The organism is Undibacterium sp. TJN25 (assembly GCF_049339885.1).
Classification (GTDB): domain Bacteria; phylum Pseudomonadota; class Gammaproteobacteria; order Burkholderiales; family Burkholderiaceae_D; genus Undibacterium.
Genome location: NZ_JBMPPM010000004.1, coordinates 633,326 through 690,417 on the forward strand (window position 1 = coordinate 633,326; position 57,092 = coordinate 690,417).

Below are 57,092 nucleotides of genomic sequence, written 5' to 3' on the forward strand. Positions count from 1 at the left end.
GCAGCGGTTGCAATCCGCTCAGCTTTTCAAGCCTTCGACATAGAGGCGCACTGCATCAATCCTGGCATTGCGGACAGCCAGCGCTATCTGCTGCGGCTGGCCTGCGTAAGCCTGTGCAATATCTCCCGCCCGTATCTGCTGCACCGCCGCCAGAGCCCCTGCCAGATAATCGTATTGCGGGAAGCGGGCATCCGGCAAGCCGGAGCGGCCAAAACAGTCGCACTCCGAAGCGCGCAGCAACTCCAGGAAGCGCTGCGGCTTGCGGAAGGCATCGCTGCGCTCCATCAGCGCAATGATGGTATTCGGCCGCAGTTCCAGCGCGCGGCTGATGTTGCCGTGGTCCCGGGCGGCCATGACAGCCAGGTCGCGGCATTCCGTGGGCACTTTCAAACGCTGGCAGACAGCTTCGACCAGCTCTACGCCTTTCTGTTCATGCCCATGGTGGCGTGGCCATTCGCTGGCCGGCGTCGCGCCTTTACCCAGATCGTGCATCAATGCGGCAAAGCGCACCGCCAGCGAATACGAGCGACTGGCAGCATAGTCCACCACCAGCATCACATGCACGCCGGTATCGATTTCCGGATGATGTTTCGGTGGCTGCGGCACGCCCCACAGCACATCCAGTTCCGGCATGATGCGGGCCAGCGCGCCGCAATCCCGCAACACCTCGAACATGCGCGAGGGCCTGGCTTCCATCAGGCCGCGCGACAGTTCCTGCCACACTCTTTCGGGCACCAGCGCATCGACTTCGCCGGCTTCGACCATCTGCTTCATCAGCGCATTGGTTTCCGCCGCCACGGTAAAATCATGAGGCGCCTGCGAAAAACGGGCGGCAAAGCGCGCCAGCCGCAGGATACGTACCGGGTCTTCGGCAAATGCTTCCGACACGTGGCGGAAAATGCGGGCGCTGATATCCTGCCGGCCGTTGAAGGGATCGTGGATGACGCCCTGCTCATCCTGGGCCATTGCATTGATGGTCAGGTCGCGCCGGACCAGGTCTTCTTCCAGCGTGACGCCGGGATCGGTATGGAATACGAAACCCTTGTAGCCAGGCGCCGTTTTCCTCTCTGTGCGCGCCAACGCATACTCTTCATGTGTCTTCGGGTGCAGGAATACCGGGAAATCCTTGCCTACCGGCGTATAGCCTAGCGCCAGCATCTGCTCCGGACTGGCGCCGACGACAACGTGGTCGCGGTCCTGCACCGGCAAACCCAGCATGCCATCGCGCACCGCGCCGCCGACGATATAGGTTTTCATCATGCCCAGCCTAGTCTGGCGTGTGGTGGCCAGGCGCCACCTCGGTCTCGGCCAGCGCTTCACGTATCCACTGCGCCACTGCGGGATGCGCAGTGATGCGCTCCACATACGCCTGCAACGCAGGCGCCAGCGACACGCCATACGTATTGAAGCGCATGACGACCGGCGCAAAGTAGGCATCGGCAATCGAGAAGTCGCCGAATAAATATTCATGGGCGCCGTAGCGCGACAGGCACTCTTCCCATATTTCCGAAATACGGCCGATGTCAGCCTGTGAACCGGCGGTGCGGCCCTTGCCAGGCAAGCTGGCCCTGATATCCATCGACATATCGGCACGCAAACCCTGAAAGCCGGAATGCATCTCGGCGCAGATGCAGCGGGCAGTCGCCCGTGCAGCGGTATCCTGCGGCCACAGATTATGCGCGGGGAACTGTTCCGCCAGGTATTCGCAGATCGCCAGCGAATCCCAGATGACATTACCATCCGCCAGCAGCACCGGCACCCTGCCTGCCAGCGAGTATTCCGAGATCAGCCTCGCGGTATCGGGATGATCCAGCAGGATGCGGACTTCCTCGAACGGAATACCGAAGGCTTTCATCGCCACCCACGCGCGCATGGACCAGGACGAATAATTTTTGTTGCCGATGACCAGCAACATGCCCGGCCTTTTATTCGACTCCAGCATTGCAGACAATGCAGGATCCAGTTCTGTTGTATTAACCATCGGTGCTATTCACTTTTTGTGGTGTCGGGCAAATCCCGCGGCAGGTCGCTATCATCGCCGCCCATGCCCTTGGGCACGACGGTGCCAAGACGTGCTTTCAGCGACTGTGGTTTCTTTTCAAACAAGGCTGCGTAATAGGTCGCATTGGACAGCACATTCTTGACATACGAACGGGTCTCGTTGAACGGGATGGTTTCCGCAAATATCGCGCCTTCGACCGGGCGCGTCAGGCTGGCACGCCACGCACGCGGCCGGCCGGGGCCGGCGTTGTAGGCAGCAGAAGCCATTGCCTGCGAGCCGCCCAGATCGGTCAGCACCATGTTCAGGTAGTTGGTGCCCAGCGCTATATTGGTTTCAATGTCGTTGACCTGGTTGGGGACAAAATCGCCCAGCCCCATTTTTTTCGCAACATAGCGCGCCGTGGACGGCATGATCTGCATCAGCCCGGACGCGCCTACATGCGAACGCGCCGTCATCACGAAACGCGATTCCTGCCGTATCAGGCCATACACCCAGGCCATGTCCAGGCCCAGCAGCTTGGTTGACTTGTACATGACGTCATTGAACGGCGTCGGGTAGCGCTGCGTAAAATCCATTTCGGTCTTGGTGCGGTCCGAGGTATTGACCATGCGGTCCAGCAAATTGTTTTGCCGCGCCAGCTCGGCTGCCGCCAGATGCTGCCGTTCGCTCATCTTGCGCAGTTCCCAGTTCCACTCGCGCGTGCCTTCCAGACGCAGGTTCATCTGGTAAAACTTCAATGCCCGCTGCAAGCCGGGATTTTGCGCAACGGCATCCATTTCGGCAGGCGCGAGCGGCTTCACGGTCACCGGCACCCCGACCTTCTGGCCCATTTCTTCCAGCGCCAGCTGTCCATAGAAATGCACCTGGTCCGCAATACTCTGGAACAGCACCTGCGCTTCCTCATTCTTGCCCTCGCTTTTCAGCACCCTGCCCTGCCAGTAGATCCAGGTAGGCTCATTGCGCAAGGATGCGGGCATGGCCGCGATCGCCGCTTTCAGCATCTTCCAGTCGCCGGCGCGTAATGCCATCCTCGCGCGCCACTGGTACGCATCCAGCGACAGTGGCGCACCGTCTGCCTGGCGCCAGTATTGCAATGCTTCCGGCTGCAGTTTCAACGACGATTGCAAGCCTATCTGGCCCCAGGCCAGTGCGCGCTCTGCTTCTGAAAACTTGCCCGCATGTCTGGCCAAGGTGGCTGCCGCCTGCTGTGGATCATTTTTGGCGTTACGGCCCAGCGCAATGATATAGAGCTCATGCGCGCTCTTGCCGTTTTCGGGCGGCTTGCTCAGTATCAGACCCGGTTTCTCAAAAGCCTGCGCCACCCGGGTATCCTTGACCTGCAGGTTCTTTGCCAGCCTTTGCGCCAGCGGCAAGGCGCCGTTTTCAGATGCCAGCCGGATCTGGTTCCAGATGTCTTCCGGGCTGAACTGGCCGTTTTCCGACAGGTAGGTCACCAGCGAATAGCAGCCGTCGCCGTAATCGCGGGCAGAAGTCAGCAGCGTGCGCGCATCGGCCGCAACTTTCTGGTTCTTCACCGCCCTGGACAGCAAGGCATAGCACTTCAGCTGCGTATCGTCGGCCACGACGAACTGCGGATACTGGATATCGAAGTTGGCCCAATCGCCGCGGTAACCCAGCACCAGCAGCCAGTCATTGCGCAGCCTGTCGGCCACGGCGCTGCCTTCATACTTGCTGATAAAAGCCTTGACCTCGGTCGCCGAGGCCGAGCGGATATGCGTCCGCAGCACGTAATAATCCACATACGAAGGAATATCATAATTGACCAGATAGGACGCGTGCTCTTCCGCCTTGGCGGCATCATCATGAAAAGAGGCATCGCGCAGGGCCATGAAACGGTCGTCGTCGTTGACAAAACTCCGCGGGGCCGCGGCCGGTCCTGCCTTGGCCGCCAGTGCATCTCCCGCTGCCGCCAGGTGGCACAAACCTGCTACCATCACGATGACAGCGCCTGCAATTTTTTTCAGCAAAAACATGTTCTACAGCTCTCAATATGAATGAACTACAGTATGACACACGCAAACAGCATAACACGGCCTGCATCCGCCAAAAAACCGGAAGAAGCGGGTTTGCATAAGCGTGAACAGGTAGTTGACAAGGCGGCATTGCGCAAGCAATTGCTGCAACGGAGGCGTGACCTGGAGCCGACTGCAAGGGTTGCCTGGGATGGGGAAATTGGTGCGCATCTGCAGCACTGGTGCGCGCAGCACAAGCCGCGCAGCTTAGGCGTGTACTGGCCGATACAGGCGGAGCCCGATCTGCTGGCGCTGTACCCCGCGCTGGCCGCCTCCGGCATACAACTGGCACTGGCCGTTGCGCATACGCGCGATGCACCGCTGGCATTTGCAAAATGGACACCGGGCGATGCGATGGAAAAAGACGTGCACGGCATCCCCGTTCCCGCGTCGCGGGGTGAAGATGCCGTCATCCGGCCGGAAGTATTGCTGATTCCCTGCGTCGGCTACACTCGGCAAAAATTCAGGCTGGGATATGGCGGCGGCTATTACGACAGGACGCTGGCGGCAGCACCGGACTCATCCGAGGCAGGCGCGATAAAAACGTTGGGGATTGCCTACCAATGCGGGCAGGCTGAGTTTGACGCCGAGCCGCATGACATAGCGCTGGATGTCCTGATCACCGAGGCCGGCTGCCTGGAATAAAAAAGGCGGCACGCCTGCCGCCCGTCACTGCTCCTGCAAAAAGGTCTACACCAGTCTTTGCCAGATGGCGGTTGTTGCGACCGCCTGGTTCAGTGAATAGAAGTGCAATCCAGGGGCGCCGCCTGCCAGCAGGCGTTCGCACAGCTGCGTGACGACGTCGAGGCCGAAAGCCTTGATCGACGCGGTATCGTCACCGTAGCTGGCCAGCTTCAGCCGTATCCAGCGCGGCACTTCGGCGCCGCACATTTCGGAAAAACGGACCAGTTGCGTATGGTTGGTGATCGGCATGACGCCGGCCACGATAGGGCTGGCGATGCCGGCTTTCTGCGCCAGCTCCACAAACTGGAAATAGGCGTCGGCATTATAAAAATATTGCGTGATCGCCGCATTGGCGCCTGCCTTCATCTTGCGGATGAAGTTTTGCAGATCGTCCTGCGGCGACCGCGCTTGCGGATGCACCTCAGGATACGCCGCCACTTCGATGTGGAACCAGTCGCCAGTCTCGGCGCGGATAAATTCGACCAGTTCGCTGGCATAGCGGAACTCTCCGGCAGCGCCGTAGCCGCTGGGCAGGTCGCCGCGCAATGCCACCAAGCGTCGAATATCGTGCGCCTTGTACTGCTGCAGGATATCGCGGATAGAATCCCGGGTGCCGCCCACGCAGGACAGATGCGGCGCGGCATCGTAGCCTTCCCTGCGGATATCGACAACGGTATCCAGCGTGCCCTGCTGCGTGGTGCCGCCGGCCCCGAAGGTGACCGAGAAATATTTGGGTTTCAGTTCGGCCAGTTTGGCGCGCGTCACGCGCAGCTTCTCGGTGCCTTCCGCCGTCTTCGGCGGGAAAAATTCTATGCTGAAATTATGTGCGGACATCGTTTTTGAGAAGTAAGGTGGACAGAGCCCATGAAATCACGCTGTACAGCAGCGCGCCGCCGACTGCGGACCAGAATCCGGCCACGTGGAAACCGTCGATGACATTGGCCACCGCCCAGAACATGAGGCCGTTGATAACAAAGATAAATAGCCCCATCGTCAGCAGCGTTGCCGGCAAGGTCAGGATCAGCAGAATCGGCCGAATCACCGTGTTGACGAAGCCCAGCACCACGGCAACCAGCAGCGCGGTGGTGAAACTGTCTATCGATACGGAATGCATCAGGTAAGGCAGCGCCAGTAAGGCCAGCGCATTGATGAGCCAGGTTGCAAGCAAACGCATGAAGTCTCCATAAATAAATGGGTGAGGCCATAAAATAATACCTCACCCACAGTCTTCGGCGGCCGCAAGGGCCGCCCGTTTTTACTTACTGCTTCCTACTACTGCTTAATAACGGTAGTGATCCGCTTTGTACGGACCGTTTTTGCTGACGCCGATATAAGCGGCTTGTTCATCCGTCAATTCGCTCAGTTGCGCATTGAGTTTCTTCAGTTGCAAGCGTGCTACTTTCTCATCCAGGTGTTTTGGCAATGTATAAACACCAACCGGATATTGATCGATGTTCAGGAACAGCTCGATCTGCGCGATTGTCTGGTTCGCAAACGATGAGCTCATCACATATGACGGATGGCCGGTGCCACAACCCAGGTTGACCAGGCGGCCTTCTGCCAGCAGGATGATGCGCTTGCCGTCTGGGAATATCACATGGTCCACTTGTGGCTTGATGTTATCCCAGGTGTATTTTTTCAGCGAAGCAACGTCGATTTCATTGTCGAAATGGCCGATATTGCAGACGATGGCCTGGTCTTTCATCTTCAGCATGTGCTCGTGGCTGATGACGTGGTAGTTGCCTGTCGTGGTGACGAAAATGTCGCCATGTTCAGCTGCGTAGTCCATCGTCACAACGCGATAGCCTTCCATCGCAGCCTGCAATGCGCAGATAGGATCGATTTCGGTGACCCATACTTGCGCCGACAGCGCACGCATCGCCTGCGCAGAGCCTTTGCCCACGTCGCCATAGCCAGCGATGACGGCAACCTTGCCTGCAATCATCACGTCGGTAGCGCGCTTGATGCCATCCACCAGCGACTCGCGGCAGCCGTACAGATTGTCGAACTTGGACTTGGTCACGGAATCGTTGACGTTGATCGCCGGGAACGCCAGCTTGCCTTCCTTGTGCATCTGGTACAGGCGGTGCACGCCGGTTGTTGTTTCTTCTGTTACGCCCTTGATCGCGGCCAGGCGCTTGGAATACCAGTCCGGCTCAGTCGCCAGATGTTTCTTGATTGCGTTGAACAGGCAGATTTCTTCTTCGGAACCGGGGTTGGCCAATACCGAAATATCTTTTTCCGCGCGCGTGCCCAGGTGCAGCAGCAGCGTTGCATCGCCGCCGTCATCCAGGATCATGTTGGAGAAGCCGCCGTCTTTCCATTCGAAAATACGATGCGTGAATTCCCAGTATTCATCCAGGTTTTCGCCTTTGAAAGCGAACACCGGCGTACCACCAGCAGCAATTGCCGCAGCAGCATGGTCTTGCGTAGAATAAATGTTGCAGGACGCCCAGCGTACCTGCGCACCCAGTGCGTTCAGGGTTTCGATCAGGACGGCGGTCTGGATCGTCATGTGCAGCGAACCGGTAATGCGCGCGCCTTTCAGCGGCTGGCTGGCGGCGTATTCGTCACGAATCGCCATTAGGCCGGGCATTTCTGTTTCGGCAATCTTGATTTCTTTTTGACCCCAGCCAGCCAGGCTGATGTCAGCTACCAGGAAGTCTTGATCGGATTTTTGCAGGGATGATATAGAGGCGTTCATCACGCCCTCCTTTCTTGTGAAAAAAGTAACGTGAGCGCGGTTGCATGTTCCAAGCCTGGCGAAACGGGTGAGCACCCTGTATTTCGTCGCAACGCTCCTTGGAATTGACGCAGTATAACGCAAATCATCTGGCTGTAGACAAATGGGCGCAACCGTCAGCGACAAAGTGCCGTCACCCTTGCCAATCAGAAATGGCTGCATCCATGAAAAAAGCCGGACGCGATCCGCATCCGGCTTTGTGTCGCTCAATTCTGAGCAAATTAGTGTCCGTCGAAATCGCAGACTGTATACAGTTGCAACCCCGAAGCCTTCAGCAGCCTGGAACCACCCAGTTCCGGCAGATCAACGATGCAAGCGCCCTCGATGACTTCAGCGCCAAGGCGTTCCAGAAGTTTCTTACCTGCCATCATGGTGCCGCCGGTGGCGATCAGGTCGTCGATCAGCACCACACGGTCGCCCGGTTTGCAGGCATCGGCATGCAGCTCCACCGTGGCGCTGCCGTATTCCAGCTCATATTGTTCCGACAAGGTATTGAAGGGCAGCTTGCCCTTTTTGCGAATGGGCACGAAGCCGAGGTTCAGCTCATAGGCCAGCACCGAACCGATGATGAAGCCGCGCGCATCCAGCCCTGCCACCATGTCCAGCTTGGCATCCATATAACGATGCACGAACAGGTCGATCAGCAGGCGGAAGGTTTTTGGATCCTGCAGCAGCGGCGTAATATCGCGGAACATGACGCCTTGCTGCGGCCAGTTTTCCACAGTGCGGATATGGTCCTTGATATATTGGGATGCGTTTAACATCGTATGATGTCCTTCCTAAGGTGCTCTTCAGATTTTTACATGCAAAAGCCCGCTGTATTATCAAAAAATACAGCAAGCTTTTTTGCGGCAGGCGCTATTTTAACAGGCGATGCTCTGCCCGCACGACAGCTTCTGCAATGCCCCGTACCACAACCACATCGCCCTCCTGCAGCACAATCTCCTGCGCAAGCTCCAGCCGCAGCTTGCCGCGCCGGACTGCCGTGACGTCCACTTCCAATTCGGCCAGGTTCAGGCCCAGCAGCGTTTTCCCTATGGACTTGGCGCGATCGTGCAGCACGATGGTATGCAGGCGCACCTGCATGCTCTCCGGGCTGTCGGCGGCGTCGCTGGCGCCATGAAAATACCCGCGCAGGGATTCATAGCGTTCGTCGCGCGCGGCCTGCACCCTGTGCACGACGCGGCGTAGCGGCACGCCCAGCAGCACCAGCGCATGCGAGGCCAGCATCAGGCTGCCTTCCAGCAGTTCCGGCACCACCTCGGTGGCGCCGGCTTCGCGCAGCTTGTCGAGGTCGGCGTCGTCGGTGCTGCGTACGATGACGGGCAGCGTGGGGTTCAGTTCGCTGACGAAGTGCAGCACCTTCAGCGCGGACGCTGTATTGGTATAAGTAACCACCAGCGCGGCGGCGCGGTTGATGCCGGCGGCAACCAGGCTTTCACGGCGGGCCGCATCGCCGTACGACACATTGGCGCCGGCAGTCTGCGCTTCGCGTATGCGGTCCGGGTCTAGGTCCAGCGCGTGATAGTCTATTTTTTCTTCGGTCAGCAACTTGGCCAGACTCTGTCCGCTGCGCCCGAAGCCGGCAATGATGACGTGTTTTTTGGCCGACATCGTACGCGTCGCTATCTGCGTCAGCGCCAGCGACTGCATCATCCACTCATTGGCAGACAGCTTCATGACGATGGCATCGGACTTGGCCAGGATGAACGGCGAGGCCAGCATCGACAACACCATCGATGCCAGGATCAGCTGTATCAGCAGCGGGTCCACCAGTTGCAGGCCGCCGGCCTGGTTCAGCAGCACAAAGCCGAATTCACCGGCCTGCGCCAGTCCCAGCCCGGTACGCAGCGCCACGCTGGTGGATGTGCCGAACAGCTTGGCCAGCGCGGTGATCAGGCCGAATTTCAACAATACCGGCCCCATCAGCAGCAACAGGATCAGCCAGCCGTTGGCCGCCACCAGCCGCACATTGAGCAGCATGCCTATGGTCACGAAGAACAGGCCCAGCAATACATCGCGGAAGGGCTTGATGTCCTCTTCCACCTGGTGCCGGTACTCAGTTTCGGAAATCAGCATGCCGGCAACGAAGGCGCCCAGCGCCATCGACAGACCGGCGTAATCGGTAATCCATGCTGCGCCGAGCGTGACCAGCAGCAGGTTCAGCATGAACAGCTCCTGCGAACGGCGCTTGACCACGATGCTGAACCAGCCCCGCATCAGTTTTTGCCCTACGAACAGCAGTACGAACAGCACGAAAGCCGCCTTGGCGCTGGCGCGTGCCAGCGTCTCGACCAGGTCGCCGGAATGGGAGGCCAGCGCCGGCACCAGGATCAGCAGCGGCACGACTGCGAGATCCTGGAACAGCAGCACGCTGATGATCTGGCGACCATGCGGACTTTCCAGCTCCAGCCTTTCAGTCAGCATCTTGGACACGATGGCAGTGGACGACATCGCCAACGCGCCGCCCAATGCAAACGACGCTTCCCAGCTGATATTGAATCTGGATGGCAGGAACAGGGCCATCAGCCAGCCGAACAGCATCGTGGCGACAATGGTAACCAGCACCTGCGCCATGCCCAGCCCGAACACGGCCTTGCGCATCGACATCAGCTTGGGCAGCGAAAATTCCAGGCCTATGGAGAACATCAAAAAAACAACACCGAATTCAGCCAGCTCATGGGTAGTGGCATCATTCTGCGCCAGCCCCAGCCCATAGGGACCGATCAGGATGCCGACCACGAGGTAGCCCAGCATAGGCGGCAGCTGCATCATGCGAAAAGCCACCACGCCCAGCACGGCGGCCCCTAAAAGCAAAAGTGTAGTATCCAAGGCGGTCATGTTGCTTATTATTACTTAAATGGGCGATGCGTATTCAATAATGCGGCAACTATTGTTTAGATGAGAGCAAAAGTAACTGTATGACATCTTCAGTTTCCGCCTAGGCAATATTCAATCTAATGTATCTGGCAAAGTTTTTGCTTAATGAATTTCGTTTATACTTTCGGCATGAGCTCACTTCACTCCCCATTTAATGCACTACCGACCCCATCCAGCCTGGTCACATTTGATGCCGAACGCGCCCTGGCGCTCGCCTGCGAGACTTTGCAGATTGAAGCGGACGCCATCCAGCTCCTGAAACAGCGGCTGGCCAGCGAGGGCCACACCGATTTCACTGAAGCGATTTCGCTGCTGATGAACTGCCGCGGCCGCGTGGTCGTATCGGGCATGGGCAAATCCGGCCATATCGCACGCAAGATGGCCGCCACCTTTGCATCGACCGGCACCCCTGCCCTGTTTGTCCACCCTGGTGAAGCGGCGCACGGCGACCTGGGCATGGTGACGCCGCAGGACGTCTTCATTGCGATTTCCTATTCCGGCGAATCGTCAGAGCTGGCCGCCATTGTGCCCATCATCAAACGGCTGGGCACCAGGCTGATTGCGATGACCGGCAACCCGTCCTCCAGCCTGGCGGAGTGGGCTGATGTCCATCTTGATGTCAGGGTAGAGAAAGAAGCCTGCCCGCTGAATCTGGCGCCGACCGCCAGCACGACAGCGACGCTGGCGTTGGGAGATGCGCTGGCGACCGTGCTCCTGGATGCGCACGGCTTCCGCGAGGAAGATTTCGCGCGCTCCCACCCTGGCGGTGCGCTGGGCCGCAGGCTGCTGACACACGTACGCGACATCATGCGCACCGGCGACGCGGTGCCGCAGGTGACTGCTGACACCAGGCTGACCACGGCCTTGCTGGAAATCACCAAAAAAGGCCTGGCGATGACAGCCATCGTGGACGCAGAACAGCGCGTGATCGGCGTGTTTACCGATGGCGACCTGCGCCGCCTGATGGAAAAAGTTCAGGATTTCTCGCAAGTCGTCATTGCCGACGTCATGCACAAGGCGCCGCGCACGATACGCGCCGAACAGCTGGCGGTGGAAGCTGTCGAAATGATGGAAACCTATCGCATCAACCAGTTGCTGGTCGCAGACGAAAGCGGCAAGCTGGTCGGCGCGCTGCATATCCACGACCTGACCCGCGCCAAGGTGATCTGATGAGCAGCATGGATTCCGGCAAGGCTGCACAATTGAAACTGATGATTTTTGACGTGGATGGCATCCTGACCGACGGCAGCCTGCACTTTGGGCCCGAGGGAGAAATGATGAAGACCTTCAATGTGCTGGACGGCCAGGGCATCAAGCTGCTGCAGCAGGCCGGCATCGCGACGGCAATCATCAGCGCCCGCAGCTCGGCCATTGTCGCCAGACGCGCAGCGGACCTGGGCATCGCCCATCTGCGGCAGGGCATACACGACAAAAAATCCGCGTTCCTGGAACTGCTGGCAGAACTCAATATCAACGCCGATGCCTGCGGCTTCATCGGCGACGACGTCATCGACCTGCCGGTGCTGACGCGCGTCGGCTTTGCCGCCAGCGTGCCGAATGCGCATCCGGAAGTCAGGGCGCGCGTCCATTATGTAACGCAGGCAGCAGGCGGCCGCGGTGCAGCACGCGAGGTATGTGACTTCATCCTGAAAGCGCAGGGCAAATACGAACAGGCGCTTGCGCCTTTCCTGCAGTAAATGGGTGAAATGATATGAGATACATACTTACCGCCGACCGCTTCCGCCTGTGGCTGATGGTAGCGCTGCTGGCCGTTGTTGCACTAGGCAGCTTCTGGGTGCTGGAAGTCATGCGCCGGAATAATGACGAAGGCAACTCCCGTTCCGCTCCCCGCACGGCACCTGACTACTACGTGGAAAATTTCAATTACGTGAAGCTGTCCAATGACGGCAAGACCAATTACCACATCACCGGCAAGCGCATGACGCACAATCCGCGCGATGACGACTATGAAGTGGAGCAGCCGCGCATCAACAGTTTTGACGACAACAAGACACCGGTGACCGTGGTTGCCGACCGCGCGCTGATTGAGCAGAAAAATACGCCTGTGCACCCGGCGAAGGATAGCGACGAAGTCCATTTGTACGGCAACGTCAATGTCAGCCGTCCGGACGGCCCTGCATCCAAATGGATGACGCTGGAGTCCGAGTATCTGTTGCTGCTGACCGACCTCAACATCATGAAAACCGATAACCCCGTGACTATCACCAGCGCCCGCGCCGTCATGCATGCCGTTGGCATGGAAGCCAACAGCACTACGCAGGAAGTGCGCCTGCTGAGCAAGGTGAAAGCCACATTCGATGCGCGCTCGGGCTCGGCGCCGCGTCAACAACCTACCCGATAGCCAGGTTTTATATATGAAAAATAATACCCATTTTAGTTCTGCGCGGCTGCCGAAGTCACTCTTTCTGGCGGCCTGTATTCTGCTCCCCGCCGCCGTGCTGGCCGAACAGGCAGACCGCTACAAAAAGATCGACCTAGAAGCCGAATCCTCTGTCCTCGACGACAAGACCAAGATCAAGACCATGACCGGCAACGTGGAGATCACGCGCGGCACGCTGCTGATCAAGACCGACAAGGCCGTCGCGACCGAAGGTGCTGAGGGATTCCAGTTCATCGTCATGACCAGGGGTCCCGGCGGCCAGGCGTTTTTCAGACAGAAGCGGGATGGCGGCCCCAACCTGTGGGTGGAGGGCGTTGCCGACCGCATGGAATACGACGAAAAAACCGAGGTCGTCAAATTCTTCAATAAGGCGCACGTGAAATACCTGGAAGGCAAAAAAGTCACGCAGGAGCAGGAAGGCGAGTTCATGTCGTATGACAGCAAGACCGAGAACTTTGTCGGCGCCAACAATGCGTCGGGCACCAGCGTGTCTGGCGGTGGCAGGATCAAGATCACCATACAGCCCAAGCTGGAAGAACCCAAGCCGGATTCACCGACCACGCAGAACACACAGAAAAAATAATATGACGAGCACCCTTATTATCAGCGGCCTGCAAAAGAAATACGGCGCGCGGCAAGTCGTGCGCGACGTTTCGCTGGAGGTCAAGAGCGGTGAAGTGGTCGGCTTGCTGGGCCCGAACGGCGCCGGCAAGACCACGTCCTTTTACATGATCGTAGGCCTGGTGCCGTCCGACGCGGGCAAGATAGACGTCAACGGCACCGACATTTCTCACCTGCCCATCCACAAGCGCGCATCGCTGGGCCTGTCCTACCTGCCGCAGGAGGCGTCGGTATTTCGCAAGCTGTCGGTGGAAGACAATATCCGCGCCGTGCTGGAATTGCAAAGAGATGAGAACGGCAAGCTGTTGGAAAAGGCCAAAATCGAGGAAAGGCTGGATACCTTGCTGGCCGAACTGCAGATAGAAAAAATCCGCGAAAACCAGGCGCTGTCCCTGTCCGGCGGCGAGCGCCGCCGTGTGGAAATCGCCAGGGCGCTGGCAACCAGCCCGCGCTTCGTGCTGCTGGACGAACCATTCGCCGGCGTGGATCCGATTGCCGTGATCGAGATCCAGCGCATTGTCCGCTTCCTCAAGGAACGCGGCATCGGCGTGCTGATCACCGACCACAATGTGCGCGAAACCCTGGGTATCTGCGACCACGCCTACATTATCAACCAGGGCGCGGTGCTGGCCAGCGGCAGGCCGGATGAGATCGTCGCCAATGAATCCGTACGCAAGGTTTACCTGGGAGAGCACTTCCGGATGTAACGGATACCGCCCCCTATGAAACAAAGCCTACAACTCCGCACCTCGCAGCATCTGGCATTAACGCCGCAACTGCAGCAATCGATACGTTTGCTGCAGCTATCAACGCTGGAATTGCATCAGGAGCTGGAAAACCTGCTGACCGATAATCCTTTGCTGGAGCGGGTGGACGATCCTTTGGACAATGCCGTCAGGTTATTGGCGGACGGCGCCATCAGCGCCACCAGCAGCGGTTCGGACAACGACAGCAGCCCTGTCAACAATGGCGGCGACGAGCCGGTTGCGCCAGTCGACAGTGGCGAAAGCGGTGAAAGCCCAAATGCGACGGATACGACCAGCGCCAATGAAGAGGACTGGAGTTTTGACGACATGCCGCAAGGCTCCAAAGGTCCGGAAGAGGATGAAGGGCGCCCACAGCTGGAATGTGCGCAGACCTCGCTCAGGGAGCACCTGCTGGAACAGATGCGCGTCACCGTCAAGGAAATACGCGACCGTGCACTGATAGAGCTGATCATCGATGCGCTGGACGGCAACGGCTACCTGACGGAATCGCTGGACGATATCCATGGCGCGTTGCCCCTGGAACTGTGCGTGGAGCCGGAGGAGCTGAATTTTGCGCTGAACATGCTGCAGAGTTTCGAGCCGGCCGGCGTAGGCGCGCGCAGCCTTTCCGAATGCCTGGCGCTGCAAATCAGGCGGCTGCCGAAAATCCCTTTCGTCACACGCCGGCTGGCACTGGAAATTGTTGAAAAACATTTAACCCTTTTTGCACAGCGCGATTTCAACAAGCTGAAAAAAGTGCTTACTTGCGACGATGAGGACTTGCGTGAATCTCAGGTTGTCATCAAGCAATGCAAGCCACATCCCGGCGCCGAATTTACTGCCGATGCATCGGACTACGTGGTGCCGGATGTTATTGTCAGGAAATCAAAAAACGGCTGGCAGGTGTTGCTGAACCAGGATGTGATGCCGCGCCTGCGCGTCAACAGCATGTACGCGAACATCATGAAACAGAACCGCGGCGATGGCACACTGAGCTCCCAGCTGCAGGAAGCCCGCTGGCTGATCAAGAATATGCGGCAGCGCTTCGATACGATACTGCGCGTTGCGCAGGCGATAGTTGAAAGGCAACGCAATTTTTTCACGCATGGTGCTGTTGCGATGAGACCACTTGTTTTGCGCGAAATTGCTGATACACTGGGTTTACACGAGAGTACTATTTCCCGTGTCACAACCCAAAAATACATGCTGACCCCGCATGGAATGTTTGAGTTGAAGTACTTTTTCGGTAGCCACGTTGCGACGGAAACCGGGGGTGAAGCGTCATCCACCGCAATACGGGCACTCATCAAGCAATTGATAGGAGCAGAAGACCAGAAGAACCCACTCTCTGACAGCAAGATCGCAGACATGCTGGGTGAACAAGGCATGGTCATCGCGCGACGCACCGTCGCAAAATACCGGGAAGCCTTGAAAATCCCTCCAGTAAGCCTGCGCAAATCCTTATAAAAATCCTGGAATTCCCAGCGGCATTTATTGCAGTAATGCATGCTGATTTTTCAGATTTCTGTAACAAGTCCTTGTAATTGCGTCTTGCATTGCTATATATAATTTAGCTCGATCTTCAGGGCTAGCACCATGCTATATAGCAAGTAACATCTACCATAGGAGCGCCGTATGAATCTCACAATCAGTGGACATCACCTCGAAGTTACTCCAGCAATCCGTGAACATGTGCAAAACAAGCTAGAGAGGATAAGGCGGCACTTCGATCAAGTCATTGATATTGCAGTCATCCTGACCGTTGACAAGCTCCGGGAAAAAGAAAAACGCCATAAAGCCGATATCAATCTTCACATCAGCGGCAAAGACATCCACGTCGAAAGCCTCGCACAAGACCTGTATGCAGCGATAGACACGCTGATCGACAAACTCGACAGGCAAGTCATCAAACACAAAGACAAAATCCAAGGCCACAAAAACGACGCGATCAAGCATATCCCTGATCCTGCCTCCGCTTCCGCCTGACCGGCGCCTGGTACTGGAATAACGAAGGATGCCAACCGGCATCCTTTTTTATTGGGTTCGCCGCACTTGTGACCCGGCCGCAAGCGAACCGGAAACCCCGAAAAATATTTCTTTTACCAAAGAATCGCGGGCTGCCCGGATAAATCGCGCATACGCGCTAAAATAGGCTTTTCATCTCACTACGATCTTTTCCATGAGCGAATACGTCCAGACCTTCGTCCAGAACCAGATAGGCTTTATCACGCTGGACAGACCCAAGGCATTGAATTCCCTTTCCCTGGACATGGTCCGGGAGCTGACACAGATATTGCTGCAATGGCGCGAAGCGGATAATGTCGGCGCCGTCTTTATTTCTAGTTCCAGTGAAAAGGCTTTTTGCGCCGGCGGCGACATCCGCTTCTTTTACGATGCGGGCACGTCCACGCCGAGGGGCGACAGCGCCTTACTGGAAGACTTCTTCACCGAAGAATATGCGCTGAACCATCTGATCCATTTTTATCCCAAGCCGTATATTGCGCTGCTGAACGGCGTGGTCATGGGCGGCGGCATGGGCATTGCGCAGGCGGGCCCTTCATGCCGTATGCGCATAGTCACCGAGCGTACCAAGATGGCCATGCCGGAGGTCAATATCGGCCTGTTCCCGGACGTGGGCGGCGGTTATTTCCTGTCGCGTGCTCCGGGGCAATTGGGGACCTACCTGGGCCTGACCGGAGAAATCTTCAAGGCGGCCGATGCGATTTACGCCGAACTGGCGGATGTCTATGTGCCTACCAGTGCGATACCTGCGCTGATGCATCTGCTGACTTCGACGCAGCAGGCCGATATCCGCGCGGCGATCCGCGAATTTGCTGCGCCGTTTGCAGAGGAAATCAAGCTGGAAGAAAGCTCGCTGGCAACGCACCGCAGCCTGATAGACCAGTATTTTTCCGCCGGCGATGTGGCAACGATCATTGCAACGCTGTCGGAAGACGGCAGCGAATTCGCGCGGCAGACCCTCGCCGTCATGCAGAAGCGCTCTCCGCTACTGGTATGCGTGACGCTGGAGCAGATACGGCGCGGCGCCGGCATGACCGTTGCTGCCTGCCTGCGCATGGAACGCGATATGGTGCGCCATTGCTTCAAGCACGGCGAAGTACTGGAAGGCGTGCGTGCACTGGTGGTAGACAAGGACAACACACCGAAGTGGTCGCCGCCTAGCCTGGGCGAAGTAACGCCGGAAATGATACTGCCCTTCTTCGTATCGGCATGGCCCGACCATGCGCATCCATTGCGTCATTTGGACTGACGCAGCCAAGACGCAGAGTGCAGTAATAAAAAAAAGATGGGGCCCGCAGGCCCCATCTTTTTTAGTCACATCCGCTGCGAGTGATATTGCTTTAATGCTGCTGGCCGCCGCCCAGATAGGCAGCCTTGACCGCAGGATCGTTCTTCAGCTTTTCGGCGGGGCCATGCACCGATATCCTGCCGTTTTCCAGCACATAGCCGTAGTCCGCCACGTTCAATGCAGCGGCAGCAAATTGCTCCACCAGCAGCATCGTCGTGCCTTCCTGTTTCAGGCGCGAGATGATGCGGAATACTTCATCCACCAGGATAGGCGCAAGGCCCATGGAGGGCTCGTCCAGCAGCACCACCTCGGGGTTCAGCATTACCGCCCTGGCCATGGCAAGCATCTGCTGCTCGCCACCGGACAAGGTGCCGGCCAGCTGGTGCTGGCGTTCTTTCAGGCGTGGAAACAGTTCCAGTGCCTTTTCCAGGTCGACCTTGATATCGCCGCGCGGGCGGGAACCGGTGAAGCGGGGAAATGCGCCCAGCAGCAAGTTGTCCGTCACACTCATCGTGGCGAACACGCGCCGTCCTTCAGGAGAATGCGCGAGACCTGCGCGCGCAATCTTGTGCGAATCCAGGCCGGTAACATCCTTGCCATCCAGCGTGACCTTGCCCTCCTTGGGCTTGAGCATGCCGGAGATGGCGCGCATTGTCGTAGTCTTGCCGGCGCCGTTGGAACCGATCAGTGTAACGACCTTGCCCTTCGGGACTTCCAGTGAAATACCGTGCAGCACTTCGACCTTGCCGTACGCCGCGTGTAAATTTGAAATGCTTAACATATCATCCTCGCTTAAGCTGGAACAGGTGCATGCGCGGACTCATCGGCGGCGCTGCCGCCGAGATACGCTTCAATGACCTTGGGATCAGCCTGTACTTCAGCCGGCTTGCCTTCGGAGATTTTCTGGCCAAAATCCAGCACGGTGACGGTATCCGAAATAGACATGACAACGTCCATGTGGTGTTCGATCAGGATGATGGTGATGCCATGCTCGCGGATCTTGCGAATGATCGCCACCAGTTCCTTGATGTCAGGTGCGGTCAGGCCCGCGGCCGGCTCATCCAGCAGCAGCAGTTGCGGGTTCAGCCCGAGTGCGCGGCCAATCTCCAGTACGCGCTGCTTGCCGTAAGGCAGATTGCGCGCCTCCTCATCCGCCAGGTCCGCCAGCCCGGCAAACTGCAGGATGCTGGCAGCACGCTCGCGCGCGGCCTTCTCCTCACGGCGGTAGCGCGGTGTGCCTATCATCACATCGAAGACATTACTGCGGAAGGTATGGTGCAAACCGACCAGCACGTTTTCGGTCGCCGTCATCTCGCCGAACAGCTGCACGTTCTGGAAAGTACGCGCGACGCCGCCCAGTGCGATTGCGGAAGGCGTATTGCCGGAAATCTGCACACCGTTGAATTCGACCGCACCGGCTGTGGGCTTATAGATACCGGTGAGCACGTTCATCATCGTGCTTTTGCCGGAACCGTTGGGCCCGATCAGTCCGTGCACCGTGCCTTTGGCAATACGCAAATCCACCGAATTCAGCGCCTTTAGCCCGCCGAACTGCATCAGTAACGACTTGCCCTCCAGCAGATAACCGGACTTGCCGGCATCGGCGGCAGTGGCCACTGCATGGACGACGCTGTTTTGTGCAGAGACGGATTCGACGTGCTTGCGCCTGCCCTTGTTGAAGAAGCCATTGACGAAGCCGACGATGCCGTCCTGCAGGTAATAGACGACGAACAGCGTCATGAAACCGAAGATCGTCAGGCGCCAGTCGGTGATGTTTTCCAGCTTATAGGAAAATAGCGCCATGCCTATCGTCGCGACTACCGGCACAATCACATTGCGCCAGGTTTTTTTCTTGCTTGCGAGCAGGTAGGCAGAACTCAGCACGGCAGCCACGACCGCCACGATGGCGATCTGCCGGAACAGGTCGATGTCGGCGAGCAGGCTCGGCAGCATGACGACGATCAGTGCACCGAGCAGGGCGCCGCTGCGAGTCTTGCGACCGCCCATGATTACCGCCAGCAGGAACAGGATGGTTAGTTCAAAATTATAGGTATTTGGAGAAATGTATTCTTCTGAATAGGCATACAGGCTGCCCGACAGGCCGGCCAGCGCGGCGCTGATCACGAAGGCATAGACCTTGTAGCGGTATACCGATACACCCATGCAGTCTGAAGCAATGGGACTATCGCGCAAAGCTTCAAACGCGCGGCCCAGGTGCGATTTCAGGATGCGGTGCACGACGATCAGCGACAGCACCATCAATACGGCGACCAGGTAAAAATAGCCGACTTCCGTCAATTTTTGTCCGAAGAAAATGGGCTTGGAAATTTTGATACCCATCGGCCCTTCTGTCAGGAAGCTCATTTCGTTGATCAGTATCTGGATGATGGTGCCGAACGCCAGCGTCACCATCGCCAGGTAAGGACCGGTAACTCGCAACGCCGGCAGCGCCAGGATGGCGCCGAAGATGGCCGTCAGCACGATACTGGCCGGCATCGCCACCAGGAAAGGCAAGCCCAGTTTCAGATACAGTACACCTGTGGTATAGGCTCCGATGCCGAACAGCCCGGCATGGCCCAGCGACACCTGGCCGGTATAGCCGACGACGATGTCCAGGCCAAACAGCAGGATGGCGTAGATGAGGATGGTCTCCGCCAGATGGATATAATAAGGATTCGGAATCAGTATCGGGAATATCGCCAACGCGGCAATGCCCAGTACTGAGAGCGCAATGATTTTCTTGTTCATGTTCTACACTTTCTTGATGGCGGCTTTGCCAAACAGCCCGGCAGGCTTGAACGCCAGCACCAGCAACAACAGTAATAATCCCGGCACTTCCTGGTAGCCGGTAGAGATATAGAAGCCGGTCAGTTTTTCGGCAATGCCGAGGATCAGGCCGCCGACGATGGCGCCGACGCCGGAAGTCAGGCCGCCGATAATCGCGACCGCAAACGCCTTCAGGCCCAGCGCAGAACCAATGGTGACACCGGTAGGCACCAGCGGAGCAATCATGACGCCGGCAAATGCGGCGGCGGCGGAAGACAGTCCATAGGAAAAGGTAATCACCATCCGGGTATTGATGCCCATCAGGCCGGCGGCATCGCGATCATTCGACGTAGCCACTACCGCTTTGCCATAAATGGATTTGCGGTTAAAAATTTCGACGGCGGCCATGATCGCCAGCGCACCGATGACGACTACGACCTGCATGGGCTGGACGTTGGCGCCGAACACCTGGAAAGGTGCGGCAGACAAAGGCGAAGGGAAAGGCAGATCGTCCTTGCCCCAAATATTTTCAGCAACGTTCTTGAAGATGATAGCCAGTGCGATAGTCGACATGATCCAGCCGAACTCGGACTTGATCTTGATCGCCGGGCGCACGCCTATCCACTCCACCAGCATGCCCTGCAGGGCGCCGAATACCAGCACCACGGGGATCATCAGCCAGTAGTTCATATAAGGGCCGCCATGTACATTGCCGACCAGGCTGAGGCCGACCATGGCACCCAGCATCAAGGCTTCGCCCTGGCCGAAATTCAGGGTACCGGAGGTGGCGAATGTGAGCTGATAGCCGAAGGCGACGACCGCATAGATCATGCCGAGTGCGATACCGCTGATCACAAGTTGTAAGAGGATTTCCATTTTATTCACCTGGCACGGCAGCAGCTGCCGTATTGCTTAAGATTTACTTAATATGCTTAAGAAAAGGGCCAGTCACAAGAACTGGCCCATTACAGATCTGAGTGTTGCCTCGGATCTAGTAGCTAGCGTTAGCGTTTTGGCTTATTTGGCGAGAATGACGCGGCCGTTTTTCACTTCACCGAAAGCAACCATACCTGGCTTGATGGCCTCATGATCATCATGCGTGAATGGCTTGTTGTAGGTAGCGACAACACCTTCCACTTTTTCATTCAGGTTTTCCAGCGCCTCACGTACTTTTGCGCCATCGGTCGAGCCGGCCTGTTTGATCGCAGCTGCCAGCAGGTACACAGAATCGTAACCCTGCGCCGCAGATACCGGTGAAGGCATGCGGTCTACTTTATAGGCCTTCTGGTAGCCGTCGATGAAGGATTTGCGCTTCGGCGTATTGCCATCCTGGATGAAGGTTTGCGGCATCAACGTGCCATCGCCGTTCTTGCCGGCGTTGTCAATGAAGTTACCCATGGACAGCGTCCAGCTGCCTATCATCGGTACTTTCCAGTTCAGTTTTTCCATGCCGTTGGCAATCTGCGCGAGCTCAGGGCCGATGCCATAAGTCAGCACGACTTGTGCGCCTGCCTGCTTGGCCTTCAGCAACTGCGCTGTCATGTCCACGTCCTTGAGGTTATATTTCTCAACAGACACTGGCTTGATGCCTTTTGCACCCAGCGCTTTTTCCAGATCTTCGCGGCCCAGCTGGCCGTAGTTGGTGGAGTCTGCGAGGATCGCCACTTTGGTGAATTTTTGCTTGGTAACGGCTTCTTCCACGATCATTGCAGACTGGATCGTATCATTGGCGGCATTGCGGAAAACGTAGTTGTCCTTGAACTCCGGTGCGGCGAACTGCTTGGCAACGATAGTGCCGGTTGCAACGTTGTTGATGACGGGGATCTTGGCTTCCTGGTAAAAACGCTGCGATGCGAGCGCAACGCCGGTGTTGGCATAGCCCAGGGTCGCAACTACTTTTTCCTTATTGATCATTTCCTGCGCAACCTGCACACCGCGTTCGTTCTTGGCTTCGTCATCGCGTTCGACCACTTGCAGCTGGCGACCCAGGACGCCGCCTTTGGCATTGATTTCTGCTACGGCAAGCTTGACGCCATCGCGCATTGATACGCCCATCGGCGCGGAACCGCCTGTGAATGGACCGGAAACGCCAATCTTGATCGGTTCTGCGGCAATACCTGCGGCTGCCCAGCTTAACAACGCGCCTGCAACCAAGGTTTTCATTTTGTGCGACATGTCTATCTCCTGTTTATGAATTATCGTGAATACTCAAAAAGCTTCAGATCGTTTTTGTTATAACCACAAATTGTATGTGCGTTAAATCCTTGCAGCAATCATAAATCCATGCGGCGGCGCAACATAAGCTACTTAAGTGGTACTACCGAGAACACAGCAAATCTTGCCTGCAACTCCCGCCAAACTGCTCCGTTCTCGCGCGGCCAAAAAGCCAAGCTCGTAGAGCTTAATCCATATTAAGGAAACACATCTTTTTTTATCTGAAAAGCTTTTCATCCCATGGTGAAATCTTTTTCATCTGAAAAAGCGGCGCAGCGGGAATCGCACCCGCGATCCCCTTGCGCACTGTTGTTAAACGCTCCGGCGAGCATTCAGGTTTACTTGAGCAAGCCGAATACTTTTCCGATGATCTTGCTGCCCGACCCTATCGGATCCTGGCGTATTGCCTTCTCTTCTTCCGCAATCATCAGATACAGGCCATCCACCGCACGCTGCGTGACATAACCTTCCACTGTGGCTTCCTTGCCGGACACCGCCCCCAGCCGGGAGGCCTGCCCCATCACGCTATTGTATTTGGCGGACAACCCCGCTTTGTCGGTGACTTTCTTCACGATAGGCTGAAACTGGTCGGATAACTGCGCCGAAGTTTTTTCCCTGAAGAAATCCGTCACCGAGGTTTCTCCTCCTGTCAGGATGTTCTTGGCGTCGGTGACCGACATGGACTTCACCGCGTTGACCAGCAGGGGCTTTGCCATCGGGACAGCGGCTTCCGCTGCGTGGTTCATGGACACCACCAGTTCATCAAGCTGCTGGCCCTGGCCAGTCATCTTCAGCAAGGGACGGGCTTTTTCCAGGATCGACGGCAACTGTATCTTGACCTTCTCATTATTGAGGAAACCGTTTTCGGCGCCCAGTTTGGCAACCGCCTGGGACGAGCCCTTGTCGAGAGCGGCCTTGAGGCCGGCACTCGCATCCTGGTTGCTCAGGTCGCCAAGGGAAAGTGCCAGCGCGGCAGTGGAAGCTGCCAGCAGCGAAGAAATAAGGACGGGTTTGAACAAGTAGTGCAGACGCATGCTGATCTCCGTGAAATTTAAAATAACTCAGGATACTTTAGCATGTCCGAGTGGACAGAACTGCAATGAATTGTGTCCCGGACTTGCGACCGGAAATGGCGTAAAGCGGACTATACCTCGTCCACAGAGAACAGACGGCGGTATTCACGCATTGCATAACGGTCAGTCATGCCGGCGATGTAGTCGGCGATCTTTCGAGCCTGCACCGGGCCTTGCGGGTTGCCGTCTTTTACCTGGTAGTCCGGCGGCAGCAGGATAGGCTCCGCATGCATCGCATTGAACAATTCGCGCACGGTCTTCCTGGCCTTGGCTGTCATGCGATTGACAAGATAGTGGCGGTATAAATTCTCATGCAGGAAACGTTTCAGCAAGCCGGCCTGCACGCGCATTTCTTCCGAGAAGCTAATCATGCCAGGTCCATTGCGCACATCCTCCAGCGTCTGCGGCGCAAATTCGGCAATGCGTTTTTGCGAACTCTGGATCAGGTCCATAATCAGCGCATTGACCATGCGGCGTATCGTTTCCGATATCGCCCTGCGTCCTGCCAGGCCGGGATAAGCCGCCTCGACCTCGCGCCGGTAGCGGGCAAAAAAATCCAGCTCCATCAACTGCGTTTCCAGTATCAGACCGGAGCGCAGACCGTCATCGATGTCATGGTTGTTGTAGGCAATTTCGTCCGCCAGGTTGGCTAGTTGCGCTTCCAGCGTGGGCTGCTTTTTGTCGATGAAACGCTGGCCGATATCGCCCAGTGTTTTGGCATTGCTCAAGGAGCAGTGTTTCAGTATGCCTTCACGCGTTTCAAAGGTCAGGTTCAGGCCATCGAATGCTCCGTAGCGCTCCTCCAGCTCATCGACGACGCGCAGGCTTTGCAGATTGTGCTCAAAGCCGCCGAAATTTTTCATGCAGTCGTTCAGCGCATCCTGGCCGGCGTGACCAAAAGGAGTATGACCAAGATCATGCGCCAGTGAGATGGCTTCAACCAGGTCTTCGTTCAGCCTCAGCTGACGCGCAATCGAACGGGCAATCTGCGCCACTTCCAGGCTGTGCGTCAGGCGCGTGCGAAACAGGTCGCCTTCGTGGTTGACGAATACCTGGGTCTTGTATTCAAGGCGCCGAAACGCGGTGGAGTGAATAATACGGTCGCGGTCGCGCTGATATTCAGTGCGGGAATAAGATGCCTCCTGCGCGAAGCGCCGTCCGCGCGAACTGGCCGGCTGTGCGGCATACGGCGCCAGAGGGGAATTGGAGGCATCATTGGGCATGGCGATGTCCGGGTTCAGATGCAGGCGCGCAGGGTAGCCAGCAGACTGTCCTGCGGCACGGAGGTGATAAGCGGTGCGCCGAGGGGTTTGAGCAAAATGAATTTGATCTGCCCCCCCTCGTTCTTTTTGTCGACTTCCATCAGTTCCAGCCAGCGGGCTTCGCCCAGGTCCGGCGCCTTGACCGGCAAGCCGGCCGCTTCTACCAGGCTCTGCAGCCTGACTTTACTGACATAGTCGATATAACCCAGGCGGTAAGACAGGTCGGCCGCCATCACCATGCCGCAACCAACAGCCTCGCCATGCAGCCACACGCCGTACCCCATGCCTGACTCTATCGCATGGCCGAAGGTATGGCCGAAGTTCAGGATGGCGCGCAGGCCGCCTTCCCGTTCATCCTGACGCACGACATCAGCCTTGATCTGGCAGGAGCGCAGCACCGCATACGCCAGCGCCTCTGGATCCCGCGCGCGCAGCTTGTCCATATTGGCCTCAATCCACGCAAAGAAGGCCGCGTCGATGATGGCACCATGTTTGATTACTTCGGCCAGGCCGGCCGACAGTTCACGGTCCGGCAAGGTGTCGAGGGTGGAGGTGTCGGCAATGACCGCCTGCGGCTGGTAAAACGCGCCTATCATGTTCTTGCCGAGGGGATGGTTGATGCCGGTCTTGCCGCCTACCGAGGAATCGACCTGCGACAGCAGCGTAGTGGGAATCTGCACAAAAGGCACGCCGCGCATATAAGAAGCCGCGGCATAACCTGTCAGGTCGCCGATGACGCCGCCGCCCAGTGCGACCATGGTCGTTTTGCGGTCGCATTTGGCTTCCAGCAATGCATCGAACACCTGCATCAGGCTGGCCCAGTTTTTCTGCTCTTCACCGTCTGGCAGGATCACTGTCGTTACCTGTTTACCCGCGGCGCGTAATATGTCCAGCAGCGACTCCAGATAAAGCGGCGCCACCACGGTATTGGTGACGACGGCTACCCTCTCGCCCTTCACATGCCGGATCAGCAGCTGCGGATCGGCCAGCAGGGAAAGCCCTATGTGGATGGGATAGCTGCGTTCGCCAAGGTCGACTTGCAGGGAATGTTGCGCTGTTTGCTGCATGATGAGATGTTCGGAAATTTTTGTATTGCCGGTACCGGACAATAAGTCCAGATGCCCCAATATGGATTGCACCAGGTGCTGCACATTGGGACGGCCGGTTTCTATGATCAGGTGCGCCACCTCCAGGTAAAGAGGTTCGCGCTGTGCCGACAGGTCTTCCAGTTTCTTGCGCGGATCCGCCGTTCTCAGCAAAGGACGATTCTTGTCGTTCCGGGTACGCTGCAAAATGCTGTTGATGCCTGCCCGCAGGTAAATGACTGTACCACGGCTCTGCAGATACTGCCTGCTTTGCTCGTTCAACACGGCACCGCCACCGGTTGCCAGCACAATGCCTTGCTGCGCCGTCAGGTCGCGGATGACATCCGCTTCGCGCTGCCGAAAGCTGGCCTCGCCCTCTATCTCAAAGATGACAGGAATAGAGACCCCGGTACGGGCCTCTATCTCATGATCGGAATCAATGAAGCGCTTGTTGAGTTTTTTTGCGAGGGCCCGGCCAACCGTGGTTTTGCCGGAGCCCATCAAGCCTACTAAAAAAATGTTTCCAGACATTCAATGCCGATACTTGCACCTTTTGATGCAGAAAAAAAACTAGCTTCCGTGGTAATTAAGGGTTAATTGCTTCGTGGAGCGAGTGCCTTTCGGCGTTGTTATCACTACAACCGGCTTGACTGAAACGACTGTCGCCGCCGCAGGGGAACAAGTGCCGGGAGGTGCAACTGTCAACTGGACTGAAGTTGCTTCCGGTCCAGCAGTAGATGGTTCAGGGATACTAGTAGGGTAAGCCGTAACCGTAGAATTGGTAAGGTTCTCGATTGTCACCGCGCTACCCGTCGGCAGTATATAGCCGTTTTCATCCGTCACTGTAAAGTTTATCGTCTGCGGTGCACACGAAGTGCTGAAATCAAAAACAGGAATTGTAGAAAATTGTGCATGAGAGCCGCTATTAATAAAAAACGTTCCGCTCGTCAGAGTCTGGGTTGCATTTGCCGAGGTCACCAATACAGTAACAACAGACGCTCTTGGATTTTGGCTACGCCATGTAACAGAACACGTTCCATTCACTGTCAGGCAACGTGAAGTATCCGACGTGCCGGCATCACCGATAATGGCGCCCGCATTCGTCGTAAACACTGCCTGCGTGCCATTTGCCACTACGCCACCGAATTGATCCGCCATAGAAACAGTTACAGAATTGGTTTCTCCATCAAAATCTATACCTTCTATATCGCTTTTTACCCTGGATACAGACATTGCTGTTTGTGTCGGTTGCCCGGTCGTTACTGTTACCGTATCCGACAATGCAGAGATAGCGGTGCCATCTATTGTTGCGATCACCCTTACAGTGGTCGGAGTTGCGCCGGAATTAACCGTTACGGTAATTTTGCCGGTTGAATCCGAAATGCCTGAGGCCGCACCCAAGGTAACCGCATTGGTTGTTGGAAGACTGAAATTAACTTTTACATTGGCAATACCTGCGTTGGTGCTGTCTACCACGGTAAATGTAAGCAACGCTGCTTCGGTACGGCCATTCCCACCCGAACCCTTCAACACAATGGATTTATCGGCAGGAACAGCCGAGGTGAAATTTATGGCGCTGGGGGTAATAGTTGCAGAGGTAACTGTGTAAGTTGCCGTCGTAGTGACCGCCGTGGTGCCAGTTACCGTTGCTGACGCGGTCAAAGTGCCTGCGCCGGTACTCGCACCGGCACCCGGTTTCAAGCTAATTTGCGCCACGCCATTTGCATCAGTCAACGCAGTACCACTAATAGGCGAGAGAACGGCGATTACGCTATCCAGCGTAAAGGTGACAACAATATTCTTTGCCGGGGCACCCGTTGAGTCCGTAGCCGTTGCTTTTGCTGTCAGCCCGGCAGCCGTAAGAACATTACTTGCCGCGCCACTGGAATCCGATAAGCTCAATACAATTTGGCCGTTAGCAGTTGTGCCCGTTCCGCCTGTACCTGTTCCTCCCGTGCCCGTACCGCCACCCTGAACCGGCGTTCCCGCCGAGCCGCCACCGCCGCCGCATGCGGCAAGAATGGCGATTAACAAAGATGCCGTCAAGGCTTTAAATAGTTTTACCACGCGTAGCTCCATACTGAACAGGGTCAATTTTTGTCGGTTTATAGTTTGCTTACTTCACGGACATGCGGTCTGCGATGATTTTCGGCGTGATAAACACCAGCAGTTCGGTCTTGTCATTGGTACGGCCAGTCGTCTTGAACAGATTGCCGAGCAATGGGATATCACCAAAGAAAGGAATCTTGGTCACGTTATCCGCTTCGGTCTGCTGATAGATACCGCCCAGTACAACCGTTCCACCGTTTTCAACCAACACCATGGTCTTGACCTCCTTAGTGTTGATCGCAAACCCGGCGGTCGTCTGATCACCGACGCTGTCTTTATGTACTTCCACTTCCAGAATGACGTTGCCGTCAGGCGTGATTTGCGGCGTCACTTCCAGTTTCAACGTCGCCTTGCGGAAGGCAATTGATGTCGCGCCACTGCTGGTAGCTGTCTGGTAAGGCAATTCGGTGCCTTGTTCTATCGACGCTTTCAACTGGTCGGCAGTGACGATCCTCGGACTGGAAATGATTTTGCCCTTGCCGTCTGCTTCCAGCGCCGACAGTTCCAGATTCAGGAAGCGGTTGGCGGCGGACGAGAACAGGCTGACCGCCAGGCTGCCCGGGTTCAGGCCATTGATACCTGCTGCCGGAAGGCTGACGAATTGCGTATTGGGAACAAAGCTTTGATCCGTTACTTTAGCCTGACCGGTTTGCTCGCCTACACCCAGATAGTTACCAGTAATCGCGACGCGCTGGTTGCCAGATACCTGATAACCCGCCGTGCCGCCCTGCAAGCCGCGCAAATCGGCAAAACCCAGTTTGGCACCGAGGTTGCGGCTGAAGGTGTCGTCCGCTTCAACAATACGCGCCTCAATCAATACCTGCCTTGATGCGATATCGGTTTTCTGGATCAGTTTGCGCACTTCCTCCAGTTTGGAAGGAATGTCGGTCACGAACAGCTGGTTGGTGCGCGGTTCGATAACAGCGCTGCCGCGCTTGGACAACATGCGATTGGTGCTGGCACCGTCAACGCCGAAAACCAGCTTGAATGCTTCCGCCTTCTGGTAATTCAACTGGAAGGATTCTGTCCGTAGAGGCTCCAATTCGGCAATCTGTGCCTTTTGTTCCAGCTCAAGCTTTTCCTTGGTCAGCAATTCATCTTTTGGCGCAATCCACAAAACGGAGCCGTTTTTACGCATATCCAGGCCCTTGGATTGCATAATGATGTCCAAAGCCTGGTCCCAAGGCACATCCTTGAGGCGCAGTGTCAGGCTGCCGTTGACGGTATCGCTGGTAATGATATTGAGTCCATTGAAATCGGCGATAACCTGCAGCAGCGCGCGCACTTCGATATTCTGAAAATTCAAAGACAGGCGCTCGCCACGGTAGCCTTGCGTCCCCTGCGTCAACTTGTTCGGATCTTCCTTGATCGGCTTGACTTCGATAACCAGCTGGGTATCGCTCTGGTAGACGCTATGCTCCCACAGGCCCTTCGGCTCTATCGTCATGCGGACATTTTCACCCTGTGGAACCGTGGTCACCGTTTGTATGGGTGAACCGAAATCAGTCACATCGAGACGGCGGCGCAAAACTTCCGGCAATGCTACTTTCATGAAGTCGACGACGATTTTTTCGCCCTGCTGGCGCACATCTACCACAACCTGGTTACTCGGCAAATCAACTACTACCCGTCCTTCGCCGGCAGAGCCGCGACGGAAGTCGATATCACGCAGGCTCTGCTTTCCAGGCGCCAGTGCCGGTGCAGCCACCACGGGCAAACCGATCGCGTTCACCGCAGTGGCGATGCCACCGGAACCATCGATCGTAACGATGACAGTATTACCCTCTATCGCCGTGGCGTAATTGAGAGGCTTGTTCAGGTTAAACACCAGCCGCGAACGGCCGCTCGCTTCTACAACATTGATACTGCGTACATCGCCCATTGCAATATCGGTAGTGCTCTTGCCTGTACCATTAGAGGTGTCGGCAAAATCCAGCGCTATGCGGGCGGGATTGGTAATGGCAAATCCCAATGGCGCCTTGCCGACAGGATTTTTCAACGTGATCTTAACGATGACATTCACGCCTTGCTGATTGGCGGTGATGGATTGGACCGCATTGGACTGCGCAAATGCGGGAGCAGCCAGTGTCAAGAAAGCAGCCACTAACAGGCTTGCAAAGAAAGAAAAACGCATGGCGCCCCTTTTACTTGTATTTGTCAACGCAATCATTTTTTCGCCTCCTGCAACTCTAACTTGGTCATTCTTTCAGTCCAGTCCCCGGAGGCGTCCTGTACGATTTCCTTGATGTCGATATCAGCATCGGTAATTTTTGTAATCATGCCGAAATTCTGCCCCACATAATTGCCGATCTTGGCCTGGTAAATGGATTTATCCACCTGGATCAACGCGTTTTTCATGTTGGGTCTTTCAATAATTCCGACCATTTTCAGGGTATCCAGCGGAAACGCTTCCAGGACCTCTCGCCGCCGGTTCATGTCAGGCTTTAGCCCGCTATTGGATTCAGCCCTGATCTTGGCCAGAGCGATCAACAACTTGTTCGGATTAAACGGGTCTATCTGATCCTTGCCGGAGTAGGCCACCGGCACATAAACTTTGGGCTCGCTGATTTTGGGGACATTGACCCGTGTTTCTTTTTTAACGCCGTCCATCCATTCACGCACTTCACCCGTTCCATTGTCGCCGCAGCCTGCCAAAACCAGCATAGGTGACAACAGCAATACCGACTTGCCAAGATTTCGCATCATTTTTTCGCCCCTTTTTTCAGGGCAGCCTGGGTTGACAGCTCATCCCTGTCCAGATAACGGAAGGTTTTTGCCACAACGTCCAATACCAGCGTGCCGTCCTTGCCGCTGGAGACGGCAAGATTGTTCAGGGTGACAATACGCGGCAATTTCGCAATATCGCTGACGAATTCGCCCATGTCATGATAATTACCAAGCAGCCGGATATCGATGGGCAGTTCAGCGTAATAATCTTTTACCACTGCCTGCCCAGGTCTGAACAGGTCAAACTGCAAGCCGCGCCCTAGGCCGGCTTGGTTGATATCGGACAGCAATGCGTCCATCTCCGCCTTGCTCGGCAGTTGCTTCTCCATGGTGGCCACATATTGCAGCACCAGTTTGCGCTGCTCTTTCAGCGCGTCGAGGCTGATGGCCTGCTGCATTTTTTGCTTGTAGGCATCTTTTAAAGTCTGCTCTTCCTGCTGTCCACGATCCAGGTCTTCAGTCTGGCCGCTCCAGTAAAAATACCAGCCAACCACGGTCACACTCAGCAGCAGCGCCGCGGCGGCAGCCAGACGCGGCACCAGCGGCCACAGGCCAGGATGCAGCCCGTTCAGGTCACGAAATTGCGAGGCGATCGACTCGCCCAAATCTTTAACATCCATGTTGATCTCTCGTCACTTTTTCATGTCATGGGTTCTTGACAGCGGGAGCCGCAGCAGCACCGCTTGCAGATGCCGCCTCCAGTTCACGCGGACGCTTGATGCCGACATTGACCGTGAAGTCAAATACCTTCTTCGCATCACGGCCCTGGCCTATGCCGGCAGATTTGATCTCCACCAGGTCAGGCTTGTTCATCCAGGGAGATTTATTGCCCAGGTTGCGCAAAAATTCAGAAACACGTTCGTTCGATTGCGCATAACCGGTCAGGATGACGCGCTGTCCTTCTTGTTTCAGGTTACGCACATAAACGCCTTCCGGCGTCAGCTTGACGAGCTCGTCCAGCAAATAGACCGGCTGGTTGCGATCACCCTGCAAGTCTTCCACCGCCTGCTGCCTGGCCTTGAGTCCATCGATTTCCTGTTTCAGGCTGGCGACTTCCTTGATTTTTTCATCCAGCTTGGCGTTTTCCGCCTTGATGAAATTATTTCTGTCGTTTTGGGCGGATATCTGCGCTGCGTAATAAGCGCCCACGGCAATGACGATCAACGCGCCGATGATTGCCGACAGTGCCAGCAGCGAGTAAAAATCCTGTTTCAGTTGCTTGCGTTTCGCTTCGCGATGCGGGAGCAGGTTAATTTTTATCATTAGCCGAATCTCCGCATTGCCAGCCCGCAGGCAACCAGGTAGGAAGGCGCATCATTACGCAGCCATTTTTCATTGACGTTGGAAGAAAGGTCCATCCCTTTAAAGGGGCTGACAACGGACGCGGATATCTTGGTCCGTTCCGCGACGATTTCCACCAGTCCTGGAATGACCGCACAGCCGCCCGCCAGGAATATCTGGTCAACCCTGGTATAAGGGGTGGAAGTAAAGAAAAACTGTATCGCGCGTGTCACTTCCAGCGCAGCGCTCTCCAGGAAAGGCTCCAGCAATTCCATTTCATAGCTGTCAGGCAAGTCGCCGAGTTTTTTCTTCGTTTCCGCTTCCTCGAAGGACAAACCGTAATTGCGCACAATGTCCTGCGTCAGCTGGTTGCCGCCAAACTGCTGGTCGCGCTCGTAGATGACCTGGCCATTCAGTAAGATGGAGATATAGGTGGTTTTTGCGCCAATCTGGAACAGTGCGTAGATCTGATCCTGCCCTGCATTCGGCTGCTGCTCTATCAGCCTGTCTATGGCAGCGCGGGCAGCGTAGGATTCAATATCCATGACCTTGGCCTGCATGCCGGCAGCCTCGATGACAGCCACCCTGTCTTCTATCTTTTCCTTGCGGGACGCCGCAAGCAATACTTCCATGTCTTCTTCAGAATTAGCCACCGGACCCAGCACACAAAAATCCAGGCTGACCTCATCCATGGCAAAAGGAATGTATTGGTTGGCTTCGGATTCGACCTGCACTTCCAGCGCCTGCTCATTCAGATGCGCAGGGAGGATGATTTTTTTGGTGATGACGGCAGACGCGGGCATGGCCAGCGCAGCATTCTTGACGCTGGTACCGCTCTTTTTGATCACGCGGCGTATCGCCTCCGACACCTGCTCGATATTTTCTATATTGCCGTCCACGACGGCGCCACGCTGCAAGGGCTCGGAGCCGTAGCGTTCCAGCTTATAGGTTTTGTTAACGCCCTGGGACAGCTCAACGAGCTTAACGCCAGAAGTGCTGATATCCAAACCCACCAGAGGTGGATTTTTTCTACCAAGCAATGATGCCAGATCTAGAGCCAAGGATATCCCCTCATAAAAACGCCATTTTTTATTTCTTCAGATCAATATTCTACTGCACGAACAGGAGCCTACCCGACTTGGCCGTATAAATCTGTAAGAAATCGCGACTATGTCAGTTTTTTGCTACCAATTGATTACGCAGTGATTTTGGGCGTATATAAATTACATGGCTTTTATGCCATTTACTTATTGCAGCAAGGCATGAAAAATGGCGCTACACAATGTCTCAGATAACAAAATTTCTTTTAAAAACCGCTATTTAGCAGACAATTATCCAAGCTTACATTAAATCCTAGCAATAAGTTTCAGATTGTGTAAAGCACTTTCCGTCCAGCATTACCATAATGCGTTGCCATTTCCCCACTGAGACGCAAAAGAAGCGCAAATTGCCACGTTTTGCTGCAAACCTCAGTACTATCCCGGTAGCTTCCATAGCCTCGCGCTGCTAAAGATATAATGTGCGCTGCGATCAACCTTCCAGAAATTGCTTTTTATGCCAGTCAAAGATTCCCCCCCTCCCCGCAAGAAGGAAAAACCAGCAGCTACGCCGCCGGCAAAATCCGGCAACCTGGCCTTACGCATCCTGCTGGGCACAGGCGGAATGCTGCTGGGCCTGGCTGTGGCGGGGGCACTGGTCATCGGTTTTGCATTGACGATGGCTTACCCAAACCTGCCGGAACTGGATTCCATTACCAGTTACCGGCCGAAAATGCCATTGCGAATATTTACTGCGGACAATATGCTGATCGCAGAATTCGGTGAAGAACGGCGCAACGTCGTGCGCTTCAACGAAATCCCGGATGTGATGAAAAAAGCCGTGTTGGCAATTGAGGATGACCGCTTCTACGAGCATGGCGGCGTCGACTATGTCGGCATTACACGCGCTGCGCTGCATAATCTGACCGGCGGTGCCAAGCAAGGCGCATCCACGATCACGCAACAGGTTGCCAGGAATTTTTTCCTTTCCAGCGAGCAGACCTTCAAGCGCAAGATATATGAGATTCTGCTGGCCTGGAAAATAGAACAGAACCTGAGCAAGGACCAGATCCTGGAAATCTACATGAACCAGATCTACCTGGGCCAGCATGCTTACGGCTTCTCCTCCGCCGCGCAGATTTATTTCGGCAAGAAATTGCAGGACATCAGCATCGCCGAAGCCGCCATGCTGGCCGGCCTGCCGAAGGCGCCCTCCGCCTACAATCCGGTTGCCAATCCCAAACGCGCTACCGTACGCCAGCAATACATCCTGCAACGCATGCTGCAACTACGCTATATCACGGAAGCCCAATACGAAAGCGCCCGGACGGAAGAACTGCATATCAAAACCGATAGCGCAGAGTTCGGCATCCATGCCGAATATGTCGCCGAAATGGCGAGGCAACTCGCCTATGAACAATTCAAGGAAGAAACCTATACCCGCGGCCTGAACGTGTACACGACCATTACCAAGGCCGACCAAGATGCAGCCTACCTATCGCTGCGCAAAGGCGTGATGGAATACGAGAAACGCCACCCCTACCGCGGTCCCGAGGCGATCATCGAGATACCACAAGGCAAGGAAGCAGCCGACGAGGCAATAGAAAAAGAGTTGGCAGAACATAGCGACAGCGATGACATCATTGCCGCCATGGTGCTGGAAGCCTCGCCCAAACTGGTCAGGGCAGTATTGTCGTCCGGCGAGGAAATCCAGATCACCGGACCCGGCCTCAGTTTCGGCGCCAGCGGCCTGGCAGCTGCGGCGCCGGCCAACAAGCGCATACAGCGCGGCGCGGTCATTCGCGTGATGCAGGAAGGAAAAAACTGGAATATCACGCAGATACCTGAGGTCCAGTCGGCCTTCGTCGCCGCCAGCACGACCGATGGCGCCATCCGCGCACTGGTTGGCGGTTTTGATTACAACATGAACAAGTTCAACCACGTCACACAGGCGTGGCGGCAACCCGGTTCCAGTTTCAAGCCTTTCATCTACTCGTCGTCATTGGAAAAAGGCTTGTCCCCCGCCACCATCATCAACGATTCCCCGATCAGCTTCGATTCCGGCCAGACAGGCGGGCAAGCCTGGGAGCCGAAAAACTATGACGGCAAGTACGAAGGCCCGATGACCATGCGCAAGGGCCTGACCAAGTCCAAGAACATGATCTCCATCCGTATCCTGCACAAGGTTGGCGCCAAATACGGCCAGGAATATACGACGCGCTTCGGTTTCCTGCCCGAGAAAAATCCCCCCTACCTGACGCTGGCACTGGGCGCGGGCGCGGTGACGCCTTTGCAAATGGCCGGTGCATACGCAGTCTTCGCCAACGGCGGCTACAAGATTAACCCCTACCTGATTTCCAAAATCACCGACAGCAGCGGCAAGGTGCTCACGGCCGCGGCGCCTGAAAGGGCCGGGGACGAACGCAACCGCGTCATCGACGAGCGCAATGCCTTCCTGATGGACAGCATGCTGAAGGATGTCGTCAGGTACGGCACCGCCAACAAGGCCATGTCGTTGAAACGCACCGATCTGGCGGGCAAGACCGGCACGACCAATGATTCCTTCGACGCCTGGTTTGCCGGTTACCAGGCCAAGCTGGTCGGCATTGCCTGGATAGGTTTCGACCAGCCGCGCAACCTGGGCAACCGCGAAACCGGTGGCGGCCTCGCATTGCCGATCTGGATCGGTTATATGCAGCGCGCATTGAAGGATATACCGATGGAAGAAAGGCCGGTGCCGCCAGGCATCATCCAGGCAGAGGGCGATTTTTTCTATGCGGAGAATCCGCCGGCCGCCAGCATACATAGCCTGGGCGACACCGAGCCGCCGCCGGCAGCCGTTCCCATTACGGAAGATAACAATACCAACTGATACAAAAACACCTGCGTGCCACCGGTGCGGCACGCAGGTGTGGGTAAGACCTGAATTAAGGTATGGACTAAGGTACGACTCATCCGAGCCGCTAGCGCAGCGGCTAACAACTGCTACAGCGAACCACCGCCCTGCTCTTTGGCGACCGTCGACAAGGTGGCAAACAGCTCCGAACCATCACGCGTATTCAGCCACTGTTGCCCGTCATACTTGTAGTGAAAGCCGCCTGAACGCGCAGCTACCCACATTTCCTGCATCGGCGCCTGGCTGTTCACGATCAGCTTGGAAGCATTGCCGATAAATTCAATTTCCAGCACATTGCCGCTGCGGCGGCATTCGACATCCAGCGTATCCTTTTCAAACGCCCGGTCAAACGCATCCTCCACCTTGCGCAAAGTTGCATCGGCCAGGTCCAAAAATTCTGATTCAGTCATGCTACACTCCACCGCATTGATTAAACCGCCATTCTATACGGTGTTCGCCATTTTGAAGACTCACACACTTATACCCACTGCTGCAGCCCTGATCCTCGCACTAGGCAGCCTTTCTGCATGCGGACAAAAAGGTCCGCTGTACATGCCGAAGAAGCCGGCAGGCATAACAGCAAACAAGCCCGTACAGCCGGCCACCACGTCGTCCAATGTACCTGCCGACGTGTCGGTGCCGGTCAAGTCAGTCCCGCCGCCGGACGCAGCCAAAGATGCCGGAAAAGAAAATTAAGACTTGCAACTAGTCTTGCCTGCGGACGTTCTCATCGGGCCGCAATACAATCTCAGAAGCATAGGCCGGCCGCAAGCCCAGCGTACCGGCGTACAGCATGCGGATTTTTTCCATGTCTTCCGCCTGGTTGCCGCTGAGTGTCAGGTAGTCAACCAGCGCGATCTCTTTCTTCCCATAGTCAAACCGCGCGCAGCCCACTGGTATGCCGGCCGCCAGCGCGATGTGATAAAAACCACTGCGCCAATAAGGCTGATAGCCGCGCGTCCCTTCCGGCGTGATCGCCAGCCAGAATGAGTCGGCAGCATTGATTTTTTCAGCCAGCCTGGCTATAGAGCCGGTCGATACGCCGCGCTCCACCGGTTCGCCGCCCAGACCACGCAAAAGGCGGCCTACCGTCGCCCCCGTCATCCCCTGAAACAATGAAGCCTTGGCAATAAAACGGAAGCGGAAGCCTATTGCCCATTTGGCCAGTACCCCCACCGGAACGTCCCAGTTGGATGTGTGCGGATAAACGATCACGATGCCACGCGGCCCCGGCACGGGCCTATACCGTACTTGCCACCCCAATAATTTCAGGATACGCAGCGACCAGCGCTGCAGGCGTGTGGGCAATTCTTGTTCACGAAGTAGAAATGCTGTCATAAATGTTAATTATGCTGGCGGGAGGCCTTGGGAGAAAATAATTATGCAAAGCAAATCCGCTATCTTACTTTTTTCAGGTTTGCTGATCAAATCCGCGTTTGCCGCACACCCGTTAAGCACCGAAGATGCCACTGTGCTGGGCAAAAGCAATCAGCAAATAGAAGTCAACACTGACAGGGTAAGTTTTCGCGACCAGCAGGAGCAGGTCGCGGCACTGACATCCACTTACGGCTACAGTGACGATCTGGACCTATTCGCCAACTTGCCGTTGAACGTGTCGTCTCCTCATGGCATAGGCGACGTTTCCATCGGCAGCAAATGGCAGTTCAAGGATTATCAGGGACACCTGCTGGTATTCAAGACGGAGCTGTTTCTGCCTACCGGCGACCAGCAAAAAGGATTGGGTCAAGGGAGGCGCAGCATAGACCTCGGGCTGGTCGATAGCTATACCCGTTCAGCATGGACCTGGCACGGCAACGTCGTGCTCACCATCAACGATTATGAACATGATGTGGACCGGCAGATGAACCGCAAGCTGGTATGGCGCGCCTCTTCCGCGGTGGTCTATCAGGCCAATGCACACTGGGCGCTGACGGCAGACACAGGATTTACGCAAGCCGACAGCAGATCTGACAATAGCAAACCGGTGTATCTGCTGGGCGGGGTGATTTACTCGCCCAGCAATACGCTGGACCTGGATGCCGGGCTCAGGCGCCAGCACATCGGCGGTGCGACCGAAACCAGATTCGGCATAGGGCTGACCCAACGATACTGAACGAGAAAACATGCACCGCACCGCTGGAGCAGATCAGGGAATCAGGACGGTCAGGCAGCCTGAGGGCGGACGCGTTTGCCCTGCCAGCGCCATACCAGCCTCAGTGCCAGCAATAAGGCGACGATAGCGCCATAGAGGAAGGGCTGAGCAAAATCATGCTTGCCTGCTTTCATCCAGAAATAATGCAGTATTCCGAGCGGGGCGATCAGGTAGACCAGCCTGTGTATCCACAGCCAGCGCTTGCCACCCAGCCGCCTGACCATGCCGTTGGTACTGGTTACGGCCAGGGGAATCAGCAACATGAAGGCGATGAACCCAACGGTGATAAACGGCCTTTTAAGCACGTCTTTCCACATTTCCTGCACATCGAAAAAATGGTCGAACCATAAAAACGTCGTAAAGTGCAAAGTCGCATAAAAGAAGGCAAACAAGCCTATCATGCGGCGGAATTTGATCAGCCAGTTCCATTTGCTGAATTTGCGCAAGGGCGTCACCGCCAGCGTCATACACAGGAAATACAAGGTCCAGTCACCGGTATTGCGGGTAATGAACTCTACCGGGTTGGCGCCCAGCCTATCCAGGAAGGCAAACGCTACCAGCCTGGCAAAAGGCAGCAACGCCAGCACAAAAATAAGGACTTTGAGGGCGGTGATTTGCCGCGACGTGGGATTGATCATGATGTTTCCGGAAGAAGGCGGGTGCAGCTTAATAAAACTTCTTCAGGTCCATGCCTGCATAAAGCGGCGCCACTTCACTGTAGCCGTTGAACATCAGCGTCTTGCGCTTGCGCGTGAAAACGCCGTCTTCGCCGATGCGTCGTTCGGTCGCCTGCGACCAGCGCGGATGGTCCACATCCGGATTCACATTGGAATAAAAACCGTATTCATTGGTAGCGGCAAGATTCCATGCCGTTTTTGGCTGCTCTTTGGTAAAGCGGATCTTGACAATGGATTTGGCCGACTTGAAACCGTATTTCCAGGGCACGACTAAACGCACCGGCGCGCCATTCTGGTTAGGCAGCACTTCGCCATACATGCCGAAGGCCAGCAGCGCCAAAGGATGATTGGCTTCATCCATGCGCAGGCCTTCCACATACGGCCATTCCAGCACGGCACGGCGCTGGCCGGGCATCTGCTTCTTGTCTTCGAGCGTCACAAACTCGATGAATTTGGCATTGCCGGTAGGCTCGGCTTTTTTGATCAGATTGGACAGCGAATACCCTGTCCACGGGATCACCATGGACCAGCCTTCGACACACCGCAGCCGATAAACCCGCTCTTCCATCGGCGCCAGTTTCATCAGGCTGTCGAGATCCAGCGTCATCGGCTTCTTGACCTCGCCTTCTATGCTGATCGACCACGGACGGGTTTTCAGGCCGCCGGCATACTGCGCGGGTTCGGCCTTGTCGGTGCCGAACTCATAAAAATTATTATAGGTAGTGGCGTCTTTGTACGCAGTCTTTTTATCCATCAGCATATACGCCGGATTGGGCGTACCCGCCAGCCTGGGCGCTCCAGGCGTCTGCGCAAAGGCTTCGCGCGTGACCGCTTCCAGCAAGGCGCCGCTGGCGATAGACCCGACCGCCAGTTGACGGATGAAATCGCGGCGCGACTCATACACCGCACGCGGCGTGATTTCGGAAGAAAATGGCAGGTCAACCCCGTTAGGGCCGCGTTTAATCAGCATGGTGACTCCGATGTGCGATTATCCGCTGCCAGCGCAACGGGATAATAAATGAATATGTAGAACGGAATAAATCCGCAAGCTATCGAACTATTCGATGCCTGGTACCGCGAATAGTTTCCTATCAGTCGCCGTTATCTGCCGGAACTTACATGCGCGATACAATTTGTCACATCGGCCGACCCATCAGCGGAACGGCGACCGGCATTGCAGCATCCGTGCACGCCGGCCGTTCGCGATTTACAGTGTGCCGTACGAATGCAGGCCGGACAGGAACATATTGACGCCAAGGAAAGCAAAGGTGGTCACCAGCAGGCCTACCAGTGCCCACCAGGCCGCTACCTGCCCGCGCAAACCCTTCATCAGGCGCATGTGCAGCCAGGCTGCGTAATTCAGCCACACGATCAGTGCCCAGGTTTCCTTCGGATCCCATGACCAGTAGCCGCCCCATGCCTCCGCAGCCCACAGCGCCCCCAGTATCGTCGCGATGGTAAAAAATGCAAAGCCAACCGCGATTGCCTTGTACATTACATCATCCAGCACGATCAGCGAAGGCAACCTGTCCTGTAGATAGCCATGGGATTTCAGCAGATACGCCACCGATACCATCGCCGCCAGCGAGAAGGTGCCGTAGCCGATGAAATTGGCTGGCACGTGAATCTTCATCCACCAGCTTTGCAGCGCAGGCACGAGAGGCTGAATTTCCGCCGCATCACGCTGTATTGTGTACCACAGAAGGAAACCAACCGCCGCAGAAATGACCAGTAAAACAAAAGGGCCCAGCTGGCGGGTCTTGTATTGCTGTTCGTAGTACAGGTAGAACAACGCAGTAATCATCGAAAACAGGATGAATACTTCATATAAATTCGATACCGGGATATGGCCTACGTCGCTACCGATCAAATAGGATTCATACCAGCGCACCAGCATGCCCGTAAATCCCATGACCACTGCCGCCCAGCACAGTGAAGAGCCGACCGAAGAACCGAAGTCGGAGCGGGCAATCAGGCCGCCCCAGTAAAACAACGTGGACAGTACAAACAGCAGGCTCATCCACATGATCGCCGACTGGCTTGACAGCAGGTATTTGAGGAAAAAGCTCTTGTTCGCCATCTCCAGCGAACCGGCGTACAAGTTGATGGCAAACAGCGCCAGCACGGCAAGGCCAACCAGCAATATCCTCACAGGCTTCCAGTTCCAGCCCAGCCATGCAAAAGTTGGCGCCGCCATGAACAGTATGCCTTTTTCATATACATCCATGTGCGCGCCATAGCGGTTCAATGCAAACAGCACAGAACTGAACAAGACAGCGGCATACAGCCAGTCCAGCACGGACAGGCGCTTGAAGTAGCCCTGGTAGGGAGTGTAGTTTTGTGTAATTTCCATCATATTTCCTGTTGGCGCCACGCTGAAGGCGCTCCTTCAGTGTCATTTTCACAAGTCCACGCTGCCGGGCGCGGTGTTGGGACTACTATTTCAACAGTTTGATTCAACAGCTGATTCAATTAGCCGATTCTAGTCGATTACACCGGTTAATGCGTTTCCGGTCCAATCGGGTTCTTGCCTTGCATCAATTGTAGCTTCAAACCCTCAAATTCATGTTCAAAATCAAGCGTTTTACGCTGTGAACTAAGCGCCATCAGCGCGCTGGCGCCCGTGCCGGCCTCGGCATTGCCGTCCTTGAGCCAGATCCACAGCCGGCGTTCGCGGATGTAGAACATCGAGAACACGCCCAGCACCAAAAGCAGGCAACCCAGGTACACCACCTTCTTGCCCGGCGAACGGGTTACCTGCAGCACCGATGCCTTGATTTCGTCAAAGCCGCTCAATTGCAGATAAACCGGTGCGCCGTAAAAGAAGGAATCGGAAATCGCATTGGTTGCCAGTTGCAGGAAGCGCGCATGTTTTTCATCCAGCGGCATTGCAGGCAAGCCGTCTTTTTCCCGCGCAACCTGCCACAGGTCCCACAGGCTGCCATTCAGGATCTTCATGAATACGTCAGCGGCTTTTTCCTGGTCCGCAGCCGGAATCTGCTCCAGAAACTTGGACACGGCGAAATAACCGGAAACCTGGCCGTCGCCGGCAAAAATCGACAGGCCCTTCTTGGACGATTCGGACAGCTGCGCGCGCAGTTTTTCCAGATTGTCCTTGGCATCCGGCATTGCGCGGTCCGCGTAACGCTGTGCCGCCACGGCGCGCAACTCGGGGTTGGCGACAGCTGCCCGCAAGCGCATCCATTCAACGACGGTATCGTCGTCGTCGGCCGGAATACGCAGGTAGCGGAAGGCTTCAGACGGCGTATCCCTGGTGCCCGCCAGGAATACGTAGGCGCCATCCATCAGCACCGGCTGCATGTAGTTATTGAACTCCTTCGCCTGGCCGTTCTTGTCGCGCAGCTTGTACTGGACGCTGGGGCCGACGTTCTTCAAATCCTTGTTATTCGCATTCTTGGCAGCAGAACCTAGATGTTTGTTCAGGTCGGCGCTGAATTGCTCATTGAAGGTCTGCTTGGCGTTCACCGCACGCACGTCCTGGCCGTTCTTGGTCATGTTTTCCACATTCGCGGCACGGAAGCCGGACCACTCCACTGTGTAGTCGACGCCATTACTGTTTTTCAGCGGCGTCACGCCGCCGACATCGCCCGCCATCGCAAAGGAAACCGCTTTCTGGCCTGTCATCGGGTAGCCGGTCAGCTTCAAGTGGCTGCCGCCGTCTTCAAAGCTGGACTGGTAGACAGCAATGCCCTTGTAGATCAGCGGCTCATTGACCTTGATCGTTGCAGGGAAAGTCTTGCCCGTTTCATGGTCCTTCACCACCACCTCACTGGCAAACAGCTTGGGCATGCCGGTGGAATAATATTCGATGATGAATTTGTTCAGCTGTATCGTGAACGGCAGGTCCTGGATCAGCACGCCGGTCTGTTGCGGAATGATTGCCGTCTCGCTGGCGGTGCCCTCAGGGATCAGCGTATTGCCGCGAAAGGTGGGGTTGGCCAAGGACAGCCGGTGTTTTTCAGGGATCTCCGCAATCACGCCGCTGCCGTCAAAGGGCACCTTGCCCATGAACCATTCCTGAAAGCGGATAGGCATATCGGAGTCAAGCAGGCCGCCTATGCAGATGATCACAATCGCGCTGTGCGCAAAAATATAGCCCCATTTGTTCGCCGCGCCGCGCTTGGCCGCGACCAGCGTCGCATTGTCTTTTTCGATTACCTTGTACTTGTAGCCTATGCGGCCAATATGTGCCGTCAGCTGCGCCAGCAAATCGGCGCGCGATACACCGCTGTTCCATTCAGCCTTATGGTGAAAATTGCGTAGCGACTGCTCGCGCACGTTTTCCCGCCAGCTGCGCATGTCTTTCAGCATTTTCGGCGCATTGCGGATAATGCAAAGGCTGGTGGACAGCACCAGGAAAGCCATGATCAGCAGGAACCACCACGCCGAATACACCGCGTACAAGTGCAACTTGCCGAACACATCAAACCAGAAAGGCCCAAACTGGTTGATGTAATTCGACATAGGCTCGCCCTGCTTGAGCACCGTGCCTATGGTCGCGGCTATCGCGATCAGCGTCAGCAGGCTGATCGCAAAGCGCATGGACGAAAACAATTCCACGGCAGTCGCCAGCCAGCGCCGCCGGGTATTCAATTGCCATCCTTCAGTACTTATATCCATGGAAACCTAGAAATTCAGAAAACCTGTCCAATAATCGGCACAGAAATAAATGCCGCCGCTAGATGCAACGCGGTCAGGCATATTCGTTACACACCGGCATCCCGCTTTTGTGCAGCCGCTATTGTAAAGGAAAGCGCCCAAATCGAACTTGCCTGCAACAGATGCTTACAGGAAAATAAAAAAGGGGTGGCTTGCGCCACCCCTCCCTATTTCTCTCAACAACAATCGCCGCTTATTTCAAACCTGCGACGTAGTCGGAAACTGCCTTCATTTCATCATCCGACATGCGTTTCGCAATGGTCGTCATCTGTACGCTGTTTTTACGGGTACCTGCGCTAAAGCTGACCAGCTGCGCATGCGTGTAATCCTGGTGCTGGCCTGCAATGCGCGGAAACTGCGCAGGAATGCCGGCGCCGTTCGGGCTATGGCAACCGGCACAGGCCGGAACATTCTTCTCGGCGATGCCGCCGCGATAGATCTGCTTGCCCAGTTCAACCGTGTCCTTGTTCTTGGCTGCGCCAGCTTTCGGTTTCTGCGTGCTCAGGAAGGCGGCGACGTTTTTCACGTCATCCGCCGTCATCGCCTTGGCAAAAGCCGTCATGATCGGATTGTTGCGATCCGGACCCTTGAAGTTGTCCAGCTGCTTGGCGATGTAAGCTTCGTGCTGCCCGGCCAGTTTAGGATTGGTCGAGATAGTCGAGTTGCCCGCAGCGCCGTGGCAGGATACGCAGGCAGTAATATTGCGCGTAGCGTCGCCGTTGGTATACAGCGCTTCGCCTTTTGCCGGATCTGCCTTGGCAGGGGCCTTTGGCTCTTCAGCCGCATGTGCAAAGGAAGACACCGCCAGGATCGCGATGCCGATAGACTTCAATAACGGTAAAAAAGCACGGTTCATTCAAACACCCTGAGACTAAATAATGGAAATCTGCCCTGTTGGCGACGCAAATACTAACAACACAGCTATTTGGAGCATATTTCTGCCATTTTTTAATGCAAAAAAGGCAAAAACACCGATCAGGCGCTCAATTTATACAAGCTTACTCAACTGCCCAATACGTAACCCCTTATTGTACAATAGCTTTATCGCGTTTTTACTTACTTCTGTTGCATTTTTCCATTAGGGAAGTTCTTGACAGCTATTTAATACCTGCCAGATGAATTTTGTCCCCCGCTCTTGCTTTAAGAGATATCTGTGTTGCAACACAGAGCCGGACCTCCCGTTTTAACGTATTTCTAATCTCCTATGTCCATTCTCTGGCAAGCTCGCTTTTTCACGACCGTCAACCACTTACGCGATTTGCCCAATAATACCGTGCCCGAAGTCGCCTTTGCCGGCCGCTCCAATGCCGGCAAATCCACGGCCATCAACACACTGTGCAACCAGAAAAAACTGTGCTTCGCGTCCAAAACCCCCGGCCGAACGCAGCACATCAACTATTTCTCCATTGGCGGCGCCCACGTGGGCCAGCATCGCAAGGATGAAACCCGGGTCGACGAGATCCGCGCACTGCTGGTGGATTTGCCGGGCTACGGCTACGCGGAAGTCCCCGGCGCAGCCAAGGACCACTGGAACAAACTGCTGGGCGCCTACGTGCAAAGGCGCGACCAGCTGGCTGCGCTGATCCTCATCATGGATTCCCGCCGCCCGTTCACCGCGCTGGACATCCAGATGCTGGAATGGTTTGCGCCCACCGGACGCCCTATCCATTGCATTTTGACCAAATCCGACAAGCTGAACAAGAACGAGTCCGCGAATGCATTGCGCCAGGCACGCACCGTGCTGGGCAGTTACGTGGATGCACAGGGCCAGCCCTTTCCGTTCACCGTGCAGTTGTTCTCTGCGCTGAAGCGCGAGGGCATAGAAGAGGCTGACGCCAAAATCCAGCAACTGCTGGGCCTTGATATCGAACCGATCGCTGTCGCCGCACCGCAAGCAGACGCCGACGGTGAGGCCTCACCGCAAGCCTGAATCAGACACAGGTGCAAACCTTCTCTTCCACTTTTTGCACCTGCAACAACCCGCCTCTATCAACATTGATAGAATGCGTATGAATCCACAAGCCATCCCCCCATAAAAAAACCCTGGCGCAAATATGGGCCAGGGTAATAACGCAGGTTGAATAGGGTCAACCGGCGCCCGCTTAGGGAGGGGAAAGCGGTAGGTCTGGTTTAGTAAACCTTCCTCTAAGAGCTTGCATCTGTAAAAAAGTTTCATTACCCTGAATTTTAATTTTTTTGCCGTTTATCCATTCTTGCCTGCTTTGCCTGTTCATCGCCTGCTTATGGCATGTTCAAGACATTGCCAAAATTAAGAGTTAAGCCATGTCCCATACCAAGTCTGCCCAGTTTCCTGCGATACGCATGCGCCGCATGCGCAAGGATGTATTTTCACGCGCGCTGATGCGCGAAAACATCGTCACGCCTGCCGACCTGATTTATCCGGTCTTTGTCATCGAAGGCGTCAACCAGCGCGAGAAAGTGGCATCCATGCCCGGCGTGGAGCGGGTATCGGTAGACCTGCTGCTGCAAGTGGCGGAAGACTGCGTTGCGCTGGGCATTCCGGTGCTGGCGCTGTTCCCGGCCATCAATCCTTCGCTGAAAACACCGGACGGCGTGGAAGCGACCAACCCCAAGGGCCTGATCCCGCGCGCTGTCAGGGAACTGAAAAACCGCTTTCCGGAACTCGGCATCCTGACCGACGTGGCACTGGACCCCTACACCAGCCACGGCCAGGATGGACTGCTGAACGCAGACGGCTACGTACTCAATGACGAAACCACGGAAATGCTGGTCCGGCAGGCGCTGGTACAGGCCGAAGCCGGTGTCGACATCGTTGCCCCTAGCGACATGATGGACGGCCGCATCGGCGCAATCCGCCATGCGCTGGAAAGCAATAACTTCATCCACACGCGCATCATGGCATATTCAGCCAAGTATGCATCGGCGTTCTATGGCCCCTTTCGCGATGCGGTGGGCTCGGCCACCAATCTGGGCAAGAGCGACAAGGCCAGCTACCAGATGGACCCTGCCAACAGCGATGAAGCGATGCGTGAAGTTGCGCTGGACCTGGCCGAAGGCGCGGACATGGTCATGGTCAAACCCGGCATGCCCTACCTGGACATCGTACGCCGGGTCAAGGATGAGTTCCGGGTGCCAACCTTCGCCTACCAGGTCAGCGGCGAATACGCGATGATCAAGGCGGCGGCCCAGAACGGCTGGCTGGACCATAACAAGACAATGATGGAATCAATGCTGGCCTTCAAGCGCGCCGGCGCCGACGGCATCCTGACTTATTTTGCGCGGGACGTTGCCCGCCTGCTCAAACATAGTTCATGACCCGCGCAGTGCCAAACTCGCCGGCGCTCGCGTTGCAGGGTTTGCGGGCGCAGCCCCTGCTGACTGTATTGACTGCGGTGTTCGCCTGCCTGGCCATTGCCGGATCGGGCGCCCAGGATGGCGCGATCTGGCTGCACTACCTCTTCAAGCCGTTGACGACGCTACTGATATTCGGCCTCGCATGGAACAGCTCCCCCGCTGTCAGTTTGCCCTACCGTTCGGCCATCCTTGCCGGCATCGCACTGTCGCTGGCGGGCGATATTTTCCTCATGTTGCCACGCAGCATGCTGTCCGCCGGCTTTCTGCTGGGCCTGGGCAGCTTCCTCTGTGCGCATCTTTGCTTCCTGCGGGCATTCGCCGGCGACAGCCCGCTATTCGCCAAGCCAGCCGTGCCTCTCCTGCTCGGCGCCATTGGCGCAGCTAATTTGCTGGTGCTGTGGCCGGGCCTGAGCGCCGGCTTGCGCCTGCCGGTGCTGGGTTATGTCATCTGCCTGCTGGCGATGAGCGCGCAATCGATTACGCGCCACCTTCATCTGCGGAACTCTGGCAGCAGAATGGCGGCGATCGGGGGCCTGATGTTCATGCTGTCCGATACGCTGCTTGCTTATAACCGTTTTCATGCGGCGCTCCCCTGGTCAGCGCTGCTTATACTAGGCACTTACTACCCCGCATTATGGTGCATCGCCAGCTCGGTAAGAGCCTCGCCGTCCGGCGTGCCGGCGGCACCCGTAACACCCGTAACACCTTAATGCATACCCTTCACTTCCGTCAGGCAAACGACCATGCAAGAGAAAATCATCACTTATGCGAGCCCGGTGTTTTTTCTGTTCATTGCGATAGAACTCATCGTCGGCCTCAGACGCGGACGCAATACCTACCGCGTCAACGACATGCTGAACAGCCTGAGCCTGGGTATCATGAGCCAGATCGTGGGAGTATTCCTGAAAGTGCTGGCGATAGGCATCTATGCCTGGGTCTTTGCGCACTTCTCGCTGTTCAAATTGCCGGCCAACAGCATCTGGGTCTGGGTGTCGGGGCTGCTGCTGTATGATTTCCTGTACTACTGGCTGCACCGCATGGGGCACGAAACCGCGGTGCTGTGGGCCGCACACGTGGTCCACCATCAAAGTGAAGAATACAATCTCACCACGGCGCTGAGGCAGACCAGCACCGGTCCCCTGCTGGGCTGGATTTTCTACATTCCTATGGCGCTGATTGGCTATCCGGTGGAAGTATTCATCATCATTGCGCTGGTTGACCTGCTGTACCAGTTCTGGGTACATACTCAGCAGATCGGCAAGCTCGGCTGGTTTGACCGCGTGTTCATCTCGCCGTCAAATCACCGCGTGCATCACGCTGTCAACGACATCTACCTCGACAGGAACTACGGCGGCATCCTGATCCTGTGGGACCGGCTATTCGGCACTTATATCGATGAGCTGGACGAACATCCCGTCGTGTTTGGCACGCGCAGCCCGCTGCGCAGCTGGAACCCGCTATGGGCCAATATTGAGGTGTACAAGGCAGTAGCACTCGATGCCTGGCGCACGCGGCGCTGGACGGACAAACTGCAGATCTGGGTGCGCCCGCCCGGCTGGCGCCCGGCGGACGTTACCGCGGCATATCCTTCCACGGCTTTTGACATCAACCGTACACTGTACAATCCGCCGCTGAGCGGAGCACGCATGTGGTATTGCCTGGTGCAATTTGTGCTGATACTGCAGGTCACCACGCATTTCCTGGTCGCCTACAATACGGTCAGCTTCGCCGGCGGCATGGCGTATGCCGTGTGGCTGGTCGCCGGCCTGTGGATAGTCGGCGGATTGATGGAACAGAAGCAGGTCTACCTGCCGCTGGAAGCCCTGCGATTGCTGGCCAGCCTGCTGATTGTACTGCTGAGCGGCAGTTGGTTCGGCACCGTGCCGCTGTCGGCCGCTGTGCAAATCGCCATTGCCGTTTTCTGTGTGGCATCGCTATGCGCACTATGGCCCATTTTCAAACATCGCGACAGTTATGGACATCCTGTACATTAACGAAAACCAGGTCAGCCTGAATCCGGCTACGCCGCCTACTTGCGCTACGGTGACCGGCGGCTTCCTGTGGGTCGATGCCAGCCACGAAGAAGTCAGCGCGGATCCAGAAGCATGGCGTGCGAAAATCGCACAGATTACCGGCACGCATATCTACGACCTGCACCTGAAGGACGTCACCAACCTGGCGCATCCATCGTATTTCGATTCCACGCAGGATTATGAGATGGTGGTTTTCCGCAAGCTGGCGCTGAACGGCGAGGCCGTACCGAAACCCGTTGACGACGCCGAAGAAATCCTGAAACGCAGGATGCCCGCCGCGCTGAGCAAGCTGGCGACGCAGCCCGTCTCTTTCCTGCTGGTGGACAAGGCACTGGTGACGGTGCGCTCCAGCAAAAGCCGGACGATAGAAAACATACGCGCGCGCCTGCTGGAATACAAAACCAAGACCGACGGCAGCACGCATTCCAACCGCCTGCCCACATCGCCGGAAGAGCTGATGCTGCGCCTGCTGAATGCAATGGTGGACCAATACCTGGAATTGCGCCAGCCGCTGACGCAGCAACTGGACCGCTGGCAGCACGCGCTGCTGGATCCGCGCCGGCCCTTCAATAACTGGCTGGCGCTGCTGGACTCGCGCATAGAACTGCGCAAGCTGGACAGCCTGTGCGAAGAACAGCACGATGCGATGCAGGAGCTGCGCGACCACATCGTCGATACCCATGACGGCAACAGCCACGCCAAGGACCTGCTGCTGGTGCGCACCAATGACGTGATAGAACATATCAGCCGCGTGCTGAACCATGCGCGCCGGCTCGAAGCATCACTGGAATCGGCGGTACAGATCCATTTTGCGGCGATGGCGCACCGTACCAGCGAGATCATGCGCACGCTGACCGTCATCACCGCGCTGTTCATGCCGCTGACGCTGATCACCGGCATTTTCGGCATGAATTTCGAGGTGATGCCCTTGCTCAAGCACGCATCCGGCTTCTGGATCACGATGGGCATCATGCTATTCATCGTCATCGTGCTGCTGGGATATTTCCGCAGCAAGCGCTACCTGGAAGGCCGGGTATAGGCAAGCCGCGTTGCACCGGTTACACTCCCGCACATTGATCTCCACCGATAAGCGACAGCCATGTCCCAACATACCTTCCTTTGGCACGACTACGAAACCTTCGGCGCGCAGGCGCGGCGCGACCGGCCTTCGCAGTTTGCAGCGATACGCACCGATGCCGACCTGAATGAAATCGGCGAGCCGATCATGTTGTATTGCCGGCCGGCGCCGGATTTCCTGCCCAATCCCGAAGCCTGCCTGATCACCGGCATCACGCCCCAGACTTGCCTGGAACGCGGCATCCCTGAGTACCAGTTTGCGGCCCAGATAGAACAGGCATTCTCGCAGACCGGCACCATAGGCGTGGGCTATAACACGATACGCTTCGATGACGAAATCACGCGCTTCATGTTCTGGCGCAACCTGATTGATCCGTACGCGCGCGAATGGCAGAATCAGTGCGGCCGCTGGGATATCCTGGACATGGTACGCACGACCTTTGCCCTGCGCCCGGAAGGCATCAACTGGCCGAAACATGAGGATGGCCGGCCCAGCTTCAAGCTGGAACATCTGAGCGCTGCCAACGGCCTGGTCCATGAGGCTGCGCATGATGCGCTGTCCGATGTGAGAGCCACCATTGCGCTGGCCAGGCTGATACGGCAGCAGCAGCCCAAGCTGTTCGATTTTTGCCTGGCGCTGCATAAGAAAGACCGCGTATCGGCTGAAATAGGACTGCCGGCACGCAAGCCCTTCCTGCACGTGTCGGGCATGATACCGGTGGAACGCGGCTGCATTACCGCGATGTGGCCGCTGGCAATGCATCCGCAAAACAAGAACGAAGTCATCGCCTGGGATTTGACGCTGGATCCCAGTGAACTATTTACACTCGACGCGGCCAGCATACAGGCACGGATGTTCACCAAAGCAGATGCGTTGCCGGAAGGCGTGAGTCGGCTGCCCGTGAAGACCATCCATCTGAATAAATCGCCGATAGTGATAGGCAACCTGAACACGCTGAGTGCCGCCAGGGCGCAGCAATGGGGCATCGATACCGCATTGATACAGCACCATGCGCAACTGGCGCTGGGCGGACCCGACATGAGTGCCATCTGGCAGCAGGTATTTGACCGGCCCCAGGCGGAAACCGCCGACGTGGATGAAGACTTGTATGGCGGCTTTGTCGGCAATGCCGACCGCCGGCAACTGAATGAGCTGCGCCTGCTCGGTCCTGACCAGCTCGCCAAAGCCCGGACCGGATTCCAGGATGCCAGGCTGACGGAACTGCTGTTCCGCTATCGCGCGCGCAACTTCCCCGACAGCCTGTCGCCGGGGGAACAGCAACAGTGGGAAGAGCACCGCGCAGCCAGGCTGTATGACGGTTATGCCAATGCCTTGAAGATAGACGACTATTTTGCGCAGATTGATGCACTGGCGGAAACCGCCGGTGAAAGGGAGGAAGCCATCCTCGGCGCCTTGTACGACTATGCGGAAATGATCATGCCGGAGCCCGTGGAATAAAGACCCGCATGCAAAAACGCCCATCACATGATGGGCGTTTTTTCTGTTAGATTTTCAGATATCTCTCTACTTGTTCGGCTGCGGCGTAATGCGCAGGTAAGGCCTTGGCGACGTATAGCCTTTAGGATATTTTTGCTTGATCACGTCTTCGTCCTTGATGGACAGCGGGATGATCACATCGTCACCATCGCGCCAATTGCCCGGCGTCGCCACCGTATAACCATCAGTCAGTTGCAATGCATCGATAACGCGCAGGACTTCGTCAAAATTGCGGCCGGTGCTCATCGGGTAAGTAATGATCAGGCGCACTTTTTTCTTTGGGTCGATGACGAACAATGAGCGCACTGTGGCAGTTTCAGACTGGTTCGGATGAATCATGTCGTAGAGGCCTGCCACCGATTTGTCGGCATCGGCAACGATAGGGAAACCGACCACCGTTTTTTGCGTGTCTTCGATATCCTTGATCCATTGCAGATGCGTTTCCGCAGCATCCACAGACAAGGCAATCGCCTTGACATTACGCTTGTCGAACTCCGGCTTCAGCTTGGCCGTCAGACCCAGCTCAGTTGTGCAGACGGGCGTAAAATCGGCAGGATGCGAGAACAGTACGACCCAGGAGTCGCCCGCCCATTCATGGAATTTCAGTTTGCCAATCGAAGATTCCTGTTCAAAATCAGGAGCGGTATCGCCTAAACGCAATGTCATGTTGTTCTCCAATAAAGACTAAGACAATCAATATAGCGCCTCGCGGATGTAATTTCAACAACAGAGTCGTTGAATGCTTATATCCGCGCGCATATATACCTTTTAAATCCCTTCCACCCTGCCCAGCGAGCCGGAAAATTTATCCGGATTCTGATAGCCGATTACGCGGCCACCCTGGATTTCCTGACCCTTCTTGTTGAAGAAGATGATTCCGGGCGGGCCAAACAGGTTGAAGCGTTTCAGCAGGGCCTTGTCGTCGGCATTGTTGGCGGTAACATCCACTTGCAGCAACAGCATGTCGTCCAGCCTGGATTTGATTTTGCTGTCGGTAAAGGTCAGTTTTTCCATTTCCTTGCAGGAGACGCACCAGTCTGCATAAAAATCCAGCACTGCTGTCTTGCCTTTGGATTGCGCCAGCGCCTGGTCCAGGTCGGCGACAGAGCGGATACGGGTAAATTTGACGCCATGCTCCTGCGGCCCAAACAAATGCGCAACCGGGGAAAATACATCGCGGCCACCGGTGCTGACGCCAACCACCTGCAGCAGCCCCAGTACCGCCAGCACCAGCGCAAAGGCCCTGGAGGGCAAGCCCGGATTTTTACGCAGGAACAGCAGGTAAGCGGCATACCCGAGCAATATCGCTGCCCAGCCCGCCATCTGCAGCCACACCGGCAATACCGGCGACACCATCCACAAGGCCATTGCCAGCATCAGCACGCCGAAGAACTGCTTGATGCTTTCCATCCACATGCCGGCACGCGGAAGCAAGCTACCGGCAGACAAGCCCACAAGCAGCAAAGGTACGCTCATGCCTATCGCCATCGAAAACAGCGCGGAACCTCCCACCAGCACATCGCGCGTCTGGCTGATGTACACCAGCGCGCCGGCCAGCGGCGCGGCCACGCAGGGGCCGACGATCAATGCGGAGATAGAGCCCATGATGAATACGCCGAACAGCTTGCCCTTGCGCTGGCCTTCAGAGGCCGCCGTCAGCTTGGTTTGCAGAGCGGCCGGCACCTGCAATTGGTAGACATCGAACATTGACAGCGACAACACGACCATCAATACGGCAAATGCGCCGAGTACCCAGGGATTTTGCAAGGTTGCAGACAGGCCTTCTCCGATCAATCCGGCAGCGACGCCCAGCGCGGTATATACCAGCGCCATGCCCAGCGCATAACTGACCGACAGGATAAAGCCGCGGCTGCGGCGTATCGATGCGCCTTCGCCGACAATAATGAAGGACAGGATGGGCACCATCGGCAGGACGCAAGGGGTGAACGACAAGCCCAGGCCCAGCAGCAGGAACAGCGGCAGGATGGCGATCAGCTTGCCGCTTTTCAGCGCAGCACTGATACGGCTGGTTTCTCCGTCTGCAGCTACGGCAGGTGTTTCCGCGGGAACTTCCGTCATCGCGGCCGCCGGCGCCGGATTCGAAGCAAGATTCAGGATGGAGTCCTTGCCGCCACTGCTGGAACCGCCGGTAACAGTCAATTTGGCAACCGACTCCATCGGCGAGTAGCACAAGCCTTTGTCGGCACAGCCCTGGCTGGTGATGCGCAGATTGAAATCTCCCGCAGCCTGTACCGGCACCCTGAATACCAGGCTGTGACGATAGGTCTCCAGCTCTTTCTGGAAGGTCTCGTCGAACTTGACTTTGCCTTTGGGCAGTTCTGGCGTTCCCAGAGTGGCGTTGTCGGCCTTGAACTGCAGGCGCTCGCGGTACATGTAATAACCGTCGGCGATTTGATAGGTAACTTCGGCAACGCCGGGTTCGACCATTTTTGCGGAGAACTTGAATGCGGCCTCGGGCTCCAGAAATTCATCTTCCGCATGCGCGCCTACACTGAACAGCATCGCGAGCAGGCTCAGCGACAGCAGTTGGCCGACCAATTTAAAAAAACGCCCGCCAAGGCCGGCGCCGTTTGCATTTGCAAAGGTATTCATTCACTTCCTGTTTCTTTGATGACCCATTGCAGGTAGGCGGGTAAGCCTTCTGTGACGGGGATTGCTATTATTTCAGGTACGTCGTAGGGATGCAGGGTTTGTATCAGCGCCTGCAATTCCAGATATCTGGCCCAGGTCGTTTTGATCATCAGGGCTATTTCCGTGGCAATCTGCAGCTTGCCTTCCCAGTGATAGAAAGACCGCATTTCCGGCATTACGTTCACACAAGCCGCCAGTTTTTTGTCCAGCGCCTGCTCCGCGATATGCTGTGCGACCTCTGCGTCCGGCACATTGCACATGACCAGCAGCATCTGTTCCATTTCCTCATCCTTGCCTAAAGCTTTCGCGCGAAAAGAACGCCAGTCAGCTATTGTAGCAATACAGGCGGGTTCTTGCCTGAGGCTAAAAATGATAAAAAAAGCCAGGCATAGCCTGGCTTTCGAATATGTCTTACAGTACAAATTACGGCAGAATTACTCTGCTGTCGGCGCGTCGGCAGCGTCGGTGACTTCTGGACGATCCAGCAGTTCGACGTAGGCCATAGGCGCATTGTCGCCAACGCGGAAACCCATTTTCAGGATACGCAGGTAGCCGCCGTTGCGGTTAGCGTAGCGTGGGCCCAGTTCCGCGAACAGTTTGACCACCATTTCACGGTCGCGCAGACGGTTGAATGCCAAACGCTTGTTTGCCAGTGTGTCTGTTTTGCCCAAAGTCAGAATCGGCTCGATCACGCGGCGCAGTTCTTTTGCTTTTGGCAGTGTTGTTTTGATTGCTTCGTGGCGCAGCAGGGATACTGTCATGTTGCGCAGCATCGCCAGGCGATGGGAAGAAGTACGATTCAGCTTACGTAAGCCGTGACGGTGACGCATGGTATTTCCTTTCAGATTTTCAAAAAATTCCAGCTCTTCTATCACTGCAATGCCGATCAACAGCGGAACAGTGCGGGCCGGTAATACTAGGTACTACGGATTAATGGGCAGCCCGCAGGCTGCCCACGTGACAAATTATTTTTCCAGGCCTGCAGGCGGCCAGTTTTCCAGCTTCATGCCCAGAGACAGGCCACGGGACGCCAGAACTTCCTTGATTTCGTTCAAGGACTTGCGACCCAGGTTTGGTGTCTTCAACAGCTCGTTTTCGCTGCGCTGGATCAGATCGCCGATGTAGTAGATGTTTTCGGCTTTCAGGCAGTTTGCGGAACGTACTGTCAGTTCCAGGTCGTCCACCGGACGCAGCAGCACTGGATCGACCATAGGCGCGCGGGATGGTGCTTCCGCAGCGGCTTCGGTGCCTTCCAGGGCAGCGAATACGTTCAACTGGTCTACCAGCACGCGAGCGGACTGGCGAATTGCTTCTTCCGGAGTGATCACGCCATTGGTTTCAATGTTGATGACCAGTTTATCCAGATCGGTACGCTGTTCTACACGAGCGGACTCTACTGCGTAAGATACGCGGCGAACTGGCGAGAACGAGGCATCCAGAATGATCCGGCCTATCGTCTTGTTAGCGTCTTCGCTCAGGCGACGGACGTTGCCCGGCACATAGCCACGGCCTTTTTCTACCTTGATCTGCATATCCAGCTTGCCGCCGGCTGTCAGATTGGCGATGACGTGATCTGGATTGATCAGTTCTACGTCATGCGGCAGGTCGATGTCGGAAGCCAATACTGCGCCTTCGCCATCTTTTTTCAATGTCAGTGTGACTTCATCACGGTTGTGCAGCTTGAAGACGATGCCTTTCAAGTTCAACAGGATGTCCACTACGTCTTCCTGGACGCCGTCCAGCGAAGAATATTCATGTACGACACCGGCGATTGTCACTTCGGTCGGCGCGTAGCCTACCATGGAGGACAACAAAACACGGCGCAGGGCATTGCCCAGGGTGTGGCCATAGCCACGTTCAAACGGCTCCATCACGACTTTTGCATGACCGGCGCCCAGCATTTCCACATCAATGATACGTGGCTTCAACAGATTGTTTTGCATAATTTCCTTTTCAATACCCTCGGCTCGTTACACCGATAAGGCTGAACGGCTCATTATTCATCGCGAAGATGGATAAATCACCTGATGGCACAATGAAAAAAGCCTGCCTATAGCAATAGGCAGGCGGTGAAACTTGAATATTAACGTGAATACAATTCGACGATCAGGGATTCGTTGACGTCGTGAGCGATGTCGCTACGGTCTGGCATGGCTTTGAAAGTGCCTTCCATTTTTTTCGAATCCACTGCTACCCAGGAAATGTCGCTACCTTGAGCGGCCAGAGCCAGGGATTCAGCAATACGAACTTGTTTCTTGGCTTTTTCGCGAACGGCGATAACGTCACCTGGTTTCACGTTGTAGGAAGCGATGTTCACTACGATGCCATTCACTGTGAATGCTTTGTGGCTGACCAGCTGGCGTGCTTCAGCGCGTGTGGAGCCGAAGCCCATGCGGTAAGCAACGTTGTCCAGGCGGGATTCCAGCAATTTCAGCAGAGTTTCACCGGTGTTGCCTTTTTGGCGGTCGGCTTCTGCGAAGTAGCGACGGAACTGACGTTCCAGAATGCCGTACATACGTTTAACTTTTTGTTTTTCACGCAATTGGTTACCGAAGTCAGAAGTACGGGCACCGGAAGTGCGACCGTGCTGGCCTGGTTTTGCGTCCAACTTACATTTTGAATCCAAAGAGCGGCGTGCGCTTTTCAGAAACAGGTCCGTGCCTTCGCGACGGGATAACTTTGCTTTTGGTCCGATATAACGTGCCACGATAATTTCCTTTTATTAAATGACGCAGAGCAGGGACATCACCCCGCTGCGCTAGTCTGATCTGCGTGCTATCAGACGGTGGTCTTAAGAACAAAACCCACCAAATTTATTGGCGGGTTGCATTCTAACGGTAAAACCGTCAGAAAGATAGTAGGTTCTCTACTATTAGATACGACGACGCTTTGGAGGGCGGCAGCCGTTGTGTGGAACTGGAGTAACGTCCTGGATCAAAGAAATCTTGATGCCCAGGTTGTTCAGTGCGCGCACGGAGGATTCACGGCCTGGGCCTGGTCCTTTGATGCGAACTTCCAGATTTTTAACGCCGCATTCGACAGCAACTTTACCAGCTGCTTCCGCTGCAACCTGCGCTGCAAACGGTGTCGATTTACGCGAACCTTTAAAACCAGCAC

53 protein-coding genes and 1 riboswitch (1 of these 54 cut by a window edge) are annotated in these 57,092 nt (G+C 56.1%); of the genes, 18 read left to right on the forward strand and 35 right to left on the reverse strand.

The window, feature by feature from the left end:
- Positions 1–18 precede the first annotated feature (18 nt).
- The 3 genes from ACO0LO_RS12950 to ACO0LO_RS12960 are packed head-to-tail and all read right to left on the reverse strand — an operon-like array spanning position 19 to position 3,996.
- Entirely contained in the window at positions 19–1,257 is a 1,239-nt protein-coding gene (locus tag ACO0LO_RS12950) for a multifunctional CCA addition/repair protein (RefSeq protein ID WP_422964718.1), read from the reverse strand.
- 10 nt (positions 1,258–1,267) lie between these two features.
- Positions 1,268–1,981 (reverse strand): glutathione S-transferase family protein, encoded by a 714-nt coding sequence (locus tag ACO0LO_RS12955; RefSeq protein WP_422964629.1) that lies wholly within the window; start codon positions 1,979–1,981, stop codon positions 1,268–1,270.
- A gap of 5 nt (positions 1,982–1,986) precedes the next feature.
- Positions 1,987–3,996, reverse strand: a complete 2,010-nt coding sequence (locus ACO0LO_RS12960) for a transglycosylase SLT domain-containing protein (RefSeq protein WP_422964630.1) — start codon at positions 3,994–3,996, stop codon at positions 1,987–1,989.
- A gap of 33 nt (positions 3,997–4,029) precedes the next feature.
- Here ACO0LO_RS12960 and ACO0LO_RS12965 point away from each other — a divergent pair, with 33 nt between their 5' ends.
- The gene (locus tag ACO0LO_RS12965; RefSeq protein ID WP_422964631.1) at positions 4,030–4,680 is read left to right on the forward strand and encodes a 5-formyltetrahydrofolate cyclo-ligase; all 651 of its coding nucleotides are present in this window, start codon (positions 4,030–4,032) and stop codon (positions 4,678–4,680) included.
- A 45-nt stretch (positions 4,681–4,725) separates the two neighbouring features.
- Here the strand turns inward: ACO0LO_RS12965 and metF are convergent, their stop codons facing one another.
- The 5 genes from metF to ACO0LO_RS12990 form a co-directional block, all read right to left on the reverse strand.
- Complete coding sequence (metF, locus tag ACO0LO_RS12970; RefSeq protein ID WP_422964632.1) at positions 4,726–5,553, reverse strand: methylenetetrahydrofolate reductase [NAD(P)H]; 828 nt, start codon at positions 5,551–5,553, stop codon at positions 4,726–4,728.
- Positions 5,540–5,893, reverse strand: coding sequence for a phage holin family protein (locus ACO0LO_RS12975; protein WP_422964633.1), 354 nt, complete (start codon positions 5,891–5,893; stop codon positions 5,540–5,542). Before ACO0LO_RS12975 ends, metF begins: the two co-directional genes overlap by 14 nt.
- A 105-nt stretch (positions 5,894–5,998) precedes the next feature.
- A complete protein-coding gene (gene ahcY, locus ACO0LO_RS12980; protein WP_422964634.1) occupies positions 5,999–7,423 on the reverse strand; it encodes an adenosylhomocysteinase in 1,425 nt (474 codons plus the stop codon).
- A 25-nt stretch (positions 7,424–7,448) separates the two neighbouring features.
- Positions 7,449–7,529: riboswitch (S-adenosyl-L-homocysteine riboswitch) on the reverse strand.
- A gap of 154 nt (positions 7,530–7,683) precedes the next feature.
- Entirely contained in the window at positions 7,684–8,226 is a 543-nt protein-coding gene (locus ACO0LO_RS12985) for an adenine phosphoribosyltransferase (RefSeq protein ID WP_422964635.1), read from the reverse strand.
- Between the two features lie 94 nt (positions 8,227–8,320).
- Complete coding sequence (locus tag ACO0LO_RS12990; RefSeq protein WP_422964636.1) at positions 8,321–10,303, reverse strand: monovalent cation:proton antiporter-2 (CPA2) family protein; 1,983 nt, start codon at positions 10,301–10,303, stop codon at positions 8,321–8,323.
- Positions 10,304–10,471: 168 nt separating this feature from the next.
- Between ACO0LO_RS12990 and ACO0LO_RS12995 the strand changes: the two genes are divergently transcribed.
- From ACO0LO_RS12995 to ACO0LO_RS13030, 8 genes are all read left to right on the forward strand, one after another.
- Complete coding sequence (locus tag ACO0LO_RS12995) at positions 10,472–11,512, forward strand: KpsF/GutQ family sugar-phosphate isomerase (protein ID WP_422964637.1); 1,041 nt, start codon at positions 10,472–10,474, stop codon at positions 11,510–11,512.
- Positions 11,512–12,039, forward strand: a complete 528-nt coding sequence (locus ACO0LO_RS13000) for a KdsC family phosphatase (RefSeq protein ID WP_422964638.1) — start codon at positions 11,512–11,514, stop codon at positions 12,037–12,039. Before ACO0LO_RS12995 ends, ACO0LO_RS13000 begins: the two co-directional genes overlap by 1 nt.
- Before the next feature lie 14 nt (positions 12,040–12,053).
- On the forward strand, positions 12,054–12,704 hold the full coding sequence (gene lptC, locus ACO0LO_RS13005; RefSeq protein ID WP_422964639.1) for an LPS export ABC transporter periplasmic protein LptC: 651 nt from the start codon (positions 12,054–12,056) through the stop codon (positions 12,702–12,704).
- A gap of 13 nt (positions 12,705–12,717) precedes the next feature.
- Positions 12,718–13,326: a lipopolysaccharide transport periplasmic protein LptA gene (gene lptA, locus ACO0LO_RS13010; protein ID WP_422964640.1), complete on the forward strand. Its 609-nt coding sequence runs from the start codon at positions 12,718–12,720 to the stop codon at positions 13,324–13,326.
- Between the two features lies 1 nt (position 13,327).
- The gene (gene lptB, locus ACO0LO_RS13015; protein WP_422964641.1) at positions 13,328–14,071 is read left to right on the forward strand and encodes an LPS export ABC transporter ATP-binding protein; all 744 of its coding nucleotides are present in this window, start codon (positions 13,328–13,330) and stop codon (positions 14,069–14,071) included.
- Between the two features lie 15 nt (positions 14,072–14,086).
- Positions 14,087–15,577: an RNA polymerase factor sigma-54 gene (locus ACO0LO_RS13020; RefSeq protein WP_422964642.1), complete on the forward strand. Its 1,491-nt coding sequence runs from the start codon at positions 14,087–14,089 to the stop codon at positions 15,575–15,577.
- A gap of 168 nt (positions 15,578–15,745) precedes the next feature.
- A complete protein-coding gene (gene hpf / locus ACO0LO_RS13025; protein ID WP_422964643.1) occupies positions 15,746–16,096 on the forward strand; it encodes a ribosome hibernation-promoting factor, HPF/YfiA family in 351 nt (116 codons plus the stop codon).
- A 193-nt stretch (positions 16,097–16,289) separates the two neighbouring features.
- Positions 16,290–17,381 carry an enoyl-CoA hydratase/isomerase family protein gene (locus tag ACO0LO_RS13030; RefSeq protein WP_422964644.1) on the forward strand — a complete coding sequence of 364 codons (1,092 nt, stop codon included), beginning with the start codon at positions 16,290–16,292 and terminating at the stop codon, positions 17,379–17,381.
- A gap of 91 nt (positions 17,382–17,472) precedes the next feature.
- Here the strand turns inward: ACO0LO_RS13030 and ACO0LO_RS13035 are convergent, their stop codons facing one another.
- From ACO0LO_RS13035 to ACO0LO_RS13095, 13 genes are all read right to left on the reverse strand, one after another.
- Complete coding sequence (locus ACO0LO_RS13035) at positions 17,473–18,201, reverse strand: ABC transporter ATP-binding protein (RefSeq protein ID WP_422964645.1); 729 nt, start codon at positions 18,199–18,201, stop codon at positions 17,473–17,475.
- Positions 18,202–18,212: 11 nt separating this feature from the next.
- On the reverse strand, positions 18,213–20,168 hold the full coding sequence (locus tag ACO0LO_RS13040; RefSeq protein WP_422964646.1) for an ABC transporter permease subunit: 1,956 nt from the start codon (positions 20,166–20,168) through the stop codon (positions 18,213–18,215).
- Positions 20,169–20,171: 3 nt separating this feature from the next.
- Complete coding sequence (locus ACO0LO_RS13045; protein ID WP_422964647.1) at positions 20,172–21,062, reverse strand: branched-chain amino acid ABC transporter permease; 891 nt, start codon at positions 21,060–21,062, stop codon at positions 20,172–20,174.
- A 141-nt stretch (positions 21,063–21,203) separates the two neighbouring features.
- Complete coding sequence (locus tag ACO0LO_RS13050; RefSeq protein ID WP_422964648.1) at positions 21,204–22,361, reverse strand: ABC transporter substrate-binding protein; 1,158 nt, start codon at positions 22,359–22,361, stop codon at positions 21,204–21,206.
- 377 nt (positions 22,362–22,738) lie between these two features.
- On the reverse strand, positions 22,739–23,434 hold the full coding sequence (locus ACO0LO_RS13055) for a DUF4197 domain-containing protein (RefSeq protein ID WP_422964649.1): 696 nt from the start codon (positions 23,432–23,434) through the stop codon (positions 22,739–22,741).
- Positions 23,435–23,544: 110 nt separating this feature from the next.
- Positions 23,545–24,696, reverse strand: coding sequence for a deoxyguanosinetriphosphate triphosphohydrolase (locus ACO0LO_RS13060; RefSeq protein WP_422964650.1), 1,152 nt, complete (start codon positions 24,694–24,696; stop codon positions 23,545–23,547).
- A gap of 14 nt (positions 24,697–24,710) precedes the next feature.
- On the reverse strand, positions 24,711–26,351 hold the full coding sequence (gene aroKB / locus ACO0LO_RS13065) for a bifunctional shikimate kinase/3-dehydroquinate synthase AroKB (RefSeq protein ID WP_422964651.1): 1,641 nt from the start codon (positions 26,349–26,351) through the stop codon (positions 24,711–24,713).
- 39 nt (positions 26,352–26,390) lie between these two features.
- The gene (locus ACO0LO_RS13070) at positions 26,391–27,887 is read right to left on the reverse strand and encodes a hypothetical protein (RefSeq protein WP_422964652.1); all 1,497 of its coding nucleotides are present in this window, start codon (positions 27,885–27,887) and stop codon (positions 26,391–26,393) included.
- A gap of 49 nt (positions 27,888–27,936) precedes the next feature.
- Entirely contained in the window at positions 27,937–30,063 is a 2,127-nt protein-coding gene (gene pilQ, locus ACO0LO_RS13075) for a type IV pilus secretin PilQ (RefSeq protein ID WP_422964653.1), read from the reverse strand.
- Positions 30,064–30,095: 32 nt separating this feature from the next.
- Complete coding sequence (locus tag ACO0LO_RS13080) at positions 30,096–30,635, reverse strand: pilus assembly protein PilP (protein ID WP_422964654.1); 540 nt, start codon at positions 30,633–30,635, stop codon at positions 30,096–30,098.
- Positions 30,632–31,276 (reverse strand): type 4a pilus biogenesis protein PilO, encoded by a 645-nt coding sequence (locus ACO0LO_RS13085; protein ID WP_422964655.1) that lies wholly within the window; start codon positions 31,274–31,276, stop codon positions 30,632–30,634. The genes ACO0LO_RS13080 and ACO0LO_RS13085 overlap by 4 nt, the downstream gene beginning before the upstream one ends.
- A 25-nt stretch (positions 31,277–31,301) precedes the next feature.
- Positions 31,302–31,919: a PilN domain-containing protein gene (locus ACO0LO_RS13090; RefSeq protein ID WP_422964656.1), complete on the reverse strand. Its 618-nt coding sequence runs from the start codon at positions 31,917–31,919 to the stop codon at positions 31,302–31,304.
- A complete protein-coding gene (locus tag ACO0LO_RS13095) occupies positions 31,919–32,998 on the reverse strand; it encodes a pilus assembly protein PilM (RefSeq protein WP_422964657.1) in 1,080 nt (359 codons plus the stop codon). The genes ACO0LO_RS13090 and ACO0LO_RS13095 overlap by 1 nt, the downstream gene beginning before the upstream one ends.
- Before the next feature lie 493 nt (positions 32,999–33,491).
- Here ACO0LO_RS13095 and ACO0LO_RS13100 point away from each other — a divergent pair, with 493 nt between their 5' ends.
- Positions 33,492–35,846, forward strand: coding sequence for a penicillin-binding protein 1A (locus tag ACO0LO_RS13100; protein ID WP_422964658.1), 2,355 nt, complete (start codon positions 33,492–33,494; stop codon positions 35,844–35,846).
- Positions 35,847–35,959: 113 nt separating this feature from the next.
- On the opposite strand, the gene cyaY is transcribed toward ACO0LO_RS13100, so the two are convergent.
- Positions 35,960–36,280: an iron donor protein CyaY gene (gene cyaY / locus ACO0LO_RS13105; RefSeq protein WP_422964659.1), complete on the reverse strand. Its 321-nt coding sequence runs from the start codon at positions 36,278–36,280 to the stop codon at positions 35,960–35,962.
- Between cyaY and lptM the strand changes: the two genes are divergently transcribed.
- Complete coding sequence (gene lptM / locus ACO0LO_RS13110) at positions 36,279–36,566, forward strand: LPS translocon maturation chaperone LptM (protein ID WP_422964660.1); 288 nt, start codon at positions 36,279–36,281, stop codon at positions 36,564–36,566. The two genes, cyaY and lptM, sit on opposite strands and share 2 nt — an antisense overlap.
- 9 nt (positions 36,567–36,575) lie before the next feature.
- Here lptM and ACO0LO_RS13115 read toward each other — a convergent pair whose 3' ends face one another.
- Positions 36,576–37,208, reverse strand: a complete 633-nt coding sequence (locus ACO0LO_RS13115; protein ID WP_422964661.1) for a 1-acyl-sn-glycerol-3-phosphate acyltransferase — start codon at positions 37,206–37,208, stop codon at positions 36,576–36,578.
- Between the two features lie 43 nt (positions 37,209–37,251).
- Between ACO0LO_RS13115 and ACO0LO_RS13120 the strand changes: the two genes are divergently transcribed.
- Entirely contained in the window at positions 37,252–37,983 is a 732-nt protein-coding gene (locus ACO0LO_RS13120) for a transporter (protein WP_422964662.1), read from the forward strand.
- A 50-nt stretch (positions 37,984–38,033) separates the two neighbouring features.
- Here ACO0LO_RS13120 and ACO0LO_RS13125 read toward each other — a convergent pair whose 3' ends face one another.
- The 5 genes from ACO0LO_RS13125 to ACO0LO_RS13145 form a co-directional block, all read right to left on the reverse strand.
- Positions 38,034–38,660: a sulfite oxidase heme-binding subunit YedZ gene (locus tag ACO0LO_RS13125; RefSeq protein ID WP_422964663.1), complete on the reverse strand. Its 627-nt coding sequence runs from the start codon at positions 38,658–38,660 to the stop codon at positions 38,034–38,036.
- Positions 38,661–38,688: 28 nt separating this feature from the next.
- Entirely contained in the window at positions 38,689–39,669 is a 981-nt protein-coding gene (gene msrP, locus ACO0LO_RS13130; protein ID WP_422964664.1) for a protein-methionine-sulfoxide reductase catalytic subunit MsrP, read from the reverse strand.
- Between the two features lie 237 nt (positions 39,670–39,906).
- The gene (ccsB, locus tag ACO0LO_RS13135) at positions 39,907–41,055 is read right to left on the reverse strand and encodes a c-type cytochrome biogenesis protein CcsB (RefSeq protein WP_422964665.1); all 1,149 of its coding nucleotides are present in this window, start codon (positions 41,053–41,055) and stop codon (positions 39,907–39,909) included.
- A gap of 143 nt (positions 41,056–41,198) precedes the next feature.
- Complete coding sequence (locus ACO0LO_RS13140) at positions 41,199–43,340, reverse strand: cytochrome c biogenesis protein ResB (RefSeq protein ID WP_422964666.1); 2,142 nt, start codon at positions 43,338–43,340, stop codon at positions 41,199–41,201.
- Positions 43,341–43,572: 232 nt separating this feature from the next.
- Positions 43,573–44,235, reverse strand: a complete 663-nt coding sequence (locus ACO0LO_RS13145) for a c-type cytochrome (RefSeq protein WP_422964667.1) — start codon at positions 44,233–44,235, stop codon at positions 43,573–43,575.
- Positions 44,236–44,583: 348 nt separating this feature from the next.
- On the opposite strand from ACO0LO_RS13145, the gene yihA reads away from it, so the two are divergent.
- The 6 genes from yihA (at position 44,584) to sbcB (ending at position 51,284) form a co-directional block, all read left to right on the forward strand.
- Positions 44,584–45,309 (forward strand): ribosome biogenesis GTP-binding protein YihA/YsxC, encoded by a 726-nt coding sequence (gene yihA / locus ACO0LO_RS13150; RefSeq protein WP_422964668.1) that lies wholly within the window; start codon positions 44,584–44,586, stop codon positions 45,307–45,309.
- A gap of 353 nt (positions 45,310–45,662) precedes the next feature.
- Positions 45,663–46,676, forward strand: coding sequence for a porphobilinogen synthase (gene hemB, locus ACO0LO_RS13155; RefSeq protein WP_422964669.1), 1,014 nt, complete (start codon positions 45,663–45,665; stop codon positions 46,674–46,676).
- Complete coding sequence (locus tag ACO0LO_RS13160; protein WP_422964670.1) at positions 46,673–47,425, forward strand: lysoplasmalogenase; 753 nt, start codon at positions 46,673–46,675, stop codon at positions 47,423–47,425. The genes hemB and ACO0LO_RS13160 overlap by 4 nt, the downstream gene beginning before the upstream one ends.
- A 33-nt stretch (positions 47,426–47,458) precedes the next feature.
- The gene (locus tag ACO0LO_RS13165; RefSeq protein WP_422964671.1) at positions 47,459–48,709 is read left to right on the forward strand and encodes a sterol desaturase family protein; all 1,251 of its coding nucleotides are present in this window, start codon (positions 47,459–47,461) and stop codon (positions 48,707–48,709) included.
- A complete protein-coding gene (locus ACO0LO_RS13170) occupies positions 48,690–49,787 on the forward strand; it encodes a magnesium transporter CorA family protein (RefSeq protein ID WP_422964672.1) in 1,098 nt (365 codons plus the stop codon). The genes ACO0LO_RS13165 and ACO0LO_RS13170 overlap by 20 nt, the downstream gene beginning before the upstream one ends.
- Positions 49,788–49,847: 60 nt before the next feature.
- Positions 49,848–51,284 (forward strand): exodeoxyribonuclease I, encoded by a 1,437-nt coding sequence (gene sbcB, locus ACO0LO_RS13175; RefSeq protein ID WP_422964673.1) that lies wholly within the window; start codon positions 49,848–49,850, stop codon positions 51,282–51,284.
- 66 nt (positions 51,285–51,350) lie between these two features.
- Here sbcB and ACO0LO_RS13180 read toward each other — a convergent pair whose 3' ends face one another.
- From ACO0LO_RS13180 to rpsK, 7 genes are all read right to left on the reverse strand, one after another.
- Entirely contained in the window at positions 51,351–51,989 is a 639-nt protein-coding gene (locus ACO0LO_RS13180) for a peroxiredoxin (protein ID WP_422964674.1), read from the reverse strand.
- A 102-nt stretch (positions 51,990–52,091) separates the two neighbouring features.
- A complete protein-coding gene (dsbD, locus tag ACO0LO_RS13185; protein WP_422964675.1) occupies positions 52,092–53,936 on the reverse strand; it encodes a protein-disulfide reductase DsbD in 1,845 nt (614 codons plus the stop codon).
- Entirely contained in the window at positions 53,933–54,256 is a 324-nt protein-coding gene (gene cutA / locus ACO0LO_RS13190; protein ID WP_422964676.1) for a divalent-cation tolerance protein CutA, read from the reverse strand. Before cutA ends, dsbD begins: the two co-directional genes overlap by 4 nt.
- A 153-nt stretch (positions 54,257–54,409) precedes the next feature.
- Complete coding sequence (gene rplQ / locus ACO0LO_RS13195) at positions 54,410–54,805, reverse strand: 50S ribosomal protein L17 (RefSeq protein WP_188566885.1); 396 nt, start codon at positions 54,803–54,805, stop codon at positions 54,410–54,412.
- Positions 54,806–54,940: 135 nt separating this feature from the next.
- Positions 54,941–55,918, reverse strand: coding sequence for a DNA-directed RNA polymerase subunit alpha (locus ACO0LO_RS13200; protein WP_188566884.1), 978 nt, complete (start codon positions 55,916–55,918; stop codon positions 54,941–54,943).
- A gap of 140 nt (positions 55,919–56,058) precedes the next feature.
- Positions 56,059–56,682, reverse strand: coding sequence for a 30S ribosomal protein S4 (gene rpsD / locus ACO0LO_RS13205; RefSeq protein ID WP_422964677.1), 624 nt, complete (start codon positions 56,680–56,682; stop codon positions 56,059–56,061).
- A 165-nt stretch (positions 56,683–56,847) separates the two neighbouring features.
- Positions 56,848–57,092, reverse strand: partial view of a 30S ribosomal protein S11 gene (gene rpsK, locus ACO0LO_RS13210; RefSeq protein WP_188566882.1) — the 3' portion only. It continues 160 nt past the right edge of the window; the window shows 245 of its 405 coding nt (coding positions 161–405); its start codon lies off the right edge, out of view; the stop codon is at positions 56,848–56,850.

What these genes read in the sequence shown, in the direction of transcription:
- ACO0LO_RS12950 (WP_422964718.1), bottom strand. Translation starts at nt 1,257, where the DNA reads ATGAAAACCTATATCGTCGGCGGCGCGGTGCGCGATGGCATGCTGGGT.
- ACO0LO_RS12955 (WP_422964629.1), bottom strand. Translation starts at nt 1,981, where the DNA reads ATGGTTAATACAACAGAACTGGATCCTGCATTGTCTGCAATGCTGGAG.
- ACO0LO_RS12960 (WP_422964630.1), bottom strand. Translation starts at nt 3,996, where the DNA reads ATGTTTTTGCTGAAAAAAATTGCAGGCGCTGTCATCGTGATGGTAGCA.
- ACO0LO_RS12965 (WP_422964631.1), top strand. Translation starts at nt 4,030, where the DNA reads ATGACACACGCAAACAGCATAACACGGCCTGCATCCGCCAAAAAACCG.
- metF (WP_422964632.1), bottom strand. Translation starts at nt 5,553, where the DNA reads ATGTCCGCACATAATTTCAGCATAGAATTTTTCCCGCCGAAGACGGCG.
- ACO0LO_RS12975 (WP_422964633.1), bottom strand. Translation starts at nt 5,893, where the DNA reads ATGCGTTTGCTTGCAACCTGGCTCATCAATGCGCTGGCCTTACTGGCG.
- ahcY (WP_422964634.1), bottom strand. Translation starts at nt 7,423, where the DNA reads ATGAACGCCTCTATATCATCCCTGCAAAAATCCGATCAAGACTTCCTG.
- ACO0LO_RS12985 (WP_422964635.1), bottom strand. Translation starts at nt 8,226, where the DNA reads ATGTTAAACGCATCCCAATATATCAAGGACCATATCCGCACTGTGGAA.
- ACO0LO_RS12990 (WP_422964636.1), bottom strand. Translation starts at nt 10,303, where the DNA reads ATGACCGCCTTGGATACTACACTTTTGCTTTTAGGGGCCGCCGTGCTG.
- ACO0LO_RS12995 (WP_422964637.1), top strand. Translation starts at nt 10,472, where the DNA reads ATGAGCTCACTTCACTCCCCATTTAATGCACTACCGACCCCATCCAGC.
- ACO0LO_RS13000 (WP_422964638.1), top strand. Translation starts at nt 11,512, where the DNA reads ATGAGCAGCATGGATTCCGGCAAGGCTGCACAATTGAAACTGATGATT.
- lptC (WP_422964639.1), top strand. Translation starts at nt 12,054, where the DNA reads ATGAGATACATACTTACCGCCGACCGCTTCCGCCTGTGGCTGATGGTA.
- lptA (WP_422964640.1), top strand. Translation starts at nt 12,718, where the DNA reads ATGAAAAATAATACCCATTTTAGTTCTGCGCGGCTGCCGAAGTCACTC.
- lptB (WP_422964641.1), top strand. Translation starts at nt 13,328, where the DNA reads ATGACGAGCACCCTTATTATCAGCGGCCTGCAAAAGAAATACGGCGCG.
- ACO0LO_RS13020 (WP_422964642.1), top strand. Translation starts at nt 14,087, where the DNA reads ATGAAACAAAGCCTACAACTCCGCACCTCGCAGCATCTGGCATTAACG.
- hpf (WP_422964643.1), top strand. Translation starts at nt 15,746, where the DNA reads ATGAATCTCACAATCAGTGGACATCACCTCGAAGTTACTCCAGCAATC.
- ACO0LO_RS13030 (WP_422964644.1), top strand. Translation starts at nt 16,290, where the DNA reads ATGAGCGAATACGTCCAGACCTTCGTCCAGAACCAGATAGGCTTTATC.
- ACO0LO_RS13035 (WP_422964645.1), bottom strand. Translation starts at nt 18,201, where the DNA reads ATGTTAAGCATTTCAAATTTACACGCGGCGTACGGCAAGGTCGAAGTG.
- ACO0LO_RS13040 (WP_422964646.1), bottom strand. Translation starts at nt 20,168, where the DNA reads ATGAACAAGAAAATCATTGCGCTCTCAGTACTGGGCATTGCCGCGTTG.
- ACO0LO_RS13045 (WP_422964647.1), bottom strand. Translation starts at nt 21,062, where the DNA reads ATGGAAATCCTCTTACAACTTGTGATCAGCGGTATCGCACTCGGCATG.
- ACO0LO_RS13050 (WP_422964648.1), bottom strand. Translation starts at nt 22,361, where the DNA reads ATGTCGCACAAAATGAAAACCTTGGTTGCAGGCGCGTTGTTAAGCTGG.
- ACO0LO_RS13055 (WP_422964649.1), bottom strand. Translation starts at nt 23,434, where the DNA reads ATGCGTCTGCACTACTTGTTCAAACCCGTCCTTATTTCTTCGCTGCTG.
- ACO0LO_RS13060 (WP_422964650.1), bottom strand. Translation starts at nt 24,696, where the DNA reads ATGCCCAATGATGCCTCCAATTCCCCTCTGGCGCCGTATGCCGCACAG.
- aroKB (WP_422964651.1), bottom strand. Translation starts at nt 26,351, where the DNA reads ATGTCTGGAAACATTTTTTTAGTAGGCTTGATGGGCTCCGGCAAAACC.
- pilQ (WP_422964653.1), bottom strand. Translation starts at nt 30,063, where the DNA reads ATGCGTTTTTCTTTCTTTGCAAGCCTGTTAGTGGCTGCTTTCTTGACA.
- ACO0LO_RS13080 (WP_422964654.1), bottom strand. Translation starts at nt 30,635, where the DNA reads ATGATGCGAAATCTTGGCAAGTCGGTATTGCTGTTGTCACCTATGCTG.
- ACO0LO_RS13085 (WP_422964655.1), bottom strand. Translation starts at nt 31,276, where the DNA reads ATGGATGTTAAAGATTTGGGCGAGTCGATCGCCTCGCAATTTCGTGAC.
- ACO0LO_RS13090 (WP_422964656.1), bottom strand. Translation starts at nt 31,919, where the DNA reads ATGATAAAAATTAACCTGCTCCCGCATCGCGAAGCGAAACGCAAGCAA.
- ACO0LO_RS13100 (WP_422964658.1), top strand. Translation starts at nt 33,492, where the DNA reads ATGCCAGTCAAAGATTCCCCCCCTCCCCGCAAGAAGGAAAAACCAGCA.
- lptM (WP_422964660.1), top strand. Translation starts at nt 36,279, where the DNA reads ATGCTACACTCCACCGCATTGATTAAACCGCCATTCTATACGGTGTTC.
- cyaY (WP_422964659.1), bottom strand. Translation starts at nt 36,280, where the DNA reads ATGACTGAATCAGAATTTTTGGACCTGGCCGATGCAACTTTGCGCAAG.
- ACO0LO_RS13115 (WP_422964661.1), bottom strand. Translation starts at nt 37,208, where the DNA reads ATGACAGCATTTCTACTTCGTGAACAAGAATTGCCCACACGCCTGCAG.
- ACO0LO_RS13120 (WP_422964662.1), top strand. Translation starts at nt 37,252, where the DNA reads ATGCAAAGCAAATCCGCTATCTTACTTTTTTCAGGTTTGCTGATCAAA.
- ACO0LO_RS13125 (WP_422964663.1), bottom strand. Translation starts at nt 38,660, where the DNA reads ATGATCAATCCCACGTCGCGGCAAATCACCGCCCTCAAAGTCCTTATT.
- msrP (WP_422964664.1), bottom strand. Translation starts at nt 39,669, where the DNA reads ATGCTGATTAAACGCGGCCCTAACGGGGTTGACCTGCCATTTTCTTCC.
- ccsB (WP_422964665.1), bottom strand. Translation starts at nt 41,055, where the DNA reads ATGATGGAAATTACACAAAACTACACTCCCTACCAGGGCTACTTCAAG.
- ACO0LO_RS13140 (WP_422964666.1), bottom strand. Translation starts at nt 43,340, where the DNA reads ATGGATATAAGTACTGAAGGATGGCAATTGAATACCCGGCGGCGCTGG.
- ACO0LO_RS13145 (WP_422964667.1), bottom strand. Translation starts at nt 44,235, where the DNA reads ATGAACCGTGCTTTTTTACCGTTATTGAAGTCTATCGGCATCGCGATC.
- yihA (WP_422964668.1), top strand. Translation starts at nt 44,584, where the DNA reads ATGTCCATTCTCTGGCAAGCTCGCTTTTTCACGACCGTCAACCACTTA.
- hemB (WP_422964669.1), top strand. Translation starts at nt 45,663, where the DNA reads ATGTCCCATACCAAGTCTGCCCAGTTTCCTGCGATACGCATGCGCCGC.
- ACO0LO_RS13160 (WP_422964670.1), top strand. Translation starts at nt 46,673, where the DNA reads ATGACCCGCGCAGTGCCAAACTCGCCGGCGCTCGCGTTGCAGGGTTTG.
- ACO0LO_RS13165 (WP_422964671.1), top strand. Translation starts at nt 47,459, where the DNA reads ATGCAAGAGAAAATCATCACTTATGCGAGCCCGGTGTTTTTTCTGTTC.
- ACO0LO_RS13170 (WP_422964672.1), top strand. Translation starts at nt 48,690, where the DNA reads ATGGACATCCTGTACATTAACGAAAACCAGGTCAGCCTGAATCCGGCT.
- sbcB (WP_422964673.1), top strand. Translation starts at nt 49,848, where the DNA reads ATGTCCCAACATACCTTCCTTTGGCACGACTACGAAACCTTCGGCGCG.
- ACO0LO_RS13180 (WP_422964674.1), bottom strand. Translation starts at nt 51,989, where the DNA reads ATGACATTGCGTTTAGGCGATACCGCTCCTGATTTTGAACAGGAATCT.
- dsbD (WP_422964675.1), bottom strand. Translation starts at nt 53,936, where the DNA reads ATGAATACCTTTGCAAATGCAAACGGCGCCGGCCTTGGCGGGCGTTTT.
- cutA (WP_422964676.1), bottom strand. Translation starts at nt 54,256, where the DNA reads ATGGAACAGATGCTGCTGGTCATGTGCAATGTGCCGGACGCAGAGGTC.
- rplQ (WP_188566885.1), bottom strand. Translation starts at nt 54,805, where the DNA reads ATGCGTCACCGTCACGGCTTACGTAAGCTGAATCGTACTTCTTCCCAT.
- ACO0LO_RS13200 (WP_188566884.1), bottom strand. Translation starts at nt 55,918, where the DNA reads ATGCAAAACAATCTGTTGAAGCCACGTATCATTGATGTGGAAATGCTG.